A 54,743-nucleotide genomic window follows, 5' to 3' on the forward strand; every position below is an offset into this window, starting at 1 on the left:
AGCGCGGTCATCACGGCCATCAAGGTCGCGGTGGTGCTGCTCGTGATCGTGCTCGGCATCAGCTACATCAAGGCGGAGAACTACTCGCCGTTCATCCCGCCGGCGGCCGAGGGCGGTCCCGCCGCGCACACCGGCGTCGAGCAGTCGCTGTTCTCGCTGATCACCGGCTACTCGGGCAGCACGTACGGTGTGCTCGGCATGCTGGCCGCCGCCAGCATCGTGTTCTTCGCGTTCATCGGTTTCGACGTCGTGGCGACCACGGCGGAGGAGACCAAGAACCCGCAGAAGGCCGTCCCGCGCGGCATCCTCGGCTCGCTCGCGATCGTCACCGTGCTCTACGTCGCCGTGACGCTGGTGATCACCGGCATGGTGCCGTACACGAAGCTCGCCACGCAGCCGGACGGCACGCGCGCCACGCTCGCGAGCGCGTTCTCGGACAACGGGGTCGACTGGGCGGCGACGGTGATCTCGGTCGGCGCGCTCGCCGGTCTCACCACCGTCGTCATGGTGCTGATGCTCGGCCAGAGCCGCGTGCTGTTCGCGATGTCGCGTGACGGCCTGCTGCCGCGCGGTCTCGCGAAGACCGGCAGCCACGGCACGCCGACCCGCATCACGATCATCATCGGTGTGCTGGTCGCGGTCGCCGCGGGCTTCTTCCCCGCGGGCAAGCTCGAAGAGATGGTGAACGTCGGCACGCTGTTCGCGTTCATCCTCGTCTCCGCAGGCGTGATGGTGCTCCGCAAGACCAGGCCCGACCTGGAGCGCGGTTTCCGCGTGCCGCTCGTGCCGCTGGTGCCGATCCTCGCGATCCTCGCCTGCGCCTGGCTGATGCTGAACCTGACCGCGCTCACGTGGATCCGGTTCCTCATCTGGATGGCGCTCGGCGTGGTCGTCTACTTCGTCTACAGCCGGCGCAACTCGGTGCTGGGCAAGTCCGGCCAGGCGAAGGTGGAGCCCGAACCGGTGGTCAAGCGCGGCGAAGAGCCGGGCCACTAGGTGTTGACCAACTAATCTGCGCACCATGGAAGACGCGCGGTGGCTCTCGGAGGAGGAGGGGAACGCCTGGCACCACTTCGTCCAGGCGTACCACCTCCTCGAGAGGCAGATCGAACAGCAGTTGCAGCGCGACGCGGGCCTCTCGCACGCGCAGTACAACGTGCTGGTCGTGCTGTCCGAACAACCGGGCAACCGCATGCGCATGACCGAACTGGCGCGCAGGGTCGTGGTGTCGAAGAGCTCGCTGACCTACCAGATCGGCAAGCTGGAGAAGTCGGGACTCGTGCGGCGCGAACCGCACGAGTCCGACGAGCGCGGCATCCTCGCCGTGCTGACCGAGGCGGGCAAGGACCTGCTGCGCACGACCGCGCCGGGCCACGTCGGGACCGTGCGCGAGTACCTCGTCGACCTCTTCACGCCGGAGCAGCTCGCGCAGCTCGGGGCGTTCATGCAGACGGTGCACGAGAAGGCGGACGACTAGGGGAGCGTCAGCAGTCCGCGTTCGTCCAGCCACGAGGCCACGTCGTCGGGCCCGTGCCGCGTCACGTCGAACTCGAAGACCGGCAGCGCCGACTTCGCCGCCAGCTCCCGCAGTTGCCGCTGTTCCTCGACGAACGGCTCCAGCGACACGTACTGCTTCGGGTTCGCGCTGATCTTCAGCCGCTCCTCCCGCGCTTCCGCGAACGTGCCCTCGGGACGGGTGCACAGCACGATCGCGAAGTTGAGCGGCTTCAGCCGTTCCTCCAGCCAGCCGAAGTCGAACTCGCGCCCCTGCCGTGCCTGATAGGCCAGCGTGGACAGGTGGAACCGGTCGACGATCCACGAGTAGTAGCGCTGCAGCTCGAACATCCGCACCCACGTCTCGTAGGTCTCCATCGCGTGAGCGGTCTCCTCCACATCGAAGTCGATCAGCCCACGTCCCCACGGTTCGTTGCTGAACCCGCTCCACTCCGCAGAGATCAACGGCGAGTGGTACCGGTACCGGCGGTGCCCGACCAGCGCGGGGTGTTCGTTCAACGCGAAGGCCAGGTCCGTCTTGCCGGTCAGCCGCGTGCCTTCGAGGATCACCTTGGGCGTGAGCTTCATGATGGCAAGCTAACCCCGTGATCCTCTGTCTCGACGTCGGTTCCACCTGGACCAAGGCCGCTCTCGTCACCCCAGAGGGCGAACTGGTCAGGACCGGCCAGCACCCCACGACCCCACCGGAAGTGCTGCGAGGCATCGACGCACTGCGAGAAGAGGTCGGCGACGGCGAGATCCTCGCGTGCTCGTCGGCCGGCGGAGGCCTCAGGCTCGCGGTCGTCGGCCAGGAACGCGTGGTCAGCGCCGAAGCGGGCTACCGGGTGGCGCTGTCCGCGGGCGCCAAGATCGTGCACATCAGCGCGGGCCCGGTCGACGTGAAGGCACTCCGCGCAGCCACCCCGGACCTGGTCCTGCTGGTCGGCGGCACGGATGGTGGCGACCAGAAGGTCCTGCTGCACAACGCCGCCAAGCTCGCCCGCGTGGCCGTGCCGATCGTGCTGGCGGGCAACGTCGAGGCGCAACCGGAAGCGTTGGAGCTGCTGGCGAAGCGGACTGTCGTGGCGTGCCCGAACGTGCTGCCGGACGTCGGTCAGCTCGCCCCGGAACCGGCGCGCAGGGCGATCCGCACTGCGTTCCTCCAGCACGTCATCGGAGGCAAGGGACTGTCGAGGGGCCCGAGGTTCCGGCAGCTGGTCAGGGCGGTGACGCCGGACGCGGTGCTGGCGGGAGTTTCCCGGCTGGCACAACAGGAGCGCGAGGGTGCGGTGCTCGTGGTGGACGTCGGCGGCGCGACCACGGACGTGTACTCGGCGGTGTCGACTGTGGACAGTGAAGGTCTGGAGAGGACGGTCGCGCTCCCGCCGGACCGCCGCACCGTCGAGGGCGACCTGGGCATGCGCTGGTCCGCGCCAGGAGTGGTGAAGGAAGCGAGAACGGAACGCCTCACGACCGAAGATCTGACCGCAGAGGCCCAGTTCCGCGCCGAGAACGTCGACTGGCTCGCGGACGACCCGGCGACAGACGTGAAGCTGGCCTCGTTCGCCGCGATCCTGGCCGTGAGGAGGCATCTGCGGCAGGTCGACGGCCAGCTCGGACCGCACGGCGCGGGGTTGCTGGTGCTGTCGGGCGGGGTCTTCCGGCACACGCCGGACATCGGACCGGTCGTCGAGGCCCTCCGCGACGACCCGGTGCTGCGGCCGGTGCTCAGGTCCGCCGAGATCACCGTCGACCGCGACTACGTGCTGGCACCGGTGGGCCTGCTCGCCGAGTCGGGGCGGCTCGAAGCCGCCGACCGACTGGCGAAACGCCTAGGCTGACTCCTCGTCCTCGACGAACTCAAGAAGGTCGCCGGGCTGGCACTCCAGCACGCGGCACATGGCCTCCAGGGTGCTGAACCGCACCGCCTTCGCGCGCCCGTTCTTCAGCACCGCGACGTTGGCGGGCGTCAGCCCCACCTTCTCCGCGAACTCGCCGACGCTCATCTTGCGCTTGGCCAGTTCGACGTCGATGCGCACGACGATGGCCATCAGATCACCGCTTCCATGTCGGAGCGCAGTTCCGTGGCGCGCTTGAGCAGCGCCCGCATCACGACGATGACGAGCCCGATCACGGACACCGTGGACGTGATCACGAAGAACAGCACGAGCACACCGGGGTCGTCGGCGTGGAACCCGACCCAGACGAACACGGCCACGAGCACGACCCATGCCGCGCCGATCGCCCAGACCATCACGTTCACCCACTTGATCGACGCCTCGGTGAAGATCAGATCCTTGCGCACCAACGTGAGCAGCTTCCAGGTGGCCACGATCACCACCTGCACGCACACCACCCAGAACACCGACACGATCGTCGAGGGCCACCTCAGGTGCGCCTCCGCCGGGTTCTGCTGCGCCATGTACGCGTAGGAGCCGGGGATCGACAACGTCTCCAGCACGACGAGGATCCCGAACAGCGCCACCAGGAAGACCCGGAGCGCCGTCACCGCCCAACGTTCAGCAATCATGCATCGAGTATCAGTAGTGATCTATCGAAAGTCAATCGGTAGTGATCGTGTCGCAATAGAGCAATAGAGTGAGCGTCGTGGGACTGCGCGAGCGCAAGAAGTCAGAGACCCGCGCGGCGCTGTCGGCCGCCGCGCTGAGGCTCGCCCTGGAGAAGGGCGTGGACGAGGTGCGGGTCGACGAGATCGCCGAGGCGGCGAACGTCTCGCCGCGCACCTACAACAACTACTTCCCGAGCCGCGAGCACGCGATCGTCGCCGGCATCACGGCCTCGCGCGCGCTGAAGGTCGCCGAAGCGTTGCGGCACAGGCCTTCCGGCGAACCGCTCGTCGAGTCGATCATCGCCGCGTTCACCGAGCAGTACCGCGAACCGCCGACCGAGGCCCTCGCGCTGATCACGTCGACACCCGCGCTGCGCCAGGCGTACCTCGACTCGGTGACGTCCGTGGAACCGCCGATCGCGGACGTCATCGCCACGAGGCTCGGCAAGTCGCAGCAGGGCGCCGAGGTGCTGGCCGCGGCGGTGAGCGCGGCGGCACGGCTGGCGGTCGAGCGGTGGGTGGACCACCGCCCGTCCGGACTGGTCGTGGTCTCGACGGCGTCCGTCGAGGACCACCTGCGCGAGGCGATCGGCCACCTCGCGCCCGCCCTCAGGTGAGCTCGTCCTTCAGCACGCACATCAGCAACGCGTCGTGCCACTCGCCGTCGCGGAAGAACGACTGCCGGAACCGCCCGTCGACCTGGAAGCCGACCTTCTTGTAGGACTTGATCGCGCGCTCGTTCGCCTCCACCACACCGAGTTCGATCGAGTGCAGCCGCATGGTGTCGAACCCGTACCGGCAGACCGTGCGCAACGCGTCGGTGCCGTACCCGCCGCCCCAGTGGTCCTTCTCGCCGATGTAGATGTCGACCTCTGCCCGCGCGTTGACCGGGTCCGCGTCGCGCAGCACGACGACGCCGATCAGCTTGCCGTCCTTCAACGTCTCGATGCAGAAGGTGACCTTCTCGTACGAGTTCTCCTGCCGGTCGGCGAAGCGCTTGCGCGCCGACGCCAGCGACGAGTGGTAGTAGCTCTGCAGCCACCGCATCACGTCTTCGTCGTTGTGCCAGCGGTGGAACGCGTCGGCGTCCTCCGGTTCGACGGGACGCAGTCGGACGAGATCACCGGTCAGCATGACCAGGAGCGTAGGAGCCGGGTCAGAAGACGGCCAACGGGTTTACCGGCAGGCCCGTGGTGCCCAGGATGCGGGGAACCGCCGCCACGAACAGGAACGTGTGCCGGCCCTGCTCCGCGCAGACCTCGGCGAGTTCCTCGGCCTGCGCTCCGTCGACCAGAGGAAGCCCGAGACGCAGGAGTCCCAACCGGTGCAGCGCTCCGGGAACGTCGTCCTTCACCGGCGGGTACGCGTCGCCGATGTCCCCGGCGTAGACGGAGATCCCGCGCTCGTGCATCCACAGGACCGCGCCCGAGGTCATCCCCGGCAGCGCCCGGCCGTGATCACGAACCCGGTCCCAGCCCGCCCGCACCACCAGCGCGTCACCCGACTCCACCACGACGTCCGCCCGTTTCGCCGCGGCGTCCAGGTCGTCCGCGGTGACGGCGTGCCCGTCGGGCAGCCTCCCGCCGGGAGCCAGGTCGAGCAGCACGCCCCTCGTCACGATCCCGCCGGCGAACACGTCCGCGGCGCCGTGCTTCACGCCCGTCGGTCCGGAGCTGTCCTCCAGCGCGATCCCGGGGTAGACCTGCCCGTCCACCACCATGTGCGACAACGCGTCCAGGTGCGTGACCTCCGGGTGGTGCGTCGTGACGAGCATCAGTTCGCCCATCGCGATCGGCGACGCGCCGGTGAACGACATGATCGTCTGCACGGCTGTGTTGTCCGCTTGGAGAGCGGCCATCGGGCCACCCATGAGCGGCAGGGTCGGCGTCTTGCGGGCCAGCGAGACCGACAGTCCCGTGCGCACCTGCGCGGCACCGCGGGCGCGGGCCTCGGCGGTGATCAGGTTGACGGTGCCGAGCTGGTCCGCGTCGCCCCACCGTCCCCAGTTGGTCGGGAACCCGTCAGCGCTCTGATCCATGATGACTTCCTCCACGAGTCGGTGTCACCAAGATCGTCACGGCGCCGGCGCACGGCCGACAGCCCATCGGGTGCCCATCCGGTGCCCAATCCGGTGGGCAGCGCTTTGGTTACTGTCAGGTGCATGCCCTCACTCGGACACACCTTGCGTGAGTTGCGGCGGTGGTCGTTCACGGGTCGCGACGAGGAGGTCGCGGTGTTCCGGGAGGTGCTGGGCGGTCCCGGCGTGCTCTTCGTGCACGGACCGGGCGGGGTGGGCAAGAGCGCGTTGCTCGACGTCTTCGCGGGCATCGCCGCCGAGAAGGGCCTCGACCCGGTGCGGGTCGACGCCCGCCACCTGACCCTCGGACGGGAGGCCCTGCCCGTCCTCGCCGACGACGCGGCGGCGGTCCTCCTCGTCGACACCTACGAGCTGCTGGAACCCGTCGACGACTGGATCCGCGAGCACTACCTGCCATCGCTCCCGGCGTCCTGCCTGGTGGTGATCGCCGGCCGCCGCGCTCCCGGCCCGAGGTGGCGGGCGGATCCGGCCTGGCGGACGATGATGCGGGTCGTCGCGCTCGGCAACCTGGCGGAGCGCGACGGACTCGCCTACCTGAGCGCCCAGAACGTTCCCGCGGAGCTGCACGAGGGCCTGCTGAAGATCAGCCGCGGCCACCCCCTCACCCTGTCGATGCTGGTGGACGCCGTGCGCCGCGGCGTCGAGCCGCTCTCCCTCTCGGACCTGCCTGGCCTCGGAGCGTTGCTGACGCAGCTGATCGGCGAGGTGCCGAGCAGCCGTCACCGCACGGCGCTGGAGGTGTGCGCGCTGTTGCTCGTCACCACCGAGGACCTGCTGCGCTCGATGACCGGTGACGACGCCGGTGAGTTGTTCGCGTGGCTGCGGACGCAGGTCTTCGTCGACGAGTCGCCGTACGGCCTCTACCCGCACGACGTGGTCCGCGACGCCCTGATCGCCGACCTGCGCTGGCGCGACCCCGGTCGCTACTCCGACCTGTACCGCAGGAAGCTCGCCGTGTTCCACGGCCAGGTCCGGGCGATGGCGAAGGAGCGGGAGCGCCTGGAGCTGATGGTGATGACCGTCGTGCTGAACGGCGCTCGCTCCCCGTTCGCCGCGCTGGCGTCGTTGCCGCCGACGATGCGGGCGTACGCCGACGGCCTGCACGACGCCGACCGCGCGCCGATCATCGCCATGGCCGAGCGGTGGCAGGGGCACGAGCAGGCCGAGCTCGTCGCGCACTGGATGCGGTGCAGGCCAGGGGCTTTCCGGGTGTTCCGCACCGAGACCGGCGAACCGCGCGGCTTCGGGGCGTGCCTGGACCTGACCGAGGCCGACCTCGGCGTGGACCCCGGCGCCGACGCGATGTGGGAGCACGCCTCGACGTTCGGGTCGCTGCGGGCCGGTGAACGGGTGCGCGCCTGGCGCTTCTTCCTCGACCGCGACCACGGGCAGCGCCCGTCGCCGTCACTGACGCTGTTCGTCGCCTGGCAGATGCTGGACATCATCCTGATCGGCGACGACACGGCGTGGAGCCTCGTCGGCGCGTTCGGCGACGGCGACCTGTGGACACCGGCCCTGGACTCCATCGGGTTCCGGGCCGTCGCCGGCTACACCGTCGGCGGGGCGCGGTTCCCGGTGTTCGCGCACAACTGGCGCCGAACCGGACCGGCGGAGTACATGGAGCTGCTGCACGCCGACCAGACCGGCCGCCCGGCCGTCGGCGGGACGGCGCTGTCCAGGCCGGAGTTCACCGACGCCGTTCGCTCGGCCCTGCGCACCCTGCACACGCCCGAACTCCGGACGAACCCGCTGCTGCGGTCCCGGATGGTTTTGCGGGCGGAAGGCGCACCGGCCGAAGCCCTTCGAGAGCTGCTCACCGATGCCGCCGCCGCGCTGAAGCCCGAGCTCAGCGCGTTGATCGACAGGACGTTCCTGCGGCCGACCGGTGCCCAGGAGCGGGTCGCGGCCTCGCTGCACCTGTCGTTCAACACCTACCGGCGGCACCGGGACAAGGCGGTCGCGCAGCTCGCGGAGTCGTTGTGGGAACGCGAGACGGGTCAGGGCTTTCGCGCGAACGGCAGCGAAGGCGACTCCGGCGCGTCCACCCGCAGCAGTCCGGCCGCGATCGCCACCGCGCGGTCCCACTCCGGGTCCGACGTGTAGTCCGCGTGCCCCGACACCCCCGACCGCCACCGCCGTCCGGGGAACGGTCCCCGCTGCGGGTCCGGCAGCCAGTGGTCGCCACCCAGCACCAACGCCCCCGTCGGCCCGCGCAACGCCGGTGCCAGCGCGCCCTCCGAGCCGTCCTCGCGGTAGCCGACGCCGAGCAGCATGCCGTCGAACACCTGCCGCCGCCACGTCATCACCGCGCCGCCCAACGGGTCCGTGCCCCGGCACAGCGCGCGCCAGCGCCCGTCCAGTCCACCGGCCAGCCTCGCCAGCGACGCGTGCGGCACCACGGCGGGGAACGCCCGCGGGTACGCCCACTGCAGCTGCGACCCGGCCGTCACGATCCCGATCCGTTCGCGGTCGTGCTCGGGCAGGTCCTCCAGCAACCGGGCCGCCGCGACGGCGACCAGCAGAGATCCCTGCGAATGTCCACAGAGGACGACTCGCGTGCCGGGGTCGCGCAGGTGGTCCTCGACGCGGGCGACGAGCTCGGGCACGACCTTCAGCGCGTAGCAGGGAGGCACGATCGGGTGAGCTTCGCGCGGCCAGAACTGCGCGATGTCCGCGATGATCCCCAGCCGACGGCCGGAGTCCGGCTGCCGCGCCGCCAGGTACACGGCACGAAGCAGCGACACGGCCAGCAAGCCCAGCACGAACACCCCGAAGGCGGAGAACGGAGCCGTCCACGACGCCAGCGGCACGTTCTGCAGCCGGAGCAACGACGCCAGCACGGCGCCGAGCACCAGCACGACCGCGACGATCATGATCATGCGATGGCCGTGGTTGCGCTCCCAGCGCGCCCACCACCACGCACGCGTCGCGGTGCGAAGGTCGCGCATCCGGCCGGAGTGCAGCAGCGACGCCTCACGCGCCCACACCTTGCCCTTGCGGAACGCACGCCACCGCACGGCACCGGTGAACGACGCCACCGCGAGCGTGCTGAGCAGCGCCAGCACGCCGGCCACACCCCACAACAGGGTGATGTAGTTGTACCCAACGGGTAGCTGCAGCTCGGAACCCAGCGCCTTGCGCACCGGCAACGCCACCCCGGCACCGAAACCGCCGCCGAGCAGCCCCGCGATCGCCAGCACCGGCGCCGCGAACCAGCCGCCGGCCCACGGACGCAACTCCCGCGGCAACGACCTCCACGTGCCGCGGGCCAGCAGCGCCGCGGGGATCAGCAGGAGCCCGAACAGCACCAGCACGAACGCCATAAGCAACGCCACGACCTGCACGGACACGTCCGCACCCGGCACCCGCAACGGCAGTTGTTCCTGAAGCCCCAACGTCGTGAGCACGAGAAGCACGGAGAGCACCAACAACACTCGCCGCGGCTTACGGCCCAACGCCGCGCGCAGCCACCGTCCGCCGCGATGAGGCGCACCGCCCGTGGGGTCGTCCAGCAGCAGCACGCCGAGCACGGACACACCGAGCAGCACGAGAGCCGCGGTCCACGCCACGGTGATCGCGACGCCCATGCCACCGGTGGCCGTGAGCTGCTTCAACGGCCCGCCGAGCGCGATCAACGCCGTCATCGCGAGCGCCGCCACGACGTGCAACGACCGCAGCGCCGGAGTGTCCGGATCCGTTGCGACGTGCGCGCCGGGCAGCCCGGACGAGGGCTGCCGTTCTTGCTCCTCGGCCTCCGCGATCTCCCGGCGCTCGATCCGCCACTCGACGTGCGAGATGCGCCGCATCACCCCGATCACCACGAGGATCGGCAGCAGCCCCAGGAACGCCCGGAACCACGGAAAAACGCGCACATCTTCCGGAAGACTGGTCAAACAGGCAGTACCCGGCCGTAGACACTGGGCGGCGAGCAGATCCAGGCTGACCACCGAGATCTGCGCGATCAGCAACGCCGTCAACAGCAGTGCGAACACCCTCAGCAACGATCGCAGCCCGATTCCGAGCAGGTGAGCGGGCAGGTTGCGCTCGGGGACGGGAGGCAGCATCCAGTGCGCGACGTTCGCGATGCTGAACGGGAAGAGCAGCGCCCAAGTGGCCTTCGCCACACCTCCGGACGTCATCCCTCCCCACAGATACCCCTCGACCGTGCGGGGGATGGGACGGCCCTCGGTCTGCAAGACTGGTCCGGGCGCAGGCCTGCGGAGTCTGTCGGCGGGACGCACGATGCGCCCGAGTCCGTCTCCCGCAACGTCCACGGCCGCAACGGCGTCGACCAACGTCTGCGGCGTCGTTCCTTGAACGCCGTGCACGCGCAACTCGACGACACGTGTGTCCGGGCCGGCAATCAACACCCGAGACCTCCCTCACCAACGTGGGGGCCATAGTGGTGCATCAGAGGGCGGTATGGTCGGACGACACCCTCTCTGAAGTGCCTTGGAGGACTTCGCAATGACCGCGGACCGGTTGCAGACCCGCAACGGCATCGACTTCGCAGTGGCCGACCTGTCGCTCCACGAGTTCGGTCGCAAGGAGATCCGTCTGGCCGAGCACGAGATGCCCGGCCTCATGGCGTTCCGCCGCGAGTACTCCGGGGTGTACCCGCTCAAGGGCGCCCGCATCTCCGGCTCGCTGCACATGACGATCCAGACGGCCGTCCTGATCGAGACCCTGGTCGACCTGGGCGCGGAGGTGCGCTGGGCCTCCTGCAACATCTTCTCGACGCAGGACCACGCGGCCGCTGCCGTCGTCGTCGGCCCCCACGGCACGGAGGAGGAGCCCAAGGGCGTCGCCTGCTTCGCGTGGAAGGGCGAGACCCTGCCGGAGTACTGGTGGACGGCCGAGCAGATGCTCACCTGGCCGGACGGCAAGGGCCCGAACATGATCCTGGACGACGGTGGCGACGCCACCCTGCTCGTCCACAAGGGCGTCCAGTACGAGGCGGCCGGCGTCGTCCCCGCAGCGTCGGAAGACGACTCGGAGGAGTGGACCATCGTTCTCGACACGCTGCGCGCGTCGCTCGAGAAGGACGGCAAGAAGTGGACGAACATCGCCGAGGGCATCCGCGGCGTCACCGAGGAGACCACGACGGGCGTCATGCGCCTGTACCAGCTGGCCGCCGCCGGTGAGCTGCTCTTCCCGGCCATCAACGTCAACGACGCCGTCACCAAGTCGAAGTTCGACAACCGCTACGGCATCCGCCACTCGCTGGTCGACGGCATCAACCGCGGCACCGACGTCCTGATCGGCGGCAAGGTCGCCGTCGTCTGCGGCTACGGCGACGTCGGCAAGGGCTCCGCCGAGTCCCTGCGCGCCCAGGGCGCCCGCGTCATCGTCACGGAGATCGACCCGATCTGCGCCCTGCAGGCCGCCATGGACGGCTACCAGGTCGCCAAGCTGGAGACGGTCCTCCCGATCGCCGACATCGTCATCACGACGACCGGCAACAAGGACGTCGTCACCGTCGAGCACATGGCGCAGATGAAGCACCAGGCGATCCTGGGCAACGTCGGCCACTTCGACAACGAGCTCGACATGGCCGGCCTGCAGCGCTACCCCGGCGTGCGCAAGAACAACATCAAGCCGCAGGTCGACGAGTGGGTCTTCCCGACCGGCCGCACGATCATCGTGCTGTCCGAGGGCCGCCTGATGAACCTGGGCAACGCCACCGGCCACCCGTCGTTCGTCATGTCGAACTCCTTCTCCAACCAGGTGATCGCGCAGATCGAGCTGTTCACCAAGCACAAGGAGTACGACAACGAGGTCTACCGCCTCCCGAAGGTGCTCGACGAGAAGGTCGCGCGCATCCACCTGGAGGCGCTGGGCGGCGAGCTGACCAAGCTCACCAAGGAGCAGGCCGAGTACATCGACGTGGACGTCGAGGGCCCGTTCAAGGCGGAGCACTACCGCTACTGAGTCCGCTTTGACAGGGGCCTCCCGCGCACGCCGCGGGAGGCCCCTGTTTCATGTCCGGTGTGGGATTCTTCGGCACCTATGCCTACGAGCACGGCTCGTGGAAGACGCTGTCCGAGGGCGAACTACCGCCCATGGCGGAGCCGTCGCTGTGGATCGACATCCACGACAGCGACATCACCTCGGTCGTCTACGCCCCGGCCGGCCCCGGTTCGGGCGTCGCCTACCTGGGCCTGACGCCGCGCACGTACTTCGAGAACCCGAACGCGTCCGACCCGACGGACACCCTGCGCGAGGCCGCTGGGCTCGCGGCGTGGTGGGCCGGGGTGCACGGGGGCGGTGACGTGCCGGCCAAGCAGGCCGAGCTGCTCGCCTACCTGGCCGAGGACGAGAACCCCGACGAGTTCGAGTGGGACGAGTCGGAGAACGTCGACGAGATCGACGACGGTGAGGTGTTCGTGGAGGTCAAGACGCGGCGGTTCCTGGCGGCGCTGGGACTGCCGGTGCCGACCGAGCTCGGCTGACCGCCAGGTCGGGGAAGTCGGCGGGGATCAGCCCGAACCGGCACGCACCTTCGCTGCTCATGCGGTCACGACGATCTTGCCGAGCGGGTGCCGGCGGGCGTGGTGGATCACCGCTTCGACGCCCTCGTCGAGCGAATAGCGGCGGGCGATCGGCGTGGAGAGCCTGCCCGCGATCGCGGCCTCGGCGACGGCCTGAGGTCCGTTCACCCCGCCGCCCGTGTTCATCACGAAGCCCAGCTCCACGTCGTCGCGTCCCAGCTGCTCCAGCCGCGGTGGCGGGAAGACGATGGAGATCAGCCGGCCGCCAGGACGCAGGCTGCGTGCCGCCGCGGGCAGGCAGTCGGCGAAGAGCGCCAGGTTGAGGACGACGTCGACACCTGCGGGGTAGTCGTCGTAGCCGACCGTGCGGTGGGCGCCGAGGCCGCGCAGCAGCTCGATGGCCGTTGCGGTGCGGGCGGTCGCCGTGATCTCGGCACCGGCGGCGTTCAGGACCGGAACCAGCGTGAGGCCGACCGCCCCGGTCGCGCCGATGACGAGGACCGACTCGCCGGGCTGGATCTTCGCGGCGTCCATCAGCGCCAGCGTGGTGCCGCCCGCGATCACCAGCGACGCGGCCCGCTCCGCGTCGAGAGCGGCAGGGCGGTGGTGCAGTGCGGGCGTGTCCGCCTCGAAGACCGCGTAGTCGGCGAGGGCTCCGGTGCTCAGGGACGGTCGCACGGGGTCGGCGGCGGCGCGCAGCTGGCGGGGCAGGGCCTGGCCGAAGATCTCCTCGCCGGCGTGGAAGCGGGTGACGCCCGGTCCGGCTTCGGTGACGGTGCCCGCGAACTCGTTGCCGAGCGTGTAGGGGAACCGCAGGTCGACCAGGTCGCGGTAGCCGCCGGTGATGACGCGCACGTCGGTGGGGTTGATCGTCGAGGCGGCGATCCTCACCAGGACCTGGCCGGGTCCGGGGCGTGGGACGGGTAGTTCGGCGATCGTGAGTTGCTCGGGATCGCCGTAGCCGGTCGCGACGAGCGCCCGCATGGTGTCGGTTGTCATGAATTCACCGTATGAAGCAGCTCATGAGCAGTCGATGCCTCAACTACTCACATTCTTGCTCGTTTGCGTCAAATAGCATGGCTGCATGGACCTCGTTGCGGACGTTCTGGAGATCTCCGGCGTACGGGGCACGATCGGCGCGTGCGTGGAGGCGGGCGGGAGTTGGTCGGTCCCGGTGGCAGGCTGCACCACGGCGGTCCTGCACGTGGTCACCGCCGGCAGCGCCTGGCTCGGTCTCGACGACTCGTCACGGCAGTGGCTGGAACTGGCGGCGGGAGACGTGGTGCTCATGCCAGGGGGACCGTCGCACGTGCTCGGCAGCGAGCCGGGGACGCGTACTCCGGTGGCCGATCCGGCTGTGGTGGCTCTGGCGTTCGAGGCGGGCGAGGTGATCCGCCTCGGGGCGCAGCCCGCCCGCACCCGCATCCTGACCATCAGGTACGACTGCGACCACACCGTGCACACCCAGATCCTCGGCACGCTGCCGGAGTTGGTGCACATCCGCGGGGACCAGGGCGAGGCCGGTTTCGACGACACCGTCCGGATGCTCGGCCGAGAACTGAGCCACCCGCGGCTGGCGGGACGGGCGGTGCTGAACAGCCTGGTCGACGTACTGCTCGTACAGCTCGTGCGGGCGTGGCTGCCCACCCGGTCAGAACATCGGGGCACCTGGCTCGGAGTGCTCGGAGACCCGCTCGTGCACAGCGCGATGGAACACCTGCACGCCGAGCCCGCACGGCAGTGGACCACGACAACGCTGGCGTCCGCTCTCGACGTTTCCCGGGCGACCCTGTCCCGACGGTTCTCGGCAACCACCGGGCAGAGCCCTGCCGCCTACCTGACGCAGTGGCGCATGGACCTGGCCGCGGTTCGCCTGCGCAAGACCCGGGACCCGGTCGAGTCCGTGGCCGCGGCGGTCGGTTACCAGTCGGTCCCCGCCTTCAGCAGGGCTTTCGTCCGTTCTCGCGGTGTGACGCCAGGGCGATATCGCCTCCACTAGCGATCAAGTACCGCCACGAACGCCCGCCAGGCGACGGTGCCGAATCCCAGCTCGGGGCCCGCGGTGTTCTTCGAGTCGCGGACGCGCACGACCTGGGCGAACGCCACCTCGACGCAGTCGTCGTCGATCGCGTCGCCGCCGCTGTAACTGCTCTTACGCCAGGTGCAGTCTCCGGCCATTGAGGTCCTCCCGCGATCGACTGGCGAGATCCGCCACCATCGACCGCGATTGTTCCTCATCCAGCGCGAGCGCATCCAGGCGCGCGAAGATCGATTTGCAGCGCTTGACCCCCACCTCCTCCTGCACGAACACCTTCGCGAGGTCTGAATGCGTGTAGGCCACGCTGCCGCGCTTTTCGTACTCCCAGAGCACGTAGTGAGCGAGGAGAACTCCCGCCGGACCGCTCGACGCGGGCACGATCCGGATGGTGTGCGTGTGGAAGAGCAACCTCATGAGTTGTTCTTCCATGATCTCGTCGCTGCCGACCTTCAGTCGTAGAGCGTTCTCGTGGATGTAGAAGACGCACGTCGGCCTGTCGTGCCGCTGAAGAATGGTCTGCCGTTCCATCCGGAAACGCACAGCGGCCTCGATCATCTCCGGCGTCAGAACGCCACGGGCCACGTACAGCGCCGTCGCGTACTCCTCGGTCTGCAGCAAGCCCGGCATGTAGGTCAGGTCGTAGCCGGTGATCTTGTCCGCCAGAGATTCGGCCAGGGCCATCGTGCGCAGGTTGTCCGTGACCTGGACGACGTAGAGGTCGAACGCCGACCGGTACCGCCTCAGGAAGTCCTCGATGAACGCCTGGCTTCGGCCGCACCGCCCCAGGTACTGGATGATGTCGATCTCGGTGGCACGCACCTTGCCGTGCTCGATGTTGGAGACCTTCCCCGGATCCCAGCCGAGCATCCGGGCGATCTTCCGCCCGCGGAAGGTCGTCCAGCGCTCGCGGATCTGACGCAGCTCATCACCCAGGTCGCGGCTGTACGGGGTGGACGGATCGCCGTTCATGAACATCGACGTTAGGCGTTGGAGACCGAACAACATCGTGCCCGAACGGGTGGAATCGAACTCGGTTGACGTGCGGGTTTTACTGTCGTGGTGCGGACGACCATCATCAAGAAGACCCTGCGCGTGCCCACCTCCGACGGCGCGCCGGGCGACGGTGCCGCCATCGCGCGCCAGTTGGACGCCGCGCTGATCCGGTCCGGCTTCAAGGCGAGTCGTGACCTGCTCGAACACGTCTCCGGGCTGGAGAACGCCGAGGAGTTCGCCGCCGAGGTCGCCAGGGCGGTCAAGGAGTTGATCGGGGCTCGCGGGCAGCACAACCCGTACTTCAAGGAGTTTCCGCACAACGTGCCGGACACGCTCACGTTCTGGTGGGAGTGCGTCCGCGATGCGTTGGAGCAGGGCGTCGAGCCGACGAACAACCTCCTCGACCTGCCCAAGTACGGGCGGGTGCAGCACTCCTACGAGGAAATGCTGAAATCGCATGACGAGCTGATCCCGTCGCTGAAGGACCGCGTCACGGTCGTGCACCTCGGCGGCACGCTCGACGAGGAGGTGCAGCGGCTGTTCGAGGAGCTGGCGACGAGCCCGATCCCGTTGGCGGAGAACGACAGGGCGTTGCTGGGTGAGTTGGCGGTGCTCGCGGCCGACGCCGAGCTCGACGTACCGGTCAGGGAGAACCGCGCGATCATCAACGCGGTCAGGCTGGTCGCGCAGAAGCCGCTCCAGGACGTCGACACCGTCACGGACGTGCTGCGCGCCGCGGCCGAGGCGTCCGGGGGAGACGTCACGCTCAAGGAGGCGACGCGGTTCCGGTCGTTCCGCCGGTCCGAACGCCGGGCGTTGCTCGGTGCGTTGAACGAGGTGGCGGCGAGCAAGCTCGGGGACGTCAACTCCAACCGCGAGGCGTGGAAGCGGCTCGGGGAGCGGTTGCACCCGCACGAGTACCCGTTCGAACGGGCGCAGGACGTGTTCGCGGTGGCGCGCAGGGAGAAGGTCGCGCGGTCGTTCGCCGGGCAGGTCGAGATGGCGTTCGCGGCCGGCGACACCGCGCGGGCCACGAGCATCCTCGCCAACGCGCCGGGTCTGTTGCTGCGCCAGGTCGACCGGCTGCTCCGCAACGGTGCCGAGAACCTCGCCGTGCACGTCGAGGCGGCGGTGCCCGAGGTGTCGAGCCGCGTCCTCGTCTCGGTGCTGGAACACCTGTCGAACCGCACGACGCCGGACACGGCTCGCGTCTTCGCGACCCGTGCGCGCAGGGTGTGGATCGCCGACGACGACCGCGCGCCGCTGGATCCCGGCGCGGTCGCGGAGATCGTCGCGGTGGTCGAGAACGAGCTGGTCAGCAGGTTGCCGGAGTACTCAGGACTCATCGTCGACGACGAGGTGCTCGACGTCGTGGTGCCGCTCACCGGCACCGAGGAGGGCTTCGGCGTGTTGCCGCGCGGGTCGAAGCTCTCGTTCGACGGCGACGCGCTGCGGTTCTTCGTGCACTGGAAGCAGCACGCGAAGCGGACCGACTACGACCTGTCCGCGGTGCTGCTCGACGAGGACTTCGGGTACAAGGGCCAGGTGTCGTGGACGCAGCTGAAGGACGGTGGCGCCGTCCACTCGGGTGACGTCACGGACGCCACGAACGGTGCGACCGAGTTCATCGACGTGCACCGGATCAGGGCGAACGCGAAGTACGTCGTGCCGCAGGTGAACGTGTACTCGGGGGAGGGGTTCGACGACGTCGCCGAGTCGATGTTCGGGTTCATGAGCCGCGACCTCGACCAGCTGGGCAAGCCGTTCGAGCCGAGCACGGTCCGGGCGCGCTCTTCCATGCGCGGCAAGGGGAAGGTCGCGCTGCCGGTGATGTTCGAACGCGAAGGTGACACCTGGTTCGGCACCTGGCTGCACCTCTACCTGCGCGGCTCGTCGTGGGGCAACCGGGTCGAGGAGAACCGCGACATCGTCAAGCTCATCGCCGCGGCCGCGTTGCGGCGCAAGTACTTCACCGTGGCGCGGCTGCGGGACCTGTTCGCCCGCAAGGAGTCCACAAAGGATGCTCCGGTGATCCGCGTCGGGTTGGCACAGGACGGGAGCGGGACCGTCACCACGGTCGCGGAACTCGGGAAACTGCTGTCGGACTGAGGCGCCGCACTGCTAACGTGGTCCACGCGAGGCCATGAGGGAGCTTCCTCCTAAATCCGGAACCGGAATGCTCTTCGGAGCGCCGGTCTTATAGCTCCCTCGCCTTCCTCGCCCCTAACTCCACTCGACGGCGATGCCCGCGATACCAGGCCCGACGTCACCGAAGTAGGCGCTGACGACACCGCCGAGCCCGCACACCAGCTCGTCGACGTCGACCGGCGTCGCGTCGGCCGAGGCCAGGAACTGCTTCATGCAGCGCGCTGGCATCGCGCGCCGGTGGAACGACAGCTGGACGAGGTACGAGCCGCACGTGTCGCGGAACGTCCGGTGGTGGCCCGGCGTCGCGTTGCCGGTGTCGTCGACGATCGTGAAGCTGAAGACGTGCTCCTCGCCCGCCGCGAGCCTGCGGTCGAACAGCATCTCCACCGCGAGGTTGCGGGAAGCGCTTTCCCGGCGCAGCCGCCCCTGCCGGCAGCCCTCGCCCGCTCTGACCATCGCGTTCTCGATCAACGAGCCCTCGTCGCCGTGGTGCATCGCCAGGTACCGGTCCGGTCCCTGCCGCACCGCGCGCACGACCAGCCGTGTGGTGATGGAGCGTTGTTCGCGGTGCATGCCTATCTGGACGGTGTCGTGCACGGAGAGCACTTCGAGGTCGGCGTTGCCTCGTGCAGCCTCCGGTACGGACTCGAACGACGCGAGCAGCGGCGCCGGTTCCGGCCAGGTCGCGACCGGGCGCGGGGCGTAGGTGTTCGCGGTGCGCGGGCCGATGAGGTCCAACAAGGACGATGGCGGCAGGCGCAGCACGGTCTCCAGCGCGCGCACCGTGCTGATGGCGCGTGGTACCTCGGGATGGCGCAGACCGCGTTGCCAGTACGAGAGCGTCGACTGGCCCACTTGGACACCCAGTTGCTCAAGATGAGCGCGCAGCCTTGCCAGCGAGAGGCCCCGGTGGGCGATCGCCTCGCGCAGTGCGCGGTGGAACGGCCCGTAGCGCAGCGTCTCGGCGAGTGGGGTCGGCAAACCCCCGGTCGGGTGCCCGTTCGGTTCTCCGACCGATTCGGCGTGCCCGGAATCCGCGGCCACCGCGGCACCTACCCTTCACACACGCGCCGTGTGACTGTTCACCGTAGTCACTCGTTCTGGTGATCGAAAGATCGGATTTCCCCCGTGTGGGGGACGAGCTGCGGCCGTGTGAGTGGCCGGAACCGGTCCCGTTAGGGTTCTGGCGTGGGAAAGCTCGTGGTGATCGAAGGTCTGGACGGTGCCGGCAAGCGCACGCTCGCCAACGGCCTGACCGAAACTCTGACCTCTCAGGGCCGGACCGTGGCGAGCCACGCGTTCCCGCGGTACGGCCAGAGCGTGCACGCCGACCTGGTCCGCGACGGCCTCTACGGCCGCCTCGGCGACCTCAGCGACTCGGTCTACGGGATGGCCGTCCTCTACGCGCTGGACCGGCGCGGCGCCGCCGACGAGATCCGCAAGGACCTCGAGGAGCACGACGTGGTCCTGCTCGACCGGTACGTGGCGTCGAGCGCCGCGTACAGCGCCGCGCGGCTGCACCAGGACGAGCACGGCGAGTTCGTGCGGTGGGTGCACGAGCTCGAGATCGAACGCTTCGGGCTGCCCGTTCCCGATCTTCACCTCCTTCTGCGCGTGCCCGTCGAGGTCGCTGCCGAGCGGGCGGCGAAACGCGAACAGGACGACGATTCGCGGGCCCGCGACATTTACGAATCCGATGGCTCGCTGCAGGCCCGGTGTGGCGTTGTGTACGACGGATTGGCGAAAATCAGCTGGTTGGCCCCTTGGCAGATCGTGGACGGGCGGTCAAACGTGAACTTTCATTCGCTTCTGGAACCACTCTTCACTCCTTGAGTGGTCGCTCACGTGCGTACCGATTGACACGATCGAGTGTCCGGATGTCACTGTGAGTGATAGGAGAATTGAATTTGAAGCGTGTTCTGCAGCGTCCTCCGGTCGGTGTCGCCCGTACGGCGGTCCTGATCGCTGCCGCCCGTGCCAACGAGCAAGCTCATCCGCAGCCCCTCTTCGACGACCCCCTCGCCGCAGGCCTCGTGGAGGCCGCCGGCTCCGCGAGCGACCTGAACGGCGTGCGCACCCTCGCGGGTGACCACTTCGTCCTGCGCACCCGGTACTTCGACGACGAGCTGCTCGCCGCCGCCCACCCCCAGGTGGTGGTCATGGCGGCGGGCCTCGACACAAGAGCCTTCCGGCTCCAGTGGCCGCCGGGCACAAGACTCTTCGAGCTCGACCTGCCCGAGCTGCTCGAGTTCAAGGAGGACGCTCTGCGGGACCGGCACGCCGTGCCCGCCTGCGACCGCGTCGTCGTCCCGTGCGACCTGCGCGACGACTGGGCGACAGCGCTGATCCGCGCGGGGTTCGACCCGAAGAGGCCCACGGCGTGGTTGCTGGAGGGCCTCTTCATGTTCCTGCCGCCGGACGCGGGCGAGCAGGTCCTGTACTGGGTGAGCGCTCTCTCCGCCCGTGGCAGCACGCTCGCGCTCGAACACGTCAACCGCGCCTTCCGGGACCTGCCGCAGATGAAGGCGGTGCACCAGCGGTTCGACGCGCTGGACGCCCGCTGGCAGTCCGACGTGGAGGACCCGGTCGAATGGCTCGACGGCTACGGCTGGGACGCCGAGGTCACCCACCAGGTTGATCTCGCCGCGAAGCACGAGCGCGCGGTGCCCGCGATCACCGACCCGCTGAAGGTGGGTGACGCGCGCATCTGGCTGGCCTCCGCCGTCCGCACGACCTGAGAACGCCCTGGTAACGAATGGTGGCGCTCGCGCGGTTACTCCCGCGACGAGCAGGTCGAACGGGGCGAGGTGGGGTACGTGGAACGACAGTTCCGGCCGGTTACCGAACGAGCGCACATCGCCACCAGCAGCAACGGAGCGTGGGCGGTGCGCGAACGCCCGACCGGCAGTGCAACGATGTTGGGTATGAAGGCACGCGTGCTCGTCGTCGATGACGACCCCGCCCTGGCGGAGATGCTGACGATCGTGTTGCGCGGGGAGGGCTTCGACACCGCGGTGGTCGCCGACGGTGCCCGTGCCCTGCCCGCGCTGCGCGAGCTCAAGCCCGACCTCGTGCTGCTCGACCTGATGTTGCCGGGGATGAACGGCATCGACGTCTGCAAGGCGATCAGGTCCGAGTCGGGCGTGCCGATCGTGATGCTCACCGCGAAGAGCGACACGGTCGACGTGGTGCTGGGCCTCGAGTCCGGTGCGGACGACTACGTGGTCAAGCCGTTCAAGCCCAAGGAGCTCGTGGCTCGCATCCGGGCGCGCCTGCGGCGCACCGAGGCCGAGCCGTCCGAGGTGCTGCAGATCGGCGACCTCACGATCGACGTCCCCGGCCACGAGGTCCTGCGCGAGGGCAGGCCGATCCAGCTCACGCCGCTGGAGTTCGACCTCCTCGTCGCGCTCGCCCGCAAGCCGCGCCAGGTGTTCACCCGCGAGGTGCTGCTCGAGCAGGTGTGGGGTTACCGCCACGCCGCCGACACCCGCCTGGTGAACGTCCACGTGCAGCGGTTGCGTTCGAAGGTCGAACGGGACCCGGAACACCCCGAGGTGGTGTTGACTGTCCGCGGTGTCGGGTACAAGGCCGGCCCTCCGTGACAGGTGGCGTATGAAGTTCGTACGGCCGGCCGTCGCCAAGGCGCATTTCCTCGTGGAGGAGGCGCGCAGGCGATGGGCCGCGTTTGGTGACCTCTGGCGTCGTTCGCTGCAGTTGCGCGTCGTCGTGTCCACGCTCGCGCTCTCGTCGGCCGTGGTCTTCGTGCTGGGCATGGTGCTGCAGATGCAGATCACCAACCAGCTGCTGAGCACCAAGGACGAGGCCGCGGTGCGCCAGGCGCTGGCCTCGCGCAGCCTGATCCAGACCGACCTGGTCGGTCTGAACCCCGGCCCGGACAGCGTCCAGACGCGGTTCACCAGCGCGATCAACAAGCTCGCCGTCGGCGGCAACGGCGCCGACGCCACGACGGCGGGCGCCGGCGCGTTCGAACCGGTGCTGGCCGACGGGCTGGGCACCGCTGGCGTCGGGCGGGTGCCGTCGGTCGGCAAGCTCGACGACGTGCCGCGCGGTCTGCGCGAGATGGTCGAGGACGGCGGCTCCGGCACGCAGATCCACACCGTGCAGCGCGACAACACGCCGACGACGTTGTTCGTGGTGGGGCTGCCGATCAGCACGTCCGCGCGCTCGATGCAGCTGTACCTGATCTTCCCGCTGACCGCGGAGCAGCGCACCGCCGAGGTCGTGCAGTCCACGCTCGCTGTCGGCGGCATCGTGCTGCTGGTGCTGCTCGCGCTGATCGCGAACCTCGTGACGCGCCAGGTGGTGCGGCCGGTGCGCCAGGCAGCCGAGGTCGCGGAGCGGTTCGCGGACGGCGTCCTGCACGAACGCATGCACGTCGTCGGCGAGGACGACGTGGCGCGCCTCGCCGAGTCGTTCAACGAGATGGCCGAGTCGATCCAGGCGCAGTTCAAGCAGCTGGAGGAGTTCGGCCAGCTGCAGCGCCGGTTCACCTCCGACGTCTCGCACGAGCTGCGCACGCCGTTGACGACCGTGCGCATGGCCGCGGACGTCCTGCACGCCTCGCGTGAACAGTTCCCCGCGGGGCTCGCGCGGTCCACCGAGCTGCTGGTGGACGAGCTCGACAGGTTCGAGTCGCTGCTGGGCGACCTGCTGGAGATCTCCCGCCTGGACGCCGGTGTCGAGGAGCTGACAGCGGACCAGGTCGACATCCGCGTCCTGGCGCGCCGCGCGCACGACTCCGTGCGTGCGATCTCGACCTCCGCCAACTCGCCCGTCGTGCTGGACCTGCCCGACGCCGAGCTCGTCGCCGAGCTCGATTCCCGCCGCGTGGAACGGATTCTGCGCAACCTGCTCGCGAACGCCATCGACCACGGCGAGGGCCAGCCGGTCGAACTCACCATGCGCGGCAACGACGACGCCGTCGCGATCACCGTGCGGGACCACGGCGTCGGTCTGCGCAAGGGCGAGGCCGACCTGGTGTTCAGCCGCTTCTGGCGTGCCGACCCGTCGCGCAACCGCCGCACCGGCGGCACCGGCCTCGGTCTGTCGATCTCGCTGGAGGACGCCCGTCTGCACGGAGGCTGGCTGGAGGCGTGGGGCGAGCCCGGCCACGGTGCCGTGTTCCGGTTGACGTTGCCGCGCAGACACGGTGAGGAGCTGCGCGAGAGCCCGCTGCCGCTGGCGCCCGCTCTGGAGCTCGAACCCGTCGCGGTGGTCGAGGAGCCGATCGTCGAGGAGGAGCCGGGCGAGATCGAGCTGCGGCCGGAGGAGATCACCTGGCAGCCCGCCGAGCCCGTCGACGGGACTCCCGCCGACAAGGCAGGCACGAAGTCGGACGAGGTTTCGGAGGAAGTGCGGTGAAACGGCTGGCGTGGTTGGTGCTCGTCCTCGTGACCCTGTCCGGGTGCGCCGCGATCCCGACGAACACCCAGCCGAAACCGATCGGGTCCAAGGACAACAAGTCGTCCAACATGCCGGACGCGCCCGAGCCGCGCCCGAACATCGACCCGCTCACGCTCGTGCGCGACTTCATCGAGGCGACGGCGAGCCCGGACGGCGACTACGCGGCCGCCCGCGCGTTCCTGACGCCGGAGGCCAGCAAGAACTGGGACAGCAAGAACCCCACGATCATCGAGAGCGGCTTCTCGACCGTGCCCGTGCCGACCTCGCTGCTGACGCAGGACAAGGCGCAGACCATCCAGCTGCAGGGCAACTACGTCGGCAGGCTGGGCAGCGACAACGCGTTCGTGTCGCAGCTGGGCAAGCTCGACGTCCCGGTGAAGGTCGAGCGCAACAGCGAGAACCAGTGGCGCATCTCCACGCCGCCCGCGGGCGTGCACATGCCGCTGAACCTGTTCAACACCACGTACCGCCGGGTGACGTTGTACTTCTACAACCCCGAGTTCACCGTGCTGGTGCCGGATCCGCGCTACGTCGTGGTCCCGCCGGCGACGAGCATCCCGACCCGCGTCACCGAGCTGATGATCGCGGGCCCCGGTGACGCCGTGCGCGACACGCTGGTGAGCTCGCTCGGCCCGGAGACCCAGAAGTTCTCGGACACGCTGGAGGCCGACGACGGCGCGTTGGAGGTGAACCTCACCAACGTGGGCAAGGACATGACGCCCGAGAAGCGCAAGCAGATCGTGGCCCAGATCGTGAAGTCGTACCAGGGCGTCACTTCGTCGCGAGTGCGCGTGCTCGTCGACGGCCAGCAGATCCTGCCGGACCAACGGGACTACCGGCCGTCCGACGTGTCGGCGACCGCGGGTGAGGCGTTGCTGGCGCTGAATGCGAACCTCCAGGGAATGCTCGTGGTGGACGGGTCGGTCCGATCGCTGGCCGACGGCAACCCGATCAAGGGCCCCGCGGGCACCGGCGCGTACAGCGCGGCGTCGGCGGCGCAGTCCCTCGACGGCTCCCGGCTGGCCGTGGTGTCCCGCTCGCCCGGCGCGATGAGGCTGCGCATCGGCGAGCTGGAGCAGGACCTGTCCGAAGTGGACCTGAGCGCGACCACGCTGACGAGACCGACGTGGCTGCTCTCCAGCGGCCCGAAGGAGCCGGCCACCGAGGTCTGGACGGCCGTCAACGGCACGTCGGTGGCCCGCGTGACCCGCTCCGACAACGGCAGCTGGACCGCGAAGGCCGTCAACGTCACCGACCTCAAGGACTTCGGCGCGATCAGCGAGCTGCGCCTCTCCCGCGACGGCACCCGTGCCGCCATGGTGATCTCCGGCAAGCTCTACATCGCGTCGGTGGTCCGCAACAACCAGGACGTGGCACTGCGCTCACCGAGGCAGCTGCAGCCGACGATCCTGGGCTCGACCGTGCAGTCGATCGACTGGCTGTCGCAGGACGTGCTGGCGGTCTCCTCCTCGCTGCCCTCGTGGCCGGTGACGAAGGTCTACACCGACGGCTACCGGATCGACCGCTACAGCCAGTCGAACCTCACCGTGCCGGTGGGATCGGTGGCGGCGGCCGCGGCGCGCCAGGTGCAGGTGATCGACTCCTCGGGGCTCTGGTCGGCTTCGGACATCACGGACGTGTGGCGGTCGAGCGCGATCCGGGTGCCTTCGAACGCGCTGGTGTTCTACCCAGGCTGACGCACGGCCTGGGTGGGCTGGGACGTGTGGGCGGCTGGGACGTGTCGGCGGCCGGGATGTGTGGGCCGGCCGGGACGTGTGGACGCCGCCAGGACCGTTGCTGAGTGGCCTCGGTGACGGCGTGCGCCGGCTGAGGTCGGAGGCTGGGACGTGTCGGTGACGGCTTGGGCGGGTGAGGCCGGAGGCCGCGACGTGTCGGTGGTGCGGGGCCGACGTGGCGGGTACCGGGACGATGCGACGGCGTCTGCGGTGGCAGGTGCGTGATCTCTGCGCGGCCGAGGGCGGAACCTCCGCGCCGCTTCACCACGCAGGCCGCCGCCCTACTGCCCAGGCCGGTGCGGCCGAGCCGAAGTCAGCACCAGCACCGCGTTCGTGCGCACCCCGGCCTGACGTAAGGCGCGCACGCAGGCCGACGCAGTGGCCCCGGTCGTGACCACGTCGTCCAGCAGCACGGTGGTCCCCAGCACCGTGGTCCCCGGCGGCGCAGGACCGCACACCTCCACCCGCCCCTCCAGGTTCCGCTGGCGCGCGACGGCCGTCAGCCCCACCGAGTCGGCCACGCCCGGCGCGAGCCGCAGCACCGGGGCGACGGCCGCGATGCCCACCTCCCGCGCGATGCGGAGCATGTGGTCGCCGCCGCGGTCCCGTGCGGCGCTGCGGCGGGACGGTGCGGGGACGAGCGTCCACGGTGGAGGGCCGACCGCGACCAGTGCGGCTGCGACGAGGGCGCCGAACCACGCTGCAAGGGCTCGTGCGCCTCGTTCCTTGAAGGAGAGCACCAGTTCCCTTGCCGGGCCGTGATAGGCGGCCAGCGTCCACACTGGCGGCCCCACACCGGGCACCTGGAGGCGTGTGGGCGGGCCGAACTCGTCCAGGCACGCCGCGCAGCAGTCGGTGCCAGCGCGGCCGCAGCCGGAGCAGGTGGCGGGGACGAGCATGTCGAGGGCTGTCATGTGGACCAGGATGGCGGCGAGGTCTGACAGAAAATCGGGGTCGGAGCGGCCCGGTCTTCGGGAAGGGGCCCTGCGGGGTCTTTCGGCACCGCCCACAAGAGTGAAGTTCTGGTGTCGTTGTCGATCTCCGAGGGGTCTTCGGCACACGAGAACGCCCTGTTGAGCGCGAGTTCTGTGACGACGCTCCACGATCTTGTAACTCGTTTCGCCCCGTTCGTCCCAACGTCTGTTGAGGCGGCGTTTCAGAACTGGAACGTCCGCACGCGAACGCGTTGATCAAGGCCGCTCACCCCGCCGCGATCACCTCCTGGGGTGACTCGCGGGCGTGTCTCCGGCATCCCCTTGTAGTTAACGATTATTCACGTATCGAGCTGACCAGCGGTTATTAGTGGGAATGTCCGTAGGTCCCGCCTCGATGGTGATCGACTGCCTTGTCCGGCATTGGGCGAAATCCGCCGTTCAGCCGGGCGTGACTGGGTCGTGATCGGGCATCCGGGCCCCTCTCTTCGGTGCGAAGAAGTGCTACTCGCGTCCACTGAGTGGTTCGGAATCGATCTCTTCCGGGTTTCGGGAACATGACGCGCGGGTCGCCCGTTGGCTGGGTATGAGGTCGCGACCGGAGCCGTTCGACGCAGTGCAGCTGCCGTCGAGTGTCGGCTCGGAGCTGCGCCGTTCGGGTGAGCGAGGGGTTGTGGGGTTTGGTTCGGGACACGCTCGGGAAACGTCTGACAACACGCAGTCGTCGCGCTGCGTAGTCACCAAAAAAACTCGTCGTTCCCCCGTCAAGGGGGCTTACGCGACGGTGAATCCCAAGCTAACGTGCACCGCTATCAGCGTTCCCGGCCCTCGGGGAGGAGGCGAACAGCCCATGACCCTGGCGCCGTGAGAGCTGAGGGAGACGACCCTCTGCGACACATCCGCGATCCAAGATCGCCACGGCGCTTTAAATGCAGTCCAGCCATAGCTCGCAGCAAAGCGAGGGAGGTCGTGTATGGACATCGTCGTCAAGGGCCGCAACGTCGAGGTGCCCGATCACTACAGGGTGCACGTCGCCGAAAAGCTGGCCCGGCTTGAGCGCTACGACCGCAAGGTCATCCGCTACGACGTGGAACTTTTCCACGAGCCGAACCGCAGGCAGTCGAAGAACTGCCAGCGGGTCGAAATCACCGGCAAGGGACGTGGACCCGTGGTCCGTTCCGAAGCCTGCGCGGGTGACTTCTACGCCGCGCTCGATTCTGCGGTCGCGAAGCTCGAGAACCGTCTGCGTCGGTCTCACGACCGCAGGCGCGTCCACCACGGGGCCCGCGCCCCGATCTCGGTGGCCGAAGCGACAAGCGGACTGGCTGAGCAGTCCGCCGGCGAAAGCATGACGTCGCGCCGCGCGAAGACCGCGGTGCTCGACGCCCCCGAGGCCGACTACGAGGGCATGGCGGAAGTGCCCGCGCAGCGTTGGGAAGAGGGCCTCGAAGACAAGTTGCCCGGACGCGTCGTACGCGAGAAGGAGCACGCCGCCAAACCGATGACCGTCGACCAGGCCCTCTACGAGATGGAACTGGTCGGACACGACTTCTACCTGTTCGCCGACACCGAATGCGGGCGCCCCAGTGTCGTCTACCGCCGGAAGGGATTCGACTACGGCGTGATCAGGCTGGCCTGACCCGCGCGAACCCACGTTCCTCCGACCGCCGCCGCCCCGCACCCCTCGCGTGCGGGGCGGCGGCGTGCGTTTACCGCCGCGGTGTGGACCTTGTTCCTCGCGGATTGAGGGCCCCTTTGGGCCTGCCGAACACGGCTACGTTGGGGGTGTGCGAACGGCGTACAAATGTCGGGCTTACCCGACTCCCGACCAGGTTGAGCTGCTCAACCGCACGTTCGGGTGCGTACGTCTGGTGTGGAACAGGACTCTGGCCGAGCGGACGCACCGCTACCGCGCCGAAAGCGTCCGTACGTCGTATCGCGACACAGACGCCGCGTTGACCGGCTGGAAGCGGTCTGAGGAGCTCGGGTTCCTGTCCGAGGTGTCGTCTGTTCCGTTGCAGCAGGCGCTCCGCCACCAGCACACGGCGTTTCGCAACTTCTTCGCTGGACGTGCGCGGTATCCGAGGTTCAAGTCGCGAACGAGTCGTCAGAGCGCGCACTTCACGCGTTCAGCGTTTCGAGTACGCGAAGGAGAGCTGACTCTCGCCAAGACCAGCGACCCGCTGAGGTTCGTGTGGTCGTTCGACAAGGCCGTTCTGGCGACGTTGAGCCCAACGATGGTCGTGGTCTCCCGTGATCCCGACGGTCGCTGGTTCGTGACGTTCGCTGTCGACACCTCGGGACCCGCCCCTGCCGCGCCCACTACCGGTGCTATCGGTGTAGATCTTGGCTTGACCCACTTCCTGGTGACCAGCGACGGCGAGCGGATCGCCAATCCGCGGCATCTGGTTCGCAAAGCGCGGAACCTGGCCCGCTACCAGCGGCGGCTCGCGCGCTGCCAGCCGGGAAGCCGGAATCGGCGCAAGGCCAAGGGCAAGGTCGCTCGTGCTCACCGCAAGGTCCGCAACGCACGGCGTGACTTTCTGCACCGCACCACCACGCGGTTGGTGCGGTCAGCACAGGTGATCGCGATCGAAGATCTCAACATCGCGGGAATGGTCCGCAACCGCCACCTCGCTCGCGCGATCTCAGACGCGAGCTGGGGTGAGTTCCGGCGGCAGTTGGAGTACAAGTGCGACCGTGCCGGTCGCACGCTCGTGGTGATCGACCGCTGGTTCCCGTCGAGCAAGACCTGCTCGACCTGTGGGCAGCGGTTGGCGGAACTCGCTCTGTCCACCCGGCACTGGACGTGTTCGGGCTGCCGCACCCGGCACGACCGGGACGTCAATGCGGCGAAGAACATCATTGCGGCTGGTCTAGCCGTGGTCCGGGGTGCCTCGGACGATGCCTGTGGAGCTGATGTCAGACGGCGAGGGTCCTCCCTGCCGCTGTCGGCGACGAAGCAGGAAGTCCGTGCCGCGAGGCACAGCGCTTGAGCGCTCTCCGCCACGAGGCGGCTGGGAATCTCCGCCTTTCGGGGTAGGGAGAAGTCAACGTCAAGGTGAAATCCGCCGGCCCAGGAACCTTTACGCGGTCCTCATGCGTTCTCCACAGCAGTAGCCGTGGTGGGGGCACCGGCGACAGGTGGTTCGGGAAGATCGCAGAATCGGCACCTGACCTGCGCATACCAGGTCGGGCGTGCCAATCCGCCTGTGTCCGTGCACACATCTTGGCGACTTGCCTACGATGGGCAGGGGAAAGGCGTCCGACCGGGCGCGCCGCGATACAGGTGATGAGGTCTATCCAGATGGTGCTGTCCCGACTGCTCCGCTCCGGCGAGGGCAAGATGCTCAAGCGCCTCCGCAACATCGCACAGCACATCAACCACCTGGAAGACGAGGTGGTGGACCTCTCCGACGCCGAGTTGCGCGGCAAGACCGAGGAGTTCAAGAAGCGCTACGCCGAGGGCGAGACGCTCGACGAACTGCTCCCCGAGGCGTTCGCCGTGGCCCGCGAGGCCGCGAAGCGCACCCTGGGCCAGCGGCCCTACGACGTGCAGATGATGGGTGGAGCGGCGCTCCACCTCGGCCAGATCTCCGAGATGCGCACCGGTGAGGGCAAGACGCTGACCTCGGTCATGCCGGTCTACCTCAACGCGATCGCGGGCCAGGGCGTCCACGTCATCACCACGAACGACTACCTGGCCAAGCGCGACGCGGACTGGATGGGCCGCGTCCACCGCTTCCTCGGCCTCACCGTCGGCGCGATCCTCTCCGAGATGACGCCGGAGCAGCGTCGCGTCTCGTACAACTCGGACGTCACCTACGGCACGAACAACGAGTTCGGCTTCGACTACCTGCGCGACAACATGGCGTGGAGCCTGGACGAGTGCGTGCAGCGCGGCCACTTCTTCGCGATCGTCGACGAGGTCGACTCGATCCTGATCGACGAGGCCCGCACGCCGCTGATCATCTCCGGCCCTGCCGAGCAGTCCGCTCGCTGGTACACGGAGTTCGCGCGCCTGGCGCCCCGCATGCGCGGCATCGACGTCACCCAGCTCTCCCAGAAGGACCGCATCGAGGTCATCGAGGAGAAGTCGAAGTCGTTCCACTACCAGTACGACGAGAAGAAGCGCACGGTCGCCGTCACCGAGCTCGGTGTGGAGTTCATCGAGGACCAGCTCGGCATCGACAACCTGTACGAGGCGGCCAACACGCCGTTGGTGGGCTACCTGAACAACGCCCTCAAGGCGAAGGAGCTCTACAACCGCGACAAGGACTACATCCTCCGCAACGGTGAAGTCATGATCGTCGACGAGTTCACGGGTCGTGTGCTCTCCGGTCGCCGCTACAACGAGGGCATGCACCAGGCCATCGAGGCCAAGGAGAACGTCGAGATCAAGGCGGAGAACCAGACCCTCGCCACGATCACGCTGCAGAACTACTTCCGCCTGTACGAGAAGCTCGGCGGCATGACCGGTACCGCCGAGACCGAGGCGGCCGAGTTCCACCAGACCTACAAGCTGGGCGTCGTCCCGATCCCGACGAACCGCCCGCCGCAGCGCAAGGACCAGCCCGACCTCGTCTACAAGAGCGAGGAGGCGAAGTTCGACGCCGTCGCGGACGACATCGCCGAGAAGCACGAGAACGGCCAGCCGGTCCTGATCGGCACGACGAGCGTCGAGCGCTCCGAGTACCTGTCGAAGCTGTTGGTGCGCAGGGGAATCCCGCACGAGGTGCTGAACGCGAAGCACCACGACCGCGAGGCGCTGATCATCGCGAAGGCTGGCCGCAAGGGTGCCGTCACGGTCGCGACGAACATGGCCGGTCGCGGTACCGACATCGTGCTGGGCGGCAACCCGGACATCATCGCCGACCACGAGCTGCGCGACCGCGGCCTCGACCCGGTGGAGACGCCGGAGGAGTACGAGGCCGAGTGGGCGAAGGTCGTCGAGGAACTGACGACCCTGGGCAAGGCCGAGGCCGACGAGGTCCGCGAGGCCGGCGGTCTCTACGTGCTCGGCACCGAGCGCCACGAGTCGCGCCGCATCGACAACCAGCTCCGCGGCCGCACCGGCCGTCAGGGCGACCCCGGTGAGTCGCGCTTCTACCTGTCCCTGCAGGACGAGCTGATGCGCCGCTTCAACGCGTCCATGGTCGAGATGGTCATGACGCGCCTGAACGTGCCGGACGACGTGCCGATCGAGCACAAGATGGTCACCCGCGCCATCCGCAGCGCGCAGACCCAGGTCGAGCAGCAGAACTTCGAGATCCGCAAGAACGTCCTCAAGTACGACGAGGTCATGAACCGCCAGCGCACGGTGATCTACGCCGAGCGCCACCGCGTTCTCGCGGGTGAGGACCTGCGCGACCAGGTCGAGCACATGATCGTGAGCGTCGTCGAGGAGTACGTGAACGGCGCCTCGGCCGACGGCTACGCCGAGGACTGGGACTTCGACAAGCTCTGGACCGCGCTCAAGACGCTCTACCCGGTCTCGCTGGACCCGAAGCAGATCCTCGAGTCCGATGAGGACGTCACCCGCGAGTACCTGCGCGAGCTCCTCGTCGAGGACGCGATGAAGGCCTACCGCGACCGCGAGGCCGACATCGAGGGCCGCGTCGGCGAAGGCGCGATGCGCGAGCTGGAGCGCCGCGTCCTGCTGTCCGTGCTGGACCGCAAGTGGCGCGAGCACCTGTACGAGATGGACTACTTGAAGGAGGGCATCGGCCTGCGCGCGATGGCGCAGCGCGACCCCCTCATCGAGTACCAGCGCGAGGGCTTCGAGATGTTCAACGCGATGCTCGACGCGTTGCGCGAGGAGACCGTCGGCTTCCTCTTCAACCTCCAGGTGGAGGCGGCGGAACCCGAGCCGGCCCAGCCCGAGGTCCCCGTGGCCGTGGGCGCGGCCCCGCAGCCCCTCCCGCAGGTCTCGGGCAACGGCGGCGGAAGCGGTGCGCGCGCCCGTGCCCGTGCCGCGGCGGCCGCCCAGCAGCAGGCCCAGCAGCAGCCCCAGGCCCCCGCGGGCCCGGCCATGGCCCAGCTGGCCACCGGCAACACCATCCCGCCCGCCCTGCGCGGCAAGGGCCTCGGTGCTCCCGGCCAGCAGAACCTGAGCTACAGCGGCCCGGCCGAGGACGGCGGCGTGGACGAGCACGGCGAGTCCGGCGGCGCGGCGGGCCAGCAGGGCGGCACCCGCAAGGAGCGCCGCGAGGCCGCTCGCCAGGCGGCGAAGAACAACCGCAACAAGAACAACCGCTGACCCGCACCACCACCGCGTGGGCCGCGTTCCTCCGGGAGCGCGGCCCACGCGCTTTTGTGCGGGTGCCTCACTCCAGCACCGTGAACGAGGTGAACCACCACCTCCCCTCCCTGTGCTCCACCCGAGCGGCCACCGCCAGGACCCGGCCCTCCCTCCGCACCGTCACCGAGACCTCCGCCACGAAGCGGGACGGATGGCACACCCTGGGGAGGCGGACCATCCGCGTGCTCCTGGACCGGACCGCCCCGCTCAGCCGGGCGGCCAGACCGGGATCGGCCACCTCCCGCAGCAACCGGGCGGCACGTCGTCCGTCCAGCACCTCCAGCACGAAGCCGAGCAACCGGGCGGCGTCGAGCGGAGGCGACGGCGGCTCCGGCACGGGAGTCCACACGGGCCGGGACCGCGGCAGGGGGATGACGAAGGCGGCGGAACCGACCGGCGGCTCGTAGGCGGGCAGGCGACGAACTACTGGGGGCATGCCTGACCAGGCGCGCCAACGGCCCGATCAGGACAACGAGCACTCGAAAGTGGGTACCGTCCAAGGCGTGCTGAAAGCTCTGGTGCTCGACTACGGCGGCGTGCTGACCGATCCCGGCGAGGACAACCCCGCCGAACCACCGCTTCTCACCGCGCTGCGCAAGGCGAAGGGACACGGCCTCAGGACCGCGCTCCTGTCCAATGCGGACGGGTGGTGGCAACCACCGAGGGCGCTCGACGGCCTGTTCGACGTCACGATCATCTCCGGCGAGGTCGGGCTCGCGAAGCCGGACGTCGACATCTACCTGCTCACGGCCACCAAGCTCGGCCTCGAACCGGGCGAGTGCGTCTTCGTGGACGATCTGTCGGTCAACATCCACGGCGCGGCCGAAGCGGGCATGGTCGGTGTCCACCATCGGTCGACACGGTCCACCCTCGAGGAGTTGGAGATCCTGCTAGCGATCGCGCTCCGCGATTGAGGGTTCACCCCGCAGCGTCATTGCCCCGCATTCCGAAACGCACTAGCGTCGATTTGGTCGGCCTTCGGATTGCATAGGGGAGAAAATGCGAAGAATTGTCGCTTGTGTTGCAGTCGCCATTGCAGCCACGGCAATTGCATCACCCGCGCAAGCGCAAGAACGCGGTTGCTACGAGGACTACCTGCGGGACGGGCGCACCGTCGAGGTCTTCTGCGACGACGGCAGGCCCGGTCGCTTCCGGGCTGTCGCGCACTGCACGAACGGCCTGGGCGTCTGGGACCAGTACGGCACGATCGGCCGGGTCAGGGGCGAGCCGTCGGTCGCCGAGTGCACGTCGTTGCTCGGGTACCCGCGTGTCAACGGGTACCACGTCGACTGGCTCTAGGCCTGGGCGCGGCGCACGAGCTCGAAGCAGAGCACGGCCGCCGCTGAGGCCACGTTCAGGGATTCCACGCCCGCCGCCATCGGAATCGACAGCCACGACGTGATGTGTGGACGCACGTCGTCGGTGATTCCGGTCGTTTCGCTTCCCAGCACGAAGGCAGCGCGCTGGGGAAATGAAGCGGAATAAATCGTGTCGGACGCGTGGGAATCCAGCGCGAAAAGGGGATAACCCGACGCGCGCAACAAAGCCGAGGCCTCCGCCGAGGTGCCGCAGCGCAGCACTGGCGCTCGGAAAGCCACTCCGGCGGAGGCCTTGACCACGAGCGGGTCGATCGACGCGACGCCCCGGCGCGGCACCACGATGCCGTCGATGCCCGCGGCGGTCGCGGTGCGCAGGATCATGCCGACGTTCGCGGGCGTCGTGATGCCGTCCAGCACCAGCACGGACCGCAGCCCGCCCTCCTCCAGTGCCAGCGCCAGCGGCTTCATCCGCGGCGCGACCACGTCGGCGAGCACGCCCTGGTCCTGCTTGCCGTTGCCCGCCAGCACCTTCACGCGCTGTGCGGTGGCGCGCTGCACCTGGACCCCTCGCGTACGAGCGGCGTCGAGGATCTCGCGTGCCGCCGGACCACGCGCGGTGTCGGCGAGCACCACCTTGTCGACCGAGAGGGCCGGGTCGTCCAGCGCTTCCAGCACTGGCTTGCGGCCGTAGACGGTGACGAAGCGGTCCTTGGGCGAGATCTCCACGTGAAGAGGGTGACAGAGCCCCGCACCCCGGGCTCAAACGGGTGAAGAGCCGCACTAGAGCCGTTCGGCCCTTGTGTTTCGGATCATATCGATGATGATCGTCACATGACGGCAGGTATGCGCAGCGTCGCGCAACGTCAACATCTCGCGAGCGGTCAGGACTCGGACGTGTTCATCCGGTCCGACGGCTTGCTGGTCAAACGCACGCGCACCGGCCGTGACCTGCGGCGCGAGGCCGAGATGATGTTGTACCTGAGCGGTTACGGCATTCCCGTCCCGCGCGTGCACGAGGCCACCGAGGACGAGCTCGTCATGCAGTACGTGCCCGGCCCGCGGATGTCCGAGGAGATCGGTCGCAAGCCGTGGCTCGCCGGCGGACTCGGCGAGGAGCTCGCGGACCTGCACCACCGCCTCGACGTCATCCCGGCGCCCGACTTCCTGTCCGGCGAGGGCAACCTGCTGCACCTCGACCTGCACCCCGGCAACGTCGTGCTCGGCCCGGAAGGTCCCGTCGTGCTGGACTGGGCGAGCGCGGGCAAGGGCGACCGCCGGCTCGACGTCGCGCTCAGCTGGGTCTCGCTCGCCGTCGCGCACCTCGCGCCGGTCAAGAAGCTCACGCGCTGGCGGTTCCTGCGGTCGTTCATGGCCAACGTGGACCCGAAGGCGAAGGACGCGATCCCGGAGGCCGCGCGCATCCGACTGGAACGCCACGACCGCGATCCGCGCGAACGTGCCGCGCTTCAGAAGTTGATGGACCGCCGATCGCACTAGGCTGGGGTGCATGCCGGACCGACTGTCAGCGCTGGACGCCTCGTTCCTGTACCTGGAGGGCTCCACGACGCCGATGCACGTCGGCGGCGTCGCCGTGTTCAAGAGGCCCAAGGCCGGATTCGACTACGACAAGCTCGTCGACCTCATCGAGCAACGCCTCAGCCTCGTGCCGCGCTACCGGCAGAAGGTCGTGCACGTTCCCGGCCGCATCGCACGGCCCGTGTGGGTCGACGACCCGGACTTCGACGTCACCTACCACGTGCGCCGCAGCGCCCTGCCCAAGCCGGGCAACGAGACGCAGCTGCACGACCTCATCGCGCGCCTGATGTCGCGCCCGCTCGACCACTCCCGCCCGTTGTGGGAGATCTACCTGGTCGAGGGCCTGGAGAAGAACCAGACGGCGGTCATCACCAAGACCCACCAGGCCATGGTCGACGGCATCGCGTCGCTGGAGATCGGCCAGGTCATGCTGGACGTGTCGCCGACGCCGCGCACCAACGTCGAGAACCTCTGGATGCCGCAGCCGGAGCCCAGCTCGTTGCAGCTCGTGACCGACGCGATCACCGACATAGTGCAGCGCCCCGGCGAGCTCGTGGAGAACGTCCGCAGCGCCGCCCTCGACACCGTCAACACGGTCGAGAAGGTCGTCAACGCGTTCGGTGTCCTCGCGAGTGCCGTCCGCACGGCCGCGACGCCCGCGCCCGGCACGCCGCTGAACGTCCGCATCTCCTCGCCGCAGCGCCGGTTCGCCGTCGCGCGCGCCCAGCTCGACGACCTGCGCGCCATCCGCAAGCAGCACGGCGGCACGGTCAACGACGTGGTGCTCGCGGCCCTGTCCGGCGCCCTGCGCAACTGGCTGCTCAGCCGCGGCGAGAACGTCACCGGCAGCACGACGATCCGCGCGATGGCGCCGTTGTCCGTGCGCGAGACCGATCCGGACTCCGGCAACAACGTGAGCGCCTACCTGGTCGACCTCCCGGTCGGTGAGCCGAACCCGGTCGTGCGGCTGCACCACGTGAGCCACGCGATGCGCGCGCACCTGGAGTCCGGCCAGTCCGTCGCCGCCGACGCGCTCGTCAAGGTCTCCGGCTTCGCCCCGCCTACGCTGCACGCGATGGGCGCGCGGGCCGCGAGCTCGTTCAGCCGCCGGCTGTTCAACGTGATCGTCACCAACGTTCCCGGCCCGCAGGTGCCCCTGTACGCGGCGGGCGCGAGAATGACCGAGATCTTCCCGGTCGTGCCGCTCGCCAGGAACCAGGCGCTGGCCATCGGCGTGACGTCGTACGACGGCGGTGTGTACTTCGGGTTGAACGGCGATCGCGACGCCATGTCCGATGTGGACGTTCTCGCGACCATGGTCGAGGAGTCGGTGGAGGAACTGATGGGGACGGCGAGCGCATGAGGGTCTACATCCCGGCGACGGTGCCGATGCTGCGCCAATTCGTCGAGAGCGGTGAACTGGCCCCGGTCACCGGCACGGCCTTCGCGCTGACGCCGGCGTTGCGCGAGTCGTACGCGGCGGGCGACACGGAGGAGCTGGAGTACGCGGCGATGCTCGACGCCGCACGGGCTTCCCTGCGGTTGCTGGCGGCGGACGAGAAGGCGGAGCCGCGGCGTGCGGTGCTCGCGGTGGACATGGACGACGTGACGCTGCGGCCGGAGCTCGACTTCTCGGTCGTGAAGGTCGGCGGCTCGTTCACGCTGAAGGACGTCGCCTCCGTGCACCTCGACACGGCGGAGGCCGAGCAGGACGTGCGCGCGGCCGCCGACGTCATCGACGCCGCCGACCTCGGCGACCCGGACGCGGAGTTCGCGCTGGGCAGCGCCGAGGACCACGAACTGGCCTGGTACGCGGCGCAGGAGCTGCCGTTCGTGCTGGAGCTGCTCTAACGGCGCTGGTCGTGCACCTCGGGCAGCGCGGTGAACCCCGCTGCCCGGTAGGTGGCGACGGCGCCGGTGTTCGAGCTGGGCGTGCAGACGAGCGCGCTCGACGAGCCGAGGTCGCGCAACGCGGCCGCCGCGGCGACGGTGATCGCCTTGCCGAACCCCCTGCCCCGGTGGTCGCGGTGCACACCCATCGGTTCGATCAGCCCTGGCCTGCCGGGGCCCGCCGACCACACCGTGATCGCCGCCACCGCGTCACCCCGGTCGAAGGCGACCAGGCTGCGGGCGTCGCTGTACGGAGAGCCGACCGCCATCGCGTGCCAGCGCTCCTCGGTGAACGTCGACTTCTCGAACGACGCCCTGATCACGGAGGCGTGCACATCGGCCTTGTCGTGGCCGATGACCTCGACGTGCACACCGGGGTCCTCCACGGCTGAGCCGAGATCACGGCGCAACGGCGTCCACGGCACGTCGGACAACCAGCCGCGCTCGAACATCAACTCCTGGAACCGCGTGCCGCGCGGGGATTCCACGTAGACGGTCCCGGCGGGCAGGACCCCGCGTTCGGGCGTGCCGATGTCGTCGGCCAGCCTCAACGCCAGCTCGTCGTCCTGACGGGCGTCCGGCGCGATCGTGAACCGCAGCAGGTCGGCGCCGTCCAGCAGCCCGACGGCGACTATCCGCCCGTCAGCGCGCCAGATCCGGACGGCCTCGTCGGTCGCCTTGGCGCCGAAACGCCGGTACCAGCCCAGATCTCCCGGGTGGAGCTGGAACGGCTGGTCGTCGTGCTGCCACTCCCGCAGCGCGCGCACGGCCTCGTCGAACACCGTCACATTCCTTCCGCGGGCTCCCACAGCTCGATCCGGTTGCCCTCGGGGTCGACGCACCACCCGAACAGCCCGAACTCCGAGTCCTCGGTCTCCGGCAGCACCTCGACGCCGCGCGCCCTGAGCTTCGCCATCAGCGTCACCAGGTCGTCCACCCGCAGGTTCAGCATGGTGCGCTGGTCGGGTTCGCCGATGTACTCCGTGTCCTGCGCGAACAACGCCATCGTCGTCGTGCCGGGGTACTCGTTCGTCGCCGTGTCCAGCCAGTGGAAGGTGACGGTGCCCTTCTCGCTCATCGGCACGCCCAGGTTCTCGCGGTACCAGGCCGCCAGACGCACAGGATCCCTTGAACGCAGGAAAACCCCGCCGATGCCAGTCACCCGCGCCACCCGACGGACCCTACTACCGCGTGCCACGATGGGGGAATGGACGCAGTCACGTCTGCACCCGAACCGGTCAACGAGCCCGTGCGCACCTACGCACCCGGCAGCGCCGAACGGGCGAGTCTGCAGACACGCATCGCCGAACTCGAAGGCACCTCCCACGAGTTGACGATGACCATCGGCGGTCAGCAGCGCATGGGCGGTGGCGACCGCATCAACGTGGTGCAGCCCCACGACCACAAGCACGTCCTCGGCGTGACGGCGCAAGCGAGCACCTCCGACGTCGCCGACGCGATGCGCGCCGCCCAGCACGCCGCGCCGGGCTGGCAGGAGCTGCCGTTCGACGAACGCGCCGCGGTGCTGCTGCGGGCGGCCGACCTGCTCGCCGGCCCGTGGCGCGACACCCTGAACGCCGCCACGATCCTCGGCCAGTCGAAGTCCGTGCAGCAGGCCGAGATCGACGCGGCGTGCGAGCTCATCGACTTCCTGCGCTTCAACGTCCACTTCGGCCGCCGGATCCTCGAAGAGCAGCCGATCTCGTCACCGGGCGTGTGGAACAGGACGGACCACCGGCCGCTCGACGGGTTCGTCGTGGCGATCACGCCGTTCAACTTCACCGCCATCGCGGGAAACCTGCCGCTCGCACCGGCCCTGATGGGCAACGCGGTGCTGTGGAAGCCGTCGCCGACGCAGCAGCTCGCCGCGCACTTCACCATGCGACTGCTCGAAGAGGCCGGTCTGCCGCCGGGCGTGATCAACCTCGTCACCGGCGACGGCCAGGCGCTGGGCCAGGTCGCGTTGCGGGACAGGTTCTTCGCGGGCCTGCACTTCACCGGCTCGACCCGCACGTTCAAGTCGTTGTGGCGGACCATGGCCGACAACCTCGACGTCTACCGCGCCTACCCGCGCGTCGTCGGCGAGACCGGCGGCAAGGACTTCGTGCTGGCACACGCTTCCGCCGACCCGCAGGCGCTCGTCACGGGCCTGGTGCGCGGTGCTTTCGAGTACCAGGGCCAGAAGTGCTCGGCGGCGTCGCGCGCGTACATCGCACGGTCGCTCTGGGAGGGCGGGGTCCGCGACCAGCTGCTCGACGTCACGAAGTCGTTGTCCTACGGCGATGTCACGGACCTGTCGGTGTTCGGCGGCGCCGTGATCGACGCCCGCGCGTTCGCCAAGCACGAGGAGGCGCTGCTGATGGCTTCGGCGTCCACTTCGGTCGAGGTGCTGGCCGGCGGCTCGTGCGACGACTCGGTGGGCTACTTCGTCGACCCGACGGTGCTGCTCGGCACCGACCCGCACCACGACATCTTCACGACCGAGTACTTCGGTCCGATCCTCGCCGTGCACGTCTACGAGGACGCGGACTTCGCCACGATGATGGAGACCATCGACACCTCGACGCCGTACGCGCTGACAGGCGCTGTGTTCGCCCGCGACCGCGTGGCCGTGCAGCAGGCGCATCGGGCACTGCGGTTCGCGGCGGGCAACTTCTACGTCAACGACAAGCCGACCGGCGCGGTCGTCGGGCAGCAGCCGTTCGGCGGGTCGCGCGGGTCCGGCACCAACGACAAGGCGGGCTCGATCTACAACCTGCAGCGGTGGACGAGCCCGCGGGCGATCAAGGAGACCCTGGTGCCGCCCGCGGACCACCGGTACCCGCACATGGGTTAGGGCTTCGGGAGCCGCTCCAGCGCCTTCGACGCCAGCCCCTGCGTGGCCTGACCGACCGCGTTGAGGTCGTGGCTGCGCTGCAGAACGGTCAGCCCGATGAGCTCACCGTCCCGCGCCTCCACGACGGCGTCGCACGTCACCTCACCCGACGAGTCGACGCACTTGCGCGTCAACGGCCGGTCGCCGATCACACCGCCGTACCCGCCGTCGGCGAGCAGCTTCTGCGACTCGTCCGCGTACTTCGCGCTCAGCAGCGTCAACCGCACGGTCAGCCCGCCGAACGGGTAGTCGCACGTCCGCTCGCCCTTGGCCGGGGTGCCGTTGAGCTGGCCCGCGTCACCGGACTGCAGCAGCGCGCAGGGATCGGTGTCGGCGAAGGCCGGCGCGGTTTTCTCTGGTGCGGGGGAACACGCGGCGAGAGTGACCAGCAGGGGCAGCAACCAACGCACGCTCATGATCAGTCAGCGTAATCGTCGATGCCTGCCCGCGACGCCAGCAGCCTGCGCAACGACGTCAACCGGCCAGGGGCGTCCGGCACGAGCTCGTCCAGCATGCAGCCGGGGTCCTCGGGCGAACCGAGGTGGCCGCAGCCGGGCGGGCACTCCTCGGCGGCCTCGGCGAAGTCCGGGAACGCCTTCACGATGTCGTCCGGCGTGATGTGCGCCAGGCCGAACGAGCGGATGCCCGGAGTGTCGACGACCCAGCCGCCCTCCGGCAGCCGCAGCGCCACGGCCTGGGTCGAGGTGTGCCGGCCCTTGCCGACGCCGGACACGACGCCCACCGCGCGGTTCGCGTCCGGCACGAGCTTGTTGACCAGCGTGGACTTGCCGACGCCCGAGTGGCCGATCAGGCACGACACCGTGTCGGTCAGGCGCGTGCGCAGCTCGGCCGGCTCCTCGTCGGACCGCGTCACGACCACCGGCACGTCGAGCTCGGTGTAGAGCGCGAGCAACGAGTCCGGGGAGGCGAGGTCCGACTTCGTCAGGCACAGCACCGGTTCCAGGCCGCCGGCGTACGCGGCGACCAGGCACCGGTCGATGAAACCCGTGCGCGGCGGTGGGTCCGCCAGCGCCACGACCATGATGAGCTGGGAGGCGTTCGCGACGACGACGCGTTCGAACGGGTCGGTGTCGTCCGCGGTCCGGCGCAGCACCGACGTCCGCTCCTCGACGCGCACGATGCGGGCCAGCGTGTCCGGCTGGCCCGACGTGTCGCCGACGATGCCGACCTGGTCGCCGACCACCACGGGCGTGCGGCCCAGTTCGCGCGCACGCATCGCCGTGACGACGGCACCGGACTCCATCGCGCACGTCCAGCGGCCGCGGTCGACGCCGATGACCATCGCGGTCTCGGCGTCGGCGTGTTCCGGCCGTCTCTTGCTGCGCGGACGCGTGCCCTTGCCGGGGCGCACGCGCACGTCGGACTCGTCGAGCTTGCGCCAGTCCCGCTTGCTCACTTCTACGCGCCCCCGGTGAGCATGGCGTCCCACATGCCAGGGAAGTCGGGGATCGTCTTGGTGGTGCTGCCGATGTCGTCGACCTCGACGCCCGGCACGACCAGTCCGATGATCGCGCCCGCGGTCGCCATCCGGTGGTCGGCGTAGGCCTTCCACGGCCCGCCGCGCAGCGGAACGGGGTCGATGACCAGGCCGTCTTCGGTCTCGGACGCGTTGCCGCCGATCGCGTTGATCTCGTTGACCAGCGCGGCGATCCGGTCCGTCTCGTGGCCGCGGATGTGCGCGACACCGCGAATGGTCGTGCGTCCCTCCGCCACCGCGGCCAGGGCGGCGACGGTCGGCGTCAGCTCGCTCTCGTCTCGCAGGTCGATGTCCACACCGGACAGCTTCTCCGGCCCGCGCACGGTCAGCCCGCGCTCCGACACCTCGACCTCACACCCCATGCGCTCCAGGATGCCGCGCACCGCGTCACCGGGCTGGGTGGTCGTGGAGGGCCAGTGCGGGACCGTCACCTCGCCGCCGGTCACCGCGGCCGCCGCGAGGAACACCGTCGCGTTCGACAGGTCGGGCTCCACGTGCCACGTCCGCGCGCCGATCACGCCGGGCTCCACCCGCCACACGTCCGGCACGCTCGTGTCGACGTGGACGCCGACCGAGCGCAGCGTCTGGACCGTCATGTCGATGTGCGGCAACGAGGGCACTGGCTTGCCTGCGTGCCGGATGGTCACGCCCTTGTCGAACCGCGCGGCGGACAGCAGCAGGCCGGAGACGAACTGCGACGAGCCCGACGCGTCGATCGTCACCTCACCACCGGGCACCGATCCCGTGCCGTGCAACGTGAACGGCAGCGCGTCGCCGTCGACCTCCACGCCCAGCGACCGCAACGCACCCAGCACGGTGCTCATCGGCCGCACGCGGGCGTGCGGGTCGCCGTCGAACCGGATCTCGCCCTCGGCCAGCGCGGCGGCGGGCGGCAGGAAGCGCATGACCGTGCCGGCGAGACCGCAGTCGACGTCGGCGGGACCGCGCAGCAGGCCGGGCAGGACGTCCCAGCCACCGTCCTCGCGATCGGTGATGCCGACGCCGAGCGACGACAGCGCGGCCGTCATCAGCACCGTGTCGCGGCTGCGCAGGGGAGCGTGGACCGTGGACGGGCCGTCGGCCAGTGCCGCGAGCACCAGGACGCGGTTCGTGATCGACTTCGAGCCGGGCACCGGCACCGTCGAGTGGACTGGGCCGGACGCGCTGGGGGCTGACCAGTGCTGAGTCATGCACAGATGATCCCGCATCAGTCCCGGGACAGTTCGCACTGGTGTGAGGGACGTGGGATTATCGCAACTTCGGAGGTGATCGGTTTTGTGCGGTAGGTACGCCTCCACCAAGGACCCGGCGCTGCTGGCGGCCGAGTTCGACGCGGTGGACGGGACCGGCGACGAGGCACCGGGGGCGGACTACAACATCGCTCCCACCAAGCACGTCATGGCCGTGGTCGAGCGCAAACCGGAGGACGAGGAGCTGGAACGCAGCATCCGCGTCATGCGCTGGGGTCTCGTCCCGCACTGGGCCAAGGACCTGTCCGGCGCGGCCAAGATGATCAACGCGCGGGCCGAGACCGTGCTGAGCAAGCCCGCCTACAAGCAGTCGGCGACCAAGCGGCGCTGCATCATCCCCGCCGCCGGCTGGTACGAGTGGCAGCCGTCCGAGGGGCGCAAGCAGCCGTACTTCATGACGCTCGGGGACGACACATCGCTCGCGATGGCGGGCCTGTGGTCCGTGTGGTGGAAGGACGACGTTCCGACCGTCACGTGCGCTGTGCTCACCACGGAGTCCATGGGCGCGTTGACCGAGGTGCACAACCGCATGCCGTTGCTGCTGCCCCAGGACCGCTGGTCGGCGTGGCTCGACCCGGCGTCGCTCGACCCCTCGGAACTGCTGACGCCGGACATGTCGATCGTCGAGGCGCTTGAGCTGCGCCCGGTGTCGACCGATGTGAACAGCGTGAAGAACAACAACCCCTCCCTGATCGAACGCGCAGAGCTGTCGTGACGACGCTGTTGGTGGACACGCCGCACGGCCCCGCGCGGGCCTCCCTGCACTGTGCCCACGAACCGCGTGCCGCACTGCTGCTCGGCCACGGCGCCGGTGGGGGCGTCGAGGCTCCCGACCTGGTTGCCGCGTGCCACGCCGCCAACTCCGTCGGCGTGCACGTGGCGTTGGTCGAACAGCCCTACCGCGTCGCGGGCCGCCGTGCCCCGGCGCCCGCGAACCAGCTCGACACGGCCTGGCTGTCCGTGGTCGAGGACCTGGGCGAACGCTGGTTCGACGGCCTGCCCCTGGTGTTCGGGGGCCGGTCGTCGGGCGCGCGCGTGGCGTGCCGGACGTCGGTCGAGGGCCAGGCCGTGGCGGTGCTGTGCCTCGCGTTCCCCGTGCACCCGCCGGGCAAGCCGGAGAAGTCGCGGATGTCCGAGCTGGACGGCGTCGAGGTCGCCACGCTGGTCGTGCAGGGCGAGAACGACCCGTTCGGCCAGCCGGGACGCGCCAACCACCGCGAGGTGGTGCTGCTCAAGGGCGACCACTCGCTGAAGGCGTCCGTCGCGGACGTCGGCCGTTCGGTCGGCGAGTGGCTGGACCGCGTGCTGCGGCCCCTCGACTAAATCACCTGCTCGGCGCGGGTCTCGGCATTACTGTCCCGCCCCATGACCGTTCTCGATGAGCAGGGCAGGCCCGAACCGCCGATGGACGGCGACGAACTCGCGACCCTCAACGGGTTCCTGGAGTTCCACCGCGCCACCCTCGCGTGGAAGATCGGCGGGTTGACCGCCGGGCAACTCGCCCAGAAGACCGCGAAGTCCGAGATGACCCTCGGCGGCCTGGTGAAGCACCTCGCGTACGTCGAGCAGCAGTGGTTCCACACCGTGCTGCACGACCGCGAGCCGCTGGAGCCGTGGAAGAGCGTCGACTGGAAGGCCGACTACGACTGGGACTGGCACTCGGCCGCCGACCACACCGCCGAGGACCTGGTCGCGCTCTGGCAGGACGAGGTCGAACGCGCCCGCAAGGCCGTCGCGGAGGCGCTGGAGACCGGTGACCTCGGCCAACCGGCCAAGCGCGCGCCGTGGCGGGACGGCCGCGTGCCGAACCTGCGCTGGATCCTCACGCACATGATCGAGGAGTACAGCCGGCACAACGGCCACGCGGACCTGCTTCGCGAGGCCGTCGACGGGCAGACCGGCGAATAACGGTCCGGAGGCAACCTAACGCTCAGCGTGATCGTCATTTGGATACGTAAGGGCAATTCCCTTCGACACGTATTCAGGGGAGAACACGTGAACTCGTTGCGCAAGACCGCACTCGGCCTGGCCGGCGCCGCCCTCCTGTCCGCGGTGGTGCCCGCTGTGGCGTCCGCCGACGACACGCCCTGGTGCACGGGCGACGACCTGGTGATCACCGCCCACAACATGCGGTCGCCGTCGCCCGCCAGCAAGGCGCACCAGATCCTGTTCGCCGCCGCGGACGGGGTGTCCTGCCGGATCGGCGGCAGCCTGAGCGACGTGCGGTTCCTCGACGCCGACGGCGAGGACCTGGGCATCAACCCGGAGATGCAGAACGGCGACTACGTCGAGGTGCCGGTCGTCGAGTGGCGCGAGGCCGCCGTCTACGTCGCCTCGCAGATCCACGGTCCGCGGGTGACGCCCGCGTCCGTCCGCTTCACCCTGCCCGGCGAGAACGGTCCCGGTGACTCGGTCACCGTCGCGTGGCCGTCCAACCTCAGCCCGGTGGTCCGGTTCGGCAGTCTGACGGCTCCGGTCGGTTAGGACCTGATCGAGGCCACCACGGCACCGGTGAGCCGCACCAGTTCGGACGGCGCGATCTCCACTTCGAGCCCGCGCCGTCCGGCACTGCAGAACATCGTGTCGAACCCCAGCGCGGACTCGTCGACCACGACCGGCAGCCGTTTCTTCTGCCCCAGCGGCGAGATCCCGCCCGCGACGTACCCGGTGGCGCGCTCGGCGTCGGCCACGACGGCCATCTTCGCCTTCTTGCCCTTCAACGCCGCCGCGAGACCCTTGAGGTCGAGCTGCGCTGTCACCGGCACGACGCCGACCGCGAGCTTGCCGTCCACTTCGGCCACGAGGGTCTTGAAGACGCGCTCCGGCACCAGTCCGAGCGCCTCCGCCGCCTCCAGTCCGTACGACTCGTGGCGGGGGTCGTGCTCGTACGAGTGCAAGGTGTGCGCCACCCGCTGCTTGTCCAGCAGCGCTGTGGCGGGGGTCCCACGTCCGGCCATGCGGAATTACTACCAGCCCGTGCGTTGTTACCCAGAACGTGGCAACCAACATGCTTGAGCGGTCACGCGTAGAGTCAGTCCCGACCCAGAACCTGTGGGAAGGGAGCGCGGTGCCCGCCACCGGCACGACAGAAACGACGGCGGAGCGCGCTGCGCGGTTCGAGCGCGACGCCATGCCCATGCTCGACCAGCTGTACTCGGCGGCGCTGCGCATGACGCGCAACCCGGCTGACGCCGAGGACCTGGTGCAGGAGACGTTCCTGAAGGCCTACTCGGCGTTCGCGTCCTTCTCCGAGGGCACGAACCTCAAGGCGTGGCTCTACCGGATCCTGACGAACACCTACATCAACGGCTACCGCAAGAAGCAGCGCCAGCCGATCCAGCAGCCGACCGAAGAGATCACGGACTGGCAGCTGGCGCAGGCGGAGAGCCACACCTCGTCCGGGCTGCGCAGCGCCGAGGTCGAGGCACTCGACAACCTGCCCGACAGCGACGTCAAGGAAGCATTGCAGCGGTTGCCGGAGGAGTTCCGGATCGCGGTCTACCTCGCCGATGTCGAAGGCTTCGCGTACAAGGAGATCGCAGACATCATGGGCACCCCGATCGGTACGGTGATGTCCCGCCTGCACCGCGGCCGTCGCCAGCTCCGCGACATGCTGGCGGACGTCGCCCGCGACCGCGGGTTCCTCCGAGGCAGCAACGGAGACGCGTCATGAACTGCGGCGAACCCCACGACACCGACTGCTCAGAGGTGCTGAGCGAGGTCTGGCTGTTCCTGGACCAGGAATGCGACACGGGCCGGCGCGCGGCGCTGCAGACGCACCTCGACGAGTGCCACCCGTGCCTGGAGCAGTTCGGGCTGGAGGAGCACCTCAAGGCGCTGCTCGCCCGCAAGTGTGGTGGGGATTACGCCCCCGCGGACCTGAAAGCGCGCATCCGCGCGACGATCGTCACGATCCGCACCGAGGAGTAACTCACTCCGGCAAGACAAAAGGCCCTGGTCACCGTGGTGGTGTCCAGGGCCTTTCGCAGCACTCAGGCGTTGGGGCGCTTGCCTCGGTTGGCGCCGCCCTTTTTGCGGTCGCGGCGCTTGCGAGCACGCTTCGACATGGGTGTCTCCTAGGATCAGAACTGCTTCATCGTCCAGTTTCTCATGGAGGAGTTCTGAGCACGCTCACGGACCTTCTGGCCGAGCACACCAAGCTCTCCGGAGCCGCGGTCGACCACCTCCAGCTGGTCGTCGCCGAGTGGCAGCTCCTCTCGGACCTGTCGTTCGCGGACTTCGTCATGTGGGTCCCGCTGGAGGACGAGAAGTTCCTCTGCGTCGCCCAGGCCCGTCCCACGACGGCGCCGACGGCCCACCCCGAGGACGTCGTCGGCAGCGAGGTCGACTCCGACGAGCACCCGCAGCTGCGCCGGGCGATGGACGAGTCGCGGATCTGCCGCGAGGAGGACCCTCGCTGGCACCTCGGCGTGCCGGTCCGGCGCGAGACCATCCCCGTTCGGCTGGGCACGCAGGTCATCGCGGTGCTGAGCCGCAGCACGAACCTGGCCGTGCCGCGCGTGCCGTCGCCGTTGGAGATCTCGTACCTCGGCAGCGCCGCGGATTTGTGCCAGATGATCGCGGACGGCACGTTCCCCGCGCCCGAACCCTCGCCGGACGTGCACACCAGTCCACGCGTCGGCGACGGCCTGATCAGGCTCGACCCGTCCGGCGCCGTGGTGTTCGCGTCGCCGAACGCGCTGTCGGCCTACCACCGCATGGGGCACGCCTCGGACCTCGTCGGCGTGCACTTGGCGCCGTTGACGCGCAGCCTGATCGGCGACCCGTTCGACGCCACCGAGGTCGCCCAGCGCATCCGGCAGGCCCTGGACGGCCAGCCGTCGATGCGCATGGAGGCCGAGTCACGCCGTGGCGCCGCCGTGCTGTTCCGTTCCTTGCCCCTTCGGCCACGAGGGCAGGCCGCGGGCGCCATCGTGCTGTGCCGCGACGTCACCGAAGTGCGCCGTCGTGACCGTGCGTTGATGTCCAAGGACGCCACGATCCGCGAGATCCACCACCGGGTGAAGAACAACCTGCAGACCGTCGCGGCCCTGCTGAGGCTGCAAAGCCGCAGGTTGAGCAACCCGGAGGCGAAGGAGGCGCTCGCCGAGTCCGTGCGCCGTGTGACTTCCATCGCACTCGTCCACGAGACCCTGTCGATGTCGGTCGACGAGCGCGTCGACCTCGACGACGTGGTCGACAAGGTCATCCCGATGATGAGCGACGTGGCGGTCACCGAGACCCAGGTGAGCGTGCGCCGCGAGGGCGGCTTCGGCATCGTGCCGGCCGAGATCGCCACCCCGCTGGTGATGGTGCTGACCGAGCTCGTGCAGAACGCCTTCGAGCACGCCTACGCTCCTGGCCAGCGCGGGGAGGTCGTCGTGCACTCGGAGCGCTCGGCGAAGTGGCTCGACGTGACGATCACCGACGACGGCAAGGGCCTTCCGCAGGGTTTCTCCCTCGAACGCACCGATCGACTGGGTCTGCAGATCGTTCGGACCCTCGTCGATTCCGAATTGAGAGGCTCCTTGAGCTTGCGGCGACGGCCCCGAGGCGGTACTGAGGCGGTCCTGCGCGTGCCGCTCAGAGGGCGGCGCTAAACTAACGCCGTGCACACGTGACGATCAGCCTCAGCGGTCTCACGTGGTCATGCGGGAGGGTGTGCAAACAAAAGAAGAAGCCCGACACCTGGCACGGTGTCGGGCTTCTCCTTTATGAAGTTCTAGAGCTGTACTGCTTCGCTTTTAGAGGCGAACTGCCTGCTCAGGCGTTGCTGCGGGCGCGCGTGCGAGCGTTGCGGCGCTTGAGAGCGCGGCGCTCGTCTTCGCTCATCCCGCCCCAGACGCCGGCGTCCTGGCCGCTCTCGAGCGCCCACGCGAGGCAGTCGGAGACGACGGGACAACGACGGCAGACGGTCTTCGCCTCGGCGATCTGAAGCAGCGCGGGACCACTGTTCCCAACGGGGAAGAACAGCTCGGGGTCCTCGTCGCGGCAGATCGCGCGGTGGCGCCAGTCCATTGGAACTACTCCTCAGCTAGGCGCGCACAAGGGCACGCCGGTTGTCAGCGGTCGTTTTTGGGGTGCTTGTGAATGCTTTCACGAACGGCGGGGATGTCAAGGGGTAAGCACTGACCCGGTGAGTGAACTCACCCAAAAGATCGACAGCGTTCACCTGGGGTTTCACGCTCTGCTGTCACTCGACTGCAGTACATCCCGGCTGGGTACCGAGACGGTCACGAACCGGTAACGTAGTGTCAAGTTCCTTACAGGGCAACAGTCAGCGCGTCGGGAACCGCCCTGAACTCCACCGCGGTGGTCGTGCCGAGGAAATCTCCGTCGACCTGGAGGTTCGCAGGCTCCTCGCACTTCACTCTGACATAACCCACGTCATCACGCCGAACGAGTTTCGCGCTCTTCGGATTCCCCGTCGCGAGGACCTGGGCGATGTAGCGCCCGACGGTGGGTACCCGCAAAGTCCTCAGCGCACTCAGGCCGAGGCCGCCGTCGAACGACGTGCTCGGATTGAGCTGGATCGCCCTGTCGCCGAAGTACGTCCACGGGTCCGTGTTCGACACGAACACCATGCCGACGTCGTCGAACGTCTCGTCCGGCACCTCGACGGTGAAGTGCTGCGGCTTGCGCACGAGTCGTGAGTACGCCTTGAGCGCGACGCTCAGATAAAGAGCGGGGCTCGCGTTGCGGCCCTTGGCGCGTTTGTGCTCCACGCCCGCCACGACGTCGGCGTCGAGACCCATGCCGGCGTTGAAGGTGAACCAGCGGCCGTCCGAGATGACGTCCGCGAAGACCTGCCCGAGCCCGATGCGGCGCTTGGTGCCGTGCTCGATCGCCTGGAGCAGGACGTGCGTGGCCTCGACGGGGTCGCGCGGGATGCCGAGCGCGCCCGCGAAGACGTTGGCCGAACCGCCGGGCACCACGCCCAGCATCGGCTTGTCGGGGCGGGGGCCGGCGCGCAGCACGCCGTTGACCACCTCGTTGACCGTGCCGTCGCCGCCGTGGGCGATGACCAGGTCGAACCCGTCCTCGGCCGCACCGTGGGCGGCGTCCGCGGCATGGCCGCGGTAGGAGGTCTCGATGACCTCCAGCTTCACGTCGCTGGCCAGTGCGTGCGCGAGAACGTCACGGCCCGCCGGCGTTGTTGTAGTCGCCTGCGGGTTCACCACGAGAAGAGCGCGCACTACTTGAGAGTAGGACAATGCGTGACCGTTCGCGGTTCGCATGTCCTCCCTCAGGGTGGCCTCAGCCTCACGAAAGTGGCGCAAATCTCCCTTCTGTCGCACCGCGTCCCACCTCGCAGCCGAGTGCACCCCGGACGACCGCCGGCTCGCTGAAGGCCCCTTGATCTTCCCGCGCGGGGCGTGCTTCCAGAGCCCTCCAACCGGGTGGCATACGATCCGTGACCAGGTACAGAACGTGAGGGAAGGCCTTCCGTGACCACTCAGACCCAGGCGCCACCGCGCCCGGTGCGCATCGCGTCCGCGCTCGCCTTCGTGCAGGGTCTGGGCGGGATCGCGCTGGCAGGCGCGCTCGTCATCCGGGTGATCGGCGGGGCGACGCCCGCGGGCCCGATCCTCGGTGCCGCCGGTGTGCTCGTGCTCTGGTTCGGCGGGGCGCTCCTCGCGACCGTCCTGTTGTTCCGCGGCCACCACGGCGCGCGCACGCCCGTGATCGTCACGCAGCTCCTGCTGCTCGGCTGCGCCTGGTACGCGTACGGGCCGTCGGAGCAGCAGCTGCTCGGCTCGCTGGGCGGCATCTACTGCGTCGTCGTGCTCGTCCTGCTGTTCACGAACGAGGGCCGCAAGTGGGCGATGGGCTTCGATGACGAATCGGAAGTCGACAAAGCCGACTAACGGAGGGTGGTCAGCCTCACACGAAGGAGTGAAGCTGTGCGTGGTTGCTTAACCACTCCCTGCACTCACGAGGTGACCAACCATGCGTGTCATGACCGCGATCGCGGGCGCCTTCCTGGCGGCGCTTTCCTTCGCCCCTGTTACCGCCACGGCGGCTCCGGAGAACCCGGACATGCAGCCGATGATCATCGGCGGCAGCTATGCCCAGAACTTCCCGTACGCCGCCCGCCTGTTCTTCAACGGGCGGGAGAACTGCTCCGCCACGAAGATCGCACCTCAGTGGATCCTGACCGCTGAGCACTGCGTCGCAGGCAGCGGCACGTACACGTTCCGCGCGGGCAGCCTGGACCAGACGTCGGGTGGCCAGCTCGTCACGGCCAACCAGATCATCAAGCACCCGTCCGCCGACCTGGCGCTGGCGCGTGTCTCGACGACGCTGTCCGGTCCGTTCTCCCCGCTCGGCACGACGTCCGACGTGGCCAACGGCGGCACCGTGCAGCTCTACGGCTGGGGTGCCACGTGCACCAACCAGCCGGAGATCAACTGCCAGTCGCGCTACCTGAAGGTCGCGAACACCCGCGTCACGTCGGTCAACGGCAGTGACTACCGCGGTGGCCGCGCGGTCGCCGTCACGCGCGTCGACGGCATCGCCGCCGGTGGCGACTCGGGTGGCCCGATGTTCTCCAACGGCAAGCAGGTCGGCGTCGCCTCGACGTCGGACCGCGCGACCCGGTCCAACTACACCCACGTCGGCGCCTACCGCACCTGGATCCGCCAGTACGCGGGCGTCTGACACACAGCTTGACCAGCGGTAACCCTGCGATGGCCCTCGGCTCCGGCCGGGGGCCATCACCCTGCGTGTTCACTAATGGTGGATGGACACGAACGGAGTAGCCGGTTACCGTGCCCCCAGCGTTCGCGCCGCTCGGGAGCAGGGTGAGGTGCGCAGTGCAGGACGGCCCGAAGCGGGTGACGACAAACGGCGATTCCGAACGCCCAAATCTGGCTCGCCTGTTCGACTACTACCTCGGCGGGGCGCACAACTTCGCGGTTGACCGCGAGGTCGCCGAGGAGAGCATCAGGAAGTACCCCGTCGCCGAGATAGCGCGGATGATCAGGTCGTTCTCCCGCCGCGTGGTGCGCCTGTGCGTCGAGGAGCACGGCATCCGGCAGTTCCTCGACCTGGGCAGCGGCATCCCGACCGCCGGCAACGTCCACGAGGTCGCCCAGTCGCTAGACCCGTCGTGCAACGTCGTCTACGTCGACCGCGACCCGGTGACCGTCGCCCACGCCCGCACGATGCTGCGCGACAACCTCAACGCCGCCATCGTGCAGTCCGACATCGGCGACGTCGGCGCGGTGCTGAGGCACCCGGAGACCCGTCGCCTCCTCGACTTCACGCAACCGACCGCCGTGCTGATGGTCGGCGTCCTGCCGTACGTCACCGACGAGCCCGCGGGCGTCGTTGCGCGCTATCGGGCCGCGTTGTCCGAGGGCAGCATTGTGGCGTTGACGCATCTCACGAAGGACATGGAGCCGGAGCTCGTCGACGAGCTGGTCGGCCTCGCGGACGACATGGGCCTCGACCTCGTGCCCCGGTCCAAGCAGGACGTCGAGGACTTCCTCTGCGGGCTGAAGCTGCTGGAGCCCGGACTGGTGCTCGCGGCCCACTGGCGTGCTGACGGGGAGCTCCCGGGCGCGTCCGCCGCCGCCGACGCGTCCACCTACGGCGCTGTCGGGATGGTCTGAGTCCTCAAGCAACGGCGAAGGCCGGGCCCGGAGCAACAGGGGTGGCTCCAGACCCGGCCTCGACGTGGTGCGGGAGTGTCAGCCCCGGTACGCGGCCTGCTGGCCGGCCAGAGCCGCCGGGCCGCGGTACTGCGCGCCACCGAACGCGATGATCGCGTAGCCGATGAGGCTGAACAGCCACAGGCCGACGACGCCGAAGACGGTGTCCTTGGCGAAGGACTTCGCGATGTCGATCGACACGATCAGCGAGATCACGATGTTCACGACCGGGATCAGCAGCAGCACGAGCCACCAGCCCGGACGACCGGCGATCTTCAGCCAGACGTAGATGTTGTAGATCGGGATGATCGCCGCCCAGCCGGGCTGACCGGCCTTGGTGTTGACCTTCCACATGATGATGATGCCGATCACCGCGAAGATGAGGCTGATCACCAGGAAGACGCCGGAGACGGCGGCAGCTGCGTTCGGGTCGATTGTGGTCGGGTCAGTACCCACGGTCTTTCCTTCTTTCCACGCTTGCTTGTGCCGGGGGATCGGCGAGCGGGGACGCTGCCAGCACCATGGACCCGTCCTCAGTGGATTTCCCGTTTCGTGAGCCTTTTGAGACCTTCCGTCAACCTTCAGAGTGAAGAGCCGAGCCTGACCAGCGCTTCGTCCGCGACGCGCATCGTCGTCCACTCGTCCATCGGCATGGCGCCCAAGGACTTGTAGAACCCGATGCTCGGCTCGTTCCAGTTGAGCACCCACCACTGCAGCCGGGTGTATCCCCTGGTGATGCACTCCTGGGCAAGCGCTTCCAGCAACTGCTTCCCGAGGCCCTTGCCACGCTGGTCCGGCGTGACGTAGAGATCTTCGAGGTAGATGCCGTGCACGCCGTCCCACGTCGAGAAGTTGAGGAACCACAACGCGATGCCGACGACCCGACCGTCCACTTCGGCCACGTGGCCGAACAGCGCGGGGCTCTCGGTGAACAGCGCGGTGTGCAACTGTTCCGAGGTGAGGTGGCACTGCTCGGGCGCCTTCTCGTACAGCGCCAGCTCGTGCACCAGCCCGACGACCGCGTCGACGTCACGCGGTTCCACCCGCCGGATCATCACACCTCCCAGGCAGGCACGTTGAGCCTGCGCACCTGCGGGTCGCCCCGCTCGTCGCCCAGCTGGCAGATGCCGGCCGGGTCCAGTCCGAAGTGGACGCCCTGGTCGGGCGCGAGACCGAGCCACGCCGCGATCAGCACGCGGCTGAAGTGCCCGTGACCGACCAGCACCACGTCACCGCCGGGCAGGATCTTGCGCACCTCGCCGAGCACCTTGCGCGCCCGCTCCTGCACCTCCGCGTGCGTCTCGCCGTTCGGCATCGGGTGCGTCCACACCGTCCAGCCGGGCACGCGCTCGCGGATCTGCGGCGTGGTGATGCCCTCGTAGTCGCCGTAGTCCCACTCGGCCAGGTCCTCGGTCGTGGCGCCGACCTCCAGCCCGGCCAGCGCGGCCGTCCTGGTGGCGCGCTGCCGGGGACTCGTCAGCACGAGCGCCGGCGCCTGGTCCGTGCCTCTGAGCCGGGCGAGCACAGCGCCCGCCCGGCGTGCCTGCTGCTCGCCCTCGGGCGTCAGCTCGATGTCAGTGCGTCCCGTGTGCCTGCCGCTCTCGGACCACTCGGTCTGGCCGTGGCGCAGCAGGTAGAGGTGGGTGCTCACCTGTTCGATGTTAGGGAGTGACGGGGAGCACGTTTGGGGCAGCACGCGATCGAGGTACTCGACCCGCCATGACCGCCGAGCACCCCGACCACGGCGCCCCCGACGAAGTCGACGCCCAGGAGATCCGCGAGGCGTTCGGCGTCCGCGTGGCCCGCATCCGGGCGGAGCTGACCTCGACGTGGAACAAGCTGAGTCAGAACGAGCACACGACGGACGGCCGGGAGGGCTGAGGCCCCGCCCCTGGGTGGCGAAATCCCGCGCATGCCGAAGAGCGGTGAAATTTCGGCTGAGTTCACGATGCCGGCGCGTCGCCGGGGCCGGGTGTTTTCCCGGGAAATGTGCGGGTGGCCGTACCGGCGGCTCCGGTGGACCTGTCGGACCGGCGCTTATTCGTCTTTCGACGAGCCGTTGGGCTGAACGGCCCAATACGCACGTCGGGTCTTTGTTTTACATGGCAGATTCAGCGCGGAATTCCTCGCAACGTGCTGCGAGGCGTCGATAGAACGGAGTGGATCCTTTCTTAGGGGGACCCACACATGCGCCGTGCTGTCGCGTTTCTGCTACCTGTCCTGCTGGCCGCGGTACTACCGGCGCTGCCCGCGTCGGCCGCGCCGGAACCACCATCCGGCTGGACCGTCTCCGGGAACGTGGTCAGATGGACCGCCTCCGCGCCGATGCCGCTGCTCGACGCGGGCGTGGAGTTCTGGGAGGGCGACCGGTTCCTCGGGCGCGCCCGCGAGTCGGCCGACCTGCGCAGCTTCACGGTGCAGGCCGAGCTGGAGGACCCCGCCGCGTTGCAGGTGCGGTCGGCGGGCAAGCGGCTGGACGTCGTCGAGCCGTCGGT

At 69.1% G+C, this 54,743-nt stretch carries 60 protein-coding genes (2 of these 60 cut by a window edge); 35 read left to right on the top strand and 25 right to left on the bottom strand.

Annotation, left to right across the window (positions count from 1 at the left end):
• Both ACFWN2_RS32995 and ACFWN2_RS33000 read left to right on the top strand, forming a co-directional pair.
• Positions 1–996 carry the 3' portion of an amino acid permease gene (locus tag ACFWN2_RS32995; protein ID WP_382434156.1) on the top strand. Its footprint begins 540 nt before the window's first position, so only the last 996 of its 1,536 coding nucleotides appear in the window; its start codon lies beyond the left edge, outside the window; the stop codon is at positions 994–996.
• Positions 997–1,021: 25 nt separating this feature from the next.
• On the top strand, positions 1,022–1,477 hold the full coding sequence (locus tag ACFWN2_RS33000) for a MarR family winged helix-turn-helix transcriptional regulator (protein WP_382434157.1): 456 nt from the start codon (positions 1,022–1,024) through the stop codon (positions 1,475–1,477).
• Here ACFWN2_RS33000 and ACFWN2_RS33005 read toward each other — a convergent pair.
• Positions 1,474–2,082 carry a hypothetical protein gene (locus ACFWN2_RS33005; RefSeq protein WP_382434159.1) on the bottom strand — a complete coding sequence of 203 codons (609 nt, stop codon included), beginning with the start codon at positions 2,080–2,082 and terminating at the stop codon, positions 1,474–1,476. The genes ACFWN2_RS33000 and ACFWN2_RS33005 overlap by 4 nt on opposite strands.
• A 17-nt stretch (positions 2,083–2,099) precedes the next feature.
• On the opposite strand from ACFWN2_RS33005, the gene ACFWN2_RS33010 reads away from it, so the two are divergent.
• Complete coding sequence (locus ACFWN2_RS33010) at positions 2,100–3,335, top strand: glutamate mutase L (protein WP_382434160.1); 1,236 nt, start codon at positions 2,100–2,102, stop codon at positions 3,333–3,335.
• Here the strand turns inward: ACFWN2_RS33010 and ACFWN2_RS33015 are convergent.
• On the bottom strand, positions 3,327–3,545 hold the full coding sequence (locus ACFWN2_RS33015) for a helix-turn-helix transcriptional regulator (protein WP_089914565.1): 219 nt from the start codon (positions 3,543–3,545) through the stop codon (positions 3,327–3,329). The genes ACFWN2_RS33010 and ACFWN2_RS33015 overlap by 9 nt on opposite strands.
• Entirely contained in the window at positions 3,545–4,024 is a 480-nt protein-coding gene (locus tag ACFWN2_RS33020; protein ID WP_382434162.1) for a DUF2975 domain-containing protein, read from the bottom strand. The genes ACFWN2_RS33015 and ACFWN2_RS33020 overlap by 1 nt, the downstream gene beginning before the upstream one ends.
• Before the next feature lie 77 nt (positions 4,025–4,101).
• Here ACFWN2_RS33020 and ACFWN2_RS33025 point away from each other — a divergent pair, with 77 nt between their 5' ends.
• Entirely contained in the window at positions 4,102–4,680 is a 579-nt protein-coding gene (locus tag ACFWN2_RS33025; RefSeq protein ID WP_382434164.1) for a TetR/AcrR family transcriptional regulator, read from the top strand.
• Here ACFWN2_RS33025 and ACFWN2_RS33030 read toward each other — a convergent pair.
• Together ACFWN2_RS33030 and ACFWN2_RS33035 are read right to left on the bottom strand one after the other, a co-directional pair.
• The gene (locus ACFWN2_RS33030; protein ID WP_382434165.1) at positions 4,673–5,197 is read right to left on the bottom strand and encodes a GNAT family N-acetyltransferase; all 525 of its coding nucleotides are present in this window, start codon (positions 5,195–5,197) and stop codon (positions 4,673–4,675) included. The genes ACFWN2_RS33025 and ACFWN2_RS33030 overlap by 8 nt on opposite strands.
• Before the next feature lie 22 nt (positions 5,198–5,219).
• Complete coding sequence (locus ACFWN2_RS33035; RefSeq protein WP_382434166.1) at positions 5,220–6,101, bottom strand: cyclase family protein; 882 nt, start codon at positions 6,099–6,101, stop codon at positions 5,220–5,222.
• A 123-nt stretch (positions 6,102–6,224) separates the two neighbouring features.
• On the opposite strand from ACFWN2_RS33035, the gene ACFWN2_RS33040 reads away from it, so the two are divergent.
• Positions 6,225–8,264, top strand: a complete 2,040-nt coding sequence (locus ACFWN2_RS33040) for an ATP-binding protein (RefSeq protein ID WP_382434167.1) — start codon at positions 6,225–6,227, stop codon at positions 8,262–8,264.
• Here ACFWN2_RS33040 and ACFWN2_RS33045 read toward each other — a convergent pair.
• A complete protein-coding gene (locus ACFWN2_RS33045) occupies positions 8,159–10,300 on the bottom strand; it encodes a hypothetical protein (protein ID WP_382434168.1) in 2,142 nt (713 codons plus the stop codon). The two genes, ACFWN2_RS33040 and ACFWN2_RS33045, sit on opposite strands and share 106 nt — an antisense overlap.
• Before the next feature lie 328 nt (positions 10,301–10,628).
• Between ACFWN2_RS33045 and ahcY the strand changes: the two genes are divergently transcribed.
• Positions 10,629–12,092 (top strand): adenosylhomocysteinase, encoded by a 1,464-nt coding sequence (ahcY, locus tag ACFWN2_RS33050; RefSeq protein ID WP_382434169.1) that lies wholly within the window; start codon positions 10,629–10,631, stop codon positions 12,090–12,092.
• Between the two features lie 50 nt (positions 12,093–12,142).
• On the top strand, positions 12,143–12,613 hold the full coding sequence (locus ACFWN2_RS33055) for a hypothetical protein (RefSeq protein WP_382434170.1): 471 nt from the start codon (positions 12,143–12,145) through the stop codon (positions 12,611–12,613).
• A gap of 57 nt (positions 12,614–12,670) precedes the next feature.
• Here the strand turns inward: ACFWN2_RS33055 and ACFWN2_RS33060 are convergent, their stop codons facing one another.
• Positions 12,671–13,651, bottom strand: coding sequence for an NADP-dependent oxidoreductase (locus tag ACFWN2_RS33060; RefSeq protein ID WP_382434171.1), 981 nt, complete (start codon positions 13,649–13,651; stop codon positions 12,671–12,673).
• Positions 13,652–13,736: 85 nt separating this feature from the next.
• Here ACFWN2_RS33060 and ACFWN2_RS33065 point away from each other — a divergent pair, with 85 nt between their 5' ends.
• Positions 13,737–14,651: an AraC family transcriptional regulator gene (locus tag ACFWN2_RS33065; RefSeq protein ID WP_382434173.1), complete on the top strand. Its 915-nt coding sequence runs from the start codon at positions 13,737–13,739 to the stop codon at positions 14,649–14,651.
• Here ACFWN2_RS33065 and ACFWN2_RS33070 read toward each other — a convergent pair.
• Positions 14,648–14,830 (bottom strand): DUF397 domain-containing protein, encoded by a 183-nt coding sequence (locus tag ACFWN2_RS33070; RefSeq protein WP_382434175.1) that lies wholly within the window; start codon positions 14,828–14,830, stop codon positions 14,648–14,650. The genes ACFWN2_RS33065 and ACFWN2_RS33070 overlap by 4 nt on opposite strands.
• Positions 14,805–15,659 (bottom strand): DUF5753 domain-containing protein, encoded by an 855-nt coding sequence (locus ACFWN2_RS33075; RefSeq protein WP_382434176.1) that lies wholly within the window; start codon positions 15,657–15,659, stop codon positions 14,805–14,807. Before ACFWN2_RS33075 ends, ACFWN2_RS33070 begins: the two co-directional genes overlap by 26 nt.
• A gap of 90 nt (positions 15,660–15,749) precedes the next feature.
• On the opposite strand from ACFWN2_RS33075, the gene ACFWN2_RS33080 reads away from it, so the two are divergent.
• Complete coding sequence (locus ACFWN2_RS33080) at positions 15,750–17,792, top strand: TerD family protein (RefSeq protein ID WP_382434178.1); 2,043 nt, start codon at positions 15,750–15,752, stop codon at positions 17,790–17,792.
• A 114-nt stretch (positions 17,793–17,906) separates the two neighbouring features.
• Here the strand turns inward: ACFWN2_RS33080 and ACFWN2_RS33085 are convergent, their stop codons facing one another.
• Entirely contained in the window at positions 17,907–18,875 is a 969-nt protein-coding gene (locus tag ACFWN2_RS33085) for a helix-turn-helix domain-containing protein (protein ID WP_382434179.1), read from the bottom strand.
• A 144-nt stretch (positions 18,876–19,019) separates the two neighbouring features.
• Here ACFWN2_RS33085 and ACFWN2_RS33090 point away from each other — a divergent pair, with 144 nt between their 5' ends.
• From ACFWN2_RS33090 to ACFWN2_RS33110, 5 genes are all read left to right on the top strand, one after another.
• Positions 19,020–19,664 carry a dTMP kinase gene (locus tag ACFWN2_RS33090; protein ID WP_382434181.1) on the top strand — a complete coding sequence of 215 codons (645 nt, stop codon included), beginning with the start codon at positions 19,020–19,022 and terminating at the stop codon, positions 19,662–19,664.
• 74 nt (positions 19,665–19,738) lie between these two features.
• The gene (locus tag ACFWN2_RS33095) at positions 19,739–20,569 is read left to right on the top strand and encodes an SAM-dependent methyltransferase (RefSeq protein WP_382434182.1); all 831 of its coding nucleotides are present in this window, start codon (positions 19,739–19,741) and stop codon (positions 20,567–20,569) included.
• A gap of 186 nt (positions 20,570–20,755) precedes the next feature.
• Positions 20,756–21,433, top strand: coding sequence for an MtrAB system response regulator MtrA (mtrA, locus tag ACFWN2_RS33100; RefSeq protein ID WP_030471262.1), 678 nt, complete (start codon positions 20,756–20,758; stop codon positions 21,431–21,433).
• A 10-nt stretch (positions 21,434–21,443) separates the two neighbouring features.
• Entirely contained in the window at positions 21,444–23,213 is a 1,770-nt protein-coding gene (gene mtrB, locus ACFWN2_RS33105) for an MtrAB system histidine kinase MtrB (protein ID WP_382434183.1), read from the top strand.
• Positions 23,210–24,952, top strand: a complete 1,743-nt coding sequence (locus ACFWN2_RS33110) for an LpqB family beta-propeller domain-containing protein (RefSeq protein ID WP_382434184.1) — start codon at positions 23,210–23,212, stop codon at positions 24,950–24,952. Before mtrB ends, ACFWN2_RS33110 begins: the two co-directional genes overlap by 4 nt.
• 320 nt (positions 24,953–25,272) lie before the next feature.
• On the opposite strand, the gene ACFWN2_RS33115 is transcribed toward ACFWN2_RS33110, so the two are convergent.
• Positions 25,273–25,905 carry a ComF family protein gene (locus tag ACFWN2_RS33115; RefSeq protein ID WP_382434185.1) on the bottom strand — a complete coding sequence of 211 codons (633 nt, stop codon included), beginning with the start codon at positions 25,903–25,905 and terminating at the stop codon, positions 25,273–25,275.
• Positions 25,906–26,896: 991 nt separating this feature from the next.
• On the opposite strand from ACFWN2_RS33115, the gene hpf reads away from it, so the two are divergent.
• The 3 genes from hpf to secA all read left to right on the top strand — a co-directional run bounded on the left by hpf (position 26,897) and on the right by secA (position 32,182).
• The gene (gene hpf / locus ACFWN2_RS33120; protein WP_382434187.1) at positions 26,897–27,562 is read left to right on the top strand and encodes a ribosome hibernation-promoting factor, HPF/YfiA family; all 666 of its coding nucleotides are present in this window, start codon (positions 26,897–26,899) and stop codon (positions 27,560–27,562) included.
• 148 nt (positions 27,563–27,710) lie between these two features.
• Complete coding sequence (locus ACFWN2_RS33125; protein ID WP_382434321.1) at positions 27,711–28,919, top strand: RNA-guided endonuclease InsQ/TnpB family protein; 1,209 nt, start codon at positions 27,711–27,713, stop codon at positions 28,917–28,919.
• Positions 28,920–29,230: 311 nt separating this feature from the next.
• Positions 29,231–32,182, top strand: a complete 2,952-nt coding sequence (secA, locus tag ACFWN2_RS33130) for a preprotein translocase subunit SecA (protein WP_382434189.1) — start codon at positions 29,231–29,233, stop codon at positions 32,180–32,182.
• A 67-nt stretch (positions 32,183–32,249) separates the two neighbouring features.
• Here the strand turns inward: secA and ACFWN2_RS33135 are convergent, their stop codons facing one another.
• A complete protein-coding gene (locus ACFWN2_RS33135) occupies positions 32,250–32,660 on the bottom strand; it encodes an Rv3235 family protein (RefSeq protein WP_382434191.1) in 411 nt (136 codons plus the stop codon).
• A gap of 67 nt (positions 32,661–32,727) precedes the next feature.
• Here ACFWN2_RS33135 and ACFWN2_RS33140 point away from each other — a divergent pair, with 67 nt between their 5' ends.
• Complete coding sequence (locus ACFWN2_RS33140; protein WP_382434193.1) at positions 32,728–33,138, top strand: HAD-IA family hydrolase; 411 nt, start codon at positions 32,728–32,730, stop codon at positions 33,136–33,138.
• 85 nt (positions 33,139–33,223) lie between these two features.
• Entirely contained in the window at positions 33,224–33,523 is a 300-nt protein-coding gene (locus tag ACFWN2_RS33145) for a hypothetical protein (RefSeq protein WP_382434195.1), read from the top strand.
• Here ACFWN2_RS33145 and ACFWN2_RS33150 read toward each other — a convergent pair.
• A complete protein-coding gene (locus tag ACFWN2_RS33150) occupies positions 33,520–34,269 on the bottom strand; it encodes a TrmH family RNA methyltransferase (RefSeq protein WP_382434196.1) in 750 nt (249 codons plus the stop codon). The two genes, ACFWN2_RS33145 and ACFWN2_RS33150, sit on opposite strands and share 4 nt — an antisense overlap.
• Before the next feature lie 105 nt (positions 34,270–34,374).
• Here ACFWN2_RS33150 and ACFWN2_RS33155 point away from each other — a divergent pair, with 105 nt between their 5' ends.
• From ACFWN2_RS33155 to ACFWN2_RS33165, 3 genes are read left to right on the top strand one after another with little or no spacing between them, the layout of a single operon-like run.
• On the top strand, positions 34,375–35,040 hold the full coding sequence (locus ACFWN2_RS33155) for a phosphotransferase (protein ID WP_382434198.1): 666 nt from the start codon (positions 34,375–34,377) through the stop codon (positions 35,038–35,040).
• Between the two features lie 10 nt (positions 35,041–35,050).
• Positions 35,051–36,442 (top strand): wax ester/triacylglycerol synthase family O-acyltransferase, encoded by a 1,392-nt coding sequence (locus ACFWN2_RS33160; protein WP_382434200.1) that lies wholly within the window; start codon positions 35,051–35,053, stop codon positions 36,440–36,442.
• Positions 36,439–36,930, top strand: a complete 492-nt coding sequence (locus ACFWN2_RS33165) for a DUF6912 family protein (protein WP_382434202.1) — start codon at positions 36,439–36,441, stop codon at positions 36,928–36,930. The genes ACFWN2_RS33160 and ACFWN2_RS33165 overlap by 4 nt, the downstream gene beginning before the upstream one ends.
• On the opposite strand, the gene ACFWN2_RS33170 is transcribed toward ACFWN2_RS33165, so the two are convergent.
• Positions 36,927–37,757, bottom strand: a complete 831-nt coding sequence (locus tag ACFWN2_RS33170) for a GNAT family N-acetyltransferase (protein WP_382434203.1) — start codon at positions 37,755–37,757, stop codon at positions 36,927–36,929. The genes ACFWN2_RS33165 and ACFWN2_RS33170 overlap by 4 nt on opposite strands.
• Positions 37,754–38,140 carry a VOC family protein gene (locus tag ACFWN2_RS33175; protein ID WP_382434205.1) on the bottom strand — a complete coding sequence of 129 codons (387 nt, stop codon included), beginning with the start codon at positions 38,138–38,140 and terminating at the stop codon, positions 37,754–37,756. The genes ACFWN2_RS33170 and ACFWN2_RS33175 overlap by 4 nt, the downstream gene beginning before the upstream one ends.
• Before the next feature lie 36 nt (positions 38,141–38,176).
• Here ACFWN2_RS33175 and pruA point away from each other — a divergent pair, with 36 nt between their 5' ends.
• Positions 38,177–39,805: an L-glutamate gamma-semialdehyde dehydrogenase gene (gene pruA / locus ACFWN2_RS33180; RefSeq protein ID WP_382434206.1), complete on the top strand. Its 1,629-nt coding sequence runs from the start codon at positions 38,177–38,179 to the stop codon at positions 39,803–39,805.
• On the opposite strand, the gene ACFWN2_RS33185 is transcribed toward pruA, so the two are convergent.
• Genes ACFWN2_RS33185 through aroA form a run of 3 tightly spaced genes read right to left on the bottom strand, consistent with a single transcriptional unit; the run spans position 39,802 to position 42,532 of the window.
• Positions 39,802–40,260, bottom strand: a complete 459-nt coding sequence (locus tag ACFWN2_RS33185) for a hypothetical protein (protein WP_382434208.1) — start codon at positions 40,258–40,260, stop codon at positions 39,802–39,804. The genes pruA and ACFWN2_RS33185 overlap by 4 nt on opposite strands.
• Positions 40,261–40,262: 2 nt before the next feature.
• Positions 40,263–41,261: a ribosome small subunit-dependent GTPase A gene (rsgA, locus tag ACFWN2_RS33190; protein WP_382434210.1), complete on the bottom strand. Its 999-nt coding sequence runs from the start codon at positions 41,259–41,261 to the stop codon at positions 40,263–40,265.
• Between the two features lie 2 nt (positions 41,262–41,263).
• The gene (aroA, locus tag ACFWN2_RS33195; protein ID WP_382434212.1) at positions 41,264–42,532 is read right to left on the bottom strand and encodes a 3-phosphoshikimate 1-carboxyvinyltransferase; all 1,269 of its coding nucleotides are present in this window, start codon (positions 42,530–42,532) and stop codon (positions 41,264–41,266) included.
• Between the two features lie 85 nt (positions 42,533–42,617).
• Here aroA and ACFWN2_RS33200 point away from each other — a divergent pair, with 85 nt between their 5' ends.
• The 4 genes from ACFWN2_RS33200 (at position 42,618) to ACFWN2_RS33215 (ending at position 45,076) form a co-directional block, all read left to right on the top strand.
• Positions 42,618–43,307 (top strand): SOS response-associated peptidase, encoded by a 690-nt coding sequence (locus ACFWN2_RS33200; protein WP_382434213.1) that lies wholly within the window; start codon positions 42,618–42,620, stop codon positions 43,305–43,307.
• Complete coding sequence (locus ACFWN2_RS33205; RefSeq protein ID WP_382434215.1) at positions 43,304–43,915, top strand: alpha/beta family hydrolase; 612 nt, start codon at positions 43,304–43,306, stop codon at positions 43,913–43,915. Before ACFWN2_RS33200 ends, ACFWN2_RS33205 begins: the two co-directional genes overlap by 4 nt.
• A 42-nt stretch (positions 43,916–43,957) precedes the next feature.
• Positions 43,958–44,500, top strand: a complete 543-nt coding sequence (locus ACFWN2_RS33210; RefSeq protein WP_382434216.1) for a DinB family protein — start codon at positions 43,958–43,960, stop codon at positions 44,498–44,500.
• Positions 44,501–44,587: 87 nt separating this feature from the next.
• A complete protein-coding gene (locus tag ACFWN2_RS33215; protein WP_382434217.1) occupies positions 44,588–45,076 on the top strand; it encodes a hypothetical protein in 489 nt (162 codons plus the stop codon).
• Here ACFWN2_RS33215 and ybaK read toward each other — a convergent pair.
• Positions 45,073–45,549, bottom strand: coding sequence for a Cys-tRNA(Pro) deacylase (gene ybaK, locus ACFWN2_RS33220; protein WP_382434218.1), 477 nt, complete (start codon positions 45,547–45,549; stop codon positions 45,073–45,075). The two genes, ACFWN2_RS33215 and ybaK, sit on opposite strands and share 4 nt — an antisense overlap.
• 50 nt (positions 45,550–45,599) lie before the next feature.
• Between ybaK and ACFWN2_RS33225 the strand changes: the two genes are divergently transcribed.
• Positions 45,600–46,265 carry a sigma-70 family RNA polymerase sigma factor gene (locus ACFWN2_RS33225; protein WP_382434220.1) on the top strand — a complete coding sequence of 222 codons (666 nt, stop codon included), beginning with the start codon at positions 45,600–45,602 and terminating at the stop codon, positions 46,263–46,265.
• Entirely contained in the window at positions 46,262–46,522 is a 261-nt protein-coding gene (gene rsrA, locus ACFWN2_RS33230) for a mycothiol system anti-sigma-R factor (protein WP_382434221.1), read from the top strand. Before ACFWN2_RS33225 ends, rsrA begins: the two co-directional genes overlap by 4 nt.
• A 62-nt stretch (positions 46,523–46,584) precedes the next feature.
• Here rsrA and ACFWN2_RS33235 read toward each other — a convergent pair whose 3' ends face one another.
• Positions 46,585–46,659: a 50S ribosomal protein bL37 gene (locus ACFWN2_RS33235; RefSeq protein WP_369809028.1), complete on the bottom strand. Its 75-nt coding sequence runs from the start codon at positions 46,657–46,659 to the stop codon at positions 46,585–46,587.
• 54 nt (positions 46,660–46,713) lie between these two features.
• Between ACFWN2_RS33235 and ACFWN2_RS33240 the strand changes: the two genes are divergently transcribed.
• Complete coding sequence (locus ACFWN2_RS33240) at positions 46,714–48,192, top strand: histidine kinase N-terminal domain-containing protein (RefSeq protein WP_382434323.1); 1,479 nt, start codon at positions 46,714–46,716, stop codon at positions 48,190–48,192.
• Between the two features lie 163 nt (positions 48,193–48,355).
• On the opposite strand, the gene ACFWN2_RS33245 is transcribed toward ACFWN2_RS33240, so the two are convergent.
• Both ACFWN2_RS33245 and ACFWN2_RS33250 read right to left on the bottom strand, forming a co-directional pair.
• On the bottom strand, positions 48,356–48,610 hold the full coding sequence (locus tag ACFWN2_RS33245) for a WhiB family transcriptional regulator (RefSeq protein ID WP_015104912.1): 255 nt from the start codon (positions 48,608–48,610) through the stop codon (positions 48,356–48,358).
• A gap of 245 nt (positions 48,611–48,855) precedes the next feature.
• Positions 48,856–49,788, bottom strand: a complete 933-nt coding sequence (locus tag ACFWN2_RS33250; RefSeq protein WP_382434222.1) for a diacylglycerol/lipid kinase family protein — start codon at positions 49,786–49,788, stop codon at positions 48,856–48,858.
• 252 nt (positions 49,789–50,040) lie between these two features.
• On the opposite strand from ACFWN2_RS33250, the gene ACFWN2_RS33255 reads away from it, so the two are divergent.
• The 3 genes from ACFWN2_RS33255 (at position 50,041) to ACFWN2_RS33265 (ending at position 52,209) form a co-directional block, all read left to right on the top strand.
• Positions 50,041–50,460: a hypothetical protein gene (locus tag ACFWN2_RS33255; protein WP_382434223.1), complete on the top strand. Its 420-nt coding sequence runs from the start codon at positions 50,041–50,043 to the stop codon at positions 50,458–50,460.
• A 91-nt stretch (positions 50,461–50,551) separates the two neighbouring features.
• A complete protein-coding gene (locus tag ACFWN2_RS33260) occupies positions 50,552–51,253 on the top strand; it encodes a S1 family peptidase (protein WP_382434325.1) in 702 nt (233 codons plus the stop codon).
• Between the two features lie 143 nt (positions 51,254–51,396).
• Entirely contained in the window at positions 51,397–52,209 is an 813-nt protein-coding gene (locus ACFWN2_RS33265; protein ID WP_382434224.1) for an SAM-dependent methyltransferase, read from the top strand.
• A 78-nt stretch (positions 52,210–52,287) separates the two neighbouring features.
• On the opposite strand, the gene ACFWN2_RS33270 is transcribed toward ACFWN2_RS33265, so the two are convergent.
• The 3 genes from ACFWN2_RS33270 to ACFWN2_RS33280 all read right to left on the bottom strand — a co-directional run bounded on the left by ACFWN2_RS33270 (position 52,288) and on the right by ACFWN2_RS33280 (position 53,899).
• Positions 52,288–52,704, bottom strand: a complete 417-nt coding sequence (locus ACFWN2_RS33270) for a DUF5684 domain-containing protein (protein WP_382434225.1) — start codon at positions 52,702–52,704, stop codon at positions 52,288–52,290.
• A gap of 125 nt (positions 52,705–52,829) precedes the next feature.
• The gene (locus ACFWN2_RS33275) at positions 52,830–53,303 is read right to left on the bottom strand and encodes a GNAT family N-acetyltransferase (RefSeq protein WP_382434226.1); all 474 of its coding nucleotides are present in this window, start codon (positions 53,301–53,303) and stop codon (positions 52,830–52,832) included.
• Positions 53,303–53,899 (bottom strand): histidine phosphatase family protein, encoded by a 597-nt coding sequence (locus ACFWN2_RS33280; RefSeq protein WP_382434227.1) that lies wholly within the window; start codon positions 53,897–53,899, stop codon positions 53,303–53,305. Before ACFWN2_RS33280 ends, ACFWN2_RS33275 begins: the two co-directional genes overlap by 1 nt.
• 68 nt (positions 53,900–53,967) lie before the next feature.
• Between ACFWN2_RS33280 and ACFWN2_RS33285 the strand changes: the two genes are divergently transcribed.
• Together ACFWN2_RS33285 and ACFWN2_RS33290 are read left to right on the top strand one after the other, a co-directional pair.
• A complete protein-coding gene (locus ACFWN2_RS33285) occupies positions 53,968–54,129 on the top strand; it encodes a hypothetical protein (protein WP_382434228.1) in 162 nt (53 codons plus the stop codon).
• A gap of 306 nt (positions 54,130–54,435) precedes the next feature.
• Positions 54,436–54,743: the 5' portion of an alpha/beta hydrolase family protein gene (locus tag ACFWN2_RS33290; RefSeq protein WP_382434230.1), read on the top strand. The gene runs 2,338 nt beyond the window's last position; the window shows 308 of its 2,646 coding nt (coding positions 1–308); its start codon is at positions 54,436–54,438; its stop codon lies beyond the right edge, outside the window.

It is taken from the genome of Lentzea sp. NPDC058436 (assembly GCF_042721515.1).
Taxonomy (GTDB): domain Bacteria; phylum Actinomycetota; class Actinomycetes; order Mycobacteriales; family Pseudonocardiaceae; genus Lentzea.

What these genes read in the sequence shown, in the direction of transcription:
- ACFWN2_RS33060 (WP_382434171.1), bottom strand. Translation starts at nt 13,651, where the DNA reads ATGACAACCGACACCATGCGGGCGCTCGTCGCGACCGGCTACGGCGAT.
- ahcY (WP_382434169.1), top strand. Translation starts at nt 10,629, where the DNA reads ATGACCGCGGACCGGTTGCAGACCCGCAACGGCATCGACTTCGCAGTG.
- ACFWN2_RS33115 (WP_382434185.1), bottom strand. Translation starts at nt 25,905, where the DNA reads ATGACAGCCCTCGACATGCTCGTCCCCGCCACCTGCTCCGGCTGCGGC.
- ACFWN2_RS33040 (WP_382434167.1), top strand. Translation starts at nt 6,225, where the DNA reads ATGCCCTCACTCGGACACACCTTGCGTGAGTTGCGGCGGTGGTCGTTC.
- ACFWN2_RS33155 (WP_382434198.1), top strand. Translation starts at nt 34,375, where the DNA reads ATGACGGCAGGTATGCGCAGCGTCGCGCAACGTCAACATCTCGCGAGC.
- ACFWN2_RS33065 (WP_382434173.1), top strand. Translation starts at nt 13,737, where the DNA reads ATGGACCTCGTTGCGGACGTTCTGGAGATCTCCGGCGTACGGGGCACG.
- ACFWN2_RS33245 (WP_015104912.1), bottom strand. Translation starts at nt 48,610, where the DNA reads ATGGACTGGCGCCACCGCGCGATCTGCCGCGACGAGGACCCCGAGCTG.
- hpf (WP_382434187.1), top strand. Translation starts at nt 26,897, where the DNA reads ATGGACATCGTCGTCAAGGGCCGCAACGTCGAGGTGCCCGATCACTAC.
- ACFWN2_RS33145 (WP_382434195.1), top strand. Translation starts at nt 33,224, where the DNA reads ATGCGAAGAATTGTCGCTTGTGTTGCAGTCGCCATTGCAGCCACGGCA.
- ACFWN2_RS33185 (WP_382434208.1), bottom strand. Translation starts at nt 40,260, where the DNA reads ATGAGCGTGCGTTGGTTGCTGCCCCTGCTGGTCACTCTCGCCGCGTGT.
- ACFWN2_RS33160 (WP_382434200.1), top strand. Translation starts at nt 35,051, where the DNA reads ATGCCGGACCGACTGTCAGCGCTGGACGCCTCGTTCCTGTACCTGGAG.
- ACFWN2_RS33225 (WP_382434220.1), top strand. Translation starts at nt 45,600, where the DNA reads ATGCTTGAGCGGTCACGCGTAGAGTCAGTCCCGACCCAGAACCTGTGG.
- ACFWN2_RS33135 (WP_382434191.1), bottom strand. Translation starts at nt 32,660, where the DNA reads ATGCCCCCAGTAGTTCGTCGCCTGCCCGCCTACGAGCCGCCGGTCGGT.
- ACFWN2_RS33260 (WP_382434325.1), top strand. Translation starts at nt 50,552, where the DNA reads ATGACCGCGATCGCGGGCGCCTTCCTGGCGGCGCTTTCCTTCGCCCCT.
- ACFWN2_RS33015 (WP_089914565.1), bottom strand. Translation starts at nt 3,545, where the DNA reads ATGGCCATCGTCGTGCGCATCGACGTCGAACTGGCCAAGCGCAAGATG.
- ACFWN2_RS33275 (WP_382434226.1), bottom strand. Translation starts at nt 53,303, where the DNA reads ATGATCCGGCGGGTGGAACCGCGTGACGTCGACGCGGTCGTCGGGCTG.
- ACFWN2_RS33030 (WP_382434165.1), bottom strand. Translation starts at nt 5,197, where the DNA reads ATGCTGACCGGTGATCTCGTCCGACTGCGTCCCGTCGAACCGGAGGAC.
- ACFWN2_RS33000 (WP_382434157.1), top strand. Translation starts at nt 1,022, where the DNA reads ATGGAAGACGCGCGGTGGCTCTCGGAGGAGGAGGGGAACGCCTGGCAC.
- ACFWN2_RS33075 (WP_382434176.1), bottom strand. Translation starts at nt 15,659, where the DNA reads ATGAACGGCGATCCGTCCACCCCGTACAGCCGCGACCTGGGTGATGAG.
- secA (WP_382434189.1), top strand. Translation starts at nt 29,231, where the DNA reads ATGGTGCTGTCCCGACTGCTCCGCTCCGGCGAGGGCAAGATGCTCAAG.
- mtrA (WP_030471262.1), top strand. Translation starts at nt 20,756, where the DNA reads ATGAAGGCACGCGTGCTCGTCGTCGATGACGACCCCGCCCTGGCGGAG.
- ACFWN2_RS33055 (WP_382434170.1), top strand. Translation starts at nt 12,143, where the DNA reads ATGTCCGGTGTGGGATTCTTCGGCACCTATGCCTACGAGCACGGCTCG.
- rsrA (WP_382434221.1), top strand. Translation starts at nt 46,262, where the DNA reads ATGAACTGCGGCGAACCCCACGACACCGACTGCTCAGAGGTGCTGAGC.
- ACFWN2_RS33005 (WP_382434159.1), bottom strand. Translation starts at nt 2,082, where the DNA reads ATGAAGCTCACGCCCAAGGTGATCCTCGAAGGCACGCGGCTGACCGGC.
- aroA (WP_382434212.1), bottom strand. Translation starts at nt 42,532, where the DNA reads ATGACTCAGCACTGGTCAGCCCCCAGCGCGTCCGGCCCAGTCCACTCG.
- ACFWN2_RS33070 (WP_382434175.1), bottom strand. Translation starts at nt 14,830, where the DNA reads ATGGCCGGAGACTGCACCTGGCGTAAGAGCAGTTACAGCGGCGGCGAC.
- ACFWN2_RS33210 (WP_382434216.1), top strand. Translation starts at nt 43,958, where the DNA reads ATGACCGTTCTCGATGAGCAGGGCAGGCCCGAACCGCCGATGGACGGC.
- mtrB (WP_382434183.1), top strand. Translation starts at nt 21,444, where the DNA reads ATGAAGTTCGTACGGCCGGCCGTCGCCAAGGCGCATTTCCTCGTGGAG.
- pruA (WP_382434206.1), top strand. Translation starts at nt 38,177, where the DNA reads ATGGACGCAGTCACGTCTGCACCCGAACCGGTCAACGAGCCCGTGCGC.
- ybaK (WP_382434218.1), bottom strand. Translation starts at nt 45,549, where the DNA reads ATGGCCGGACGTGGGACCCCCGCCACAGCGCTGCTGGACAAGCAGCGG.
- ACFWN2_RS33020 (WP_382434162.1), bottom strand. Translation starts at nt 4,024, where the DNA reads ATGATTGCTGAACGTTGGGCGGTGACGGCGCTCCGGGTCTTCCTGGTG.
- ACFWN2_RS33045 (WP_382434168.1), bottom strand. Translation starts at nt 10,300, where the DNA reads ATGACGTCCGGAGGTGTGGCGAAGGCCACTTGGGCGCTGCTCTTCCCG.
- ACFWN2_RS33165 (WP_382434202.1), top strand. Translation starts at nt 36,439, where the DNA reads ATGAGGGTCTACATCCCGGCGACGGTGCCGATGCTGCGCCAATTCGTC.
- ACFWN2_RS33285 (WP_382434228.1), top strand. Translation starts at nt 53,968, where the DNA reads ATGACCGCCGAGCACCCCGACCACGGCGCCCCCGACGAAGTCGACGCC.
- ACFWN2_RS33035 (WP_382434166.1), bottom strand. Translation starts at nt 6,101, where the DNA reads ATGGATCAGAGCGCTGACGGGTTCCCGACCAACTGGGGACGGTGGGGC.